The organism is Clostridium coskatii (assembly GCF_001675205.1).
In the GTDB taxonomy this organism is placed as follows: domain Bacteria; phylum Bacillota; class Clostridia; order Clostridiales; family Clostridiaceae; genus Clostridium_B; species Clostridium_B ljungdahlii.
In genome coordinates, this window is record NZ_LROR01000056.1 from 1 (window position 1) to 57,671 (window position 57,671).

The 57,671-nt window shown below is 33.1% G+C and carries 45 protein-coding genes, 2 riboswitches and 1 other annotated feature (1 of these 48 running past the window's edge); of the genes, 5 read left to right on the plus strand and 40 right to left on the minus strand.

Translation table 11 applies throughout. The annotated features are described in order from the left end of the window. Positions 1-316 precede the first annotated feature (316 nt). Positions 317-516 (minus strand) — a binding site (T-box leader). Positions 517-697: 181 nt separating this feature from the next. Together CLCOS_RS13945 and CLCOS_RS13950 are read right to left on the minus strand one after the other, a co-directional pair. Then, the gene (locus tag CLCOS_RS13945) at positions 698-2,116 is read right to left on the minus strand and encodes an amino acid permease (protein ID WP_063601652.1); all 1,419 of its coding nucleotides are present in this window, start codon (positions 2,114-2,116) and stop codon (positions 698-700) included. Between the two features lie 479 nt (positions 2,117-2,595). After that, positions 2,596-4,008, minus strand: coding sequence for an amino acid permease (locus CLCOS_RS13950; RefSeq protein ID WP_013238992.1), 1,413 nt, complete (start codon positions 4,006-4,008; stop codon positions 2,596-2,598). Positions 4,009-4,856: 848 nt separating this feature from the next. Between CLCOS_RS13950 and CLCOS_RS13955 the strand changes: the two genes are divergently transcribed. Beyond that, entirely contained in the window at positions 4,857-5,507 is a 651-nt protein-coding gene (locus CLCOS_RS13955) for a hypothetical protein (protein ID WP_063601653.1), read from the plus strand. A 90-nt stretch (positions 5,508-5,597) separates the two neighbouring features. Here the strand turns inward: CLCOS_RS13955 and CLCOS_RS13960 are convergent, their stop codons facing one another. From CLCOS_RS13960 to CLCOS_RS14070, 24 genes are all read right to left on the minus strand, one after another. After that, positions 5,598-6,773, minus strand: a complete 1,176-nt coding sequence (locus CLCOS_RS13960) for an iron-containing alcohol dehydrogenase (RefSeq protein ID WP_013238994.1) — start codon at positions 6,771-6,773, stop codon at positions 5,598-5,600. A 58-nt stretch (positions 6,774-6,831) separates the two neighbouring features. After that, on the minus strand, positions 6,832-9,036 hold the full coding sequence (locus CLCOS_RS13965; RefSeq protein ID WP_013238995.1) for a DNA topoisomerase III: 2,205 nt from the start codon (positions 9,034-9,036) through the stop codon (positions 6,832-6,834). Between the two features lie 348 nt (positions 9,037-9,384). Beyond that, entirely contained in the window at positions 9,385-9,864 is a 480-nt protein-coding gene (locus tag CLCOS_RS13970) for an S-ribosylhomocysteine lyase (protein WP_063601654.1), read from the minus strand. Between the two features lie 60 nt (positions 9,865-9,924). Beyond that, positions 9,925-10,491, minus strand: coding sequence for a class I SAM-dependent methyltransferase (locus tag CLCOS_RS13975; RefSeq protein ID WP_192847915.1), 567 nt, complete (start codon positions 10,489-10,491; stop codon positions 9,925-9,927). Between the two features lie 124 nt (positions 10,492-10,615). Beyond that, on the minus strand, positions 10,616-10,774 hold the full coding sequence (locus CLCOS_RS21540; protein ID WP_082853575.1) for a YezD family protein: 159 nt from the start codon (positions 10,772-10,774) through the stop codon (positions 10,616-10,618). A gap of 80 nt (positions 10,775-10,854) precedes the next feature. Continuing rightward, a riboswitch (SAM riboswitch) is annotated at positions 10,855-10,966 on the minus strand. Between the two features lie 333 nt (positions 10,967-11,299). After that, positions 11,300-12,652, minus strand: coding sequence for a nitrogenase component 1 (locus CLCOS_RS13980; RefSeq protein ID WP_063601656.1), 1,353 nt, complete (start codon positions 12,650-12,652; stop codon positions 11,300-11,302). A gap of 11 nt (positions 12,653-12,663) precedes the next feature. Beyond that, positions 12,664-14,175, minus strand: a complete 1,512-nt coding sequence (locus CLCOS_RS13985) for a nitrogenase component 1 (RefSeq protein ID WP_063601657.1) — start codon at positions 14,173-14,175, stop codon at positions 12,664-12,666. A gap of 38 nt (positions 14,176-14,213) precedes the next feature. Next, the gene (gene nifH / locus CLCOS_RS13990; RefSeq protein ID WP_063601658.1) at positions 14,214-15,041 is read right to left on the minus strand and encodes a nitrogenase iron protein; all 828 of its coding nucleotides are present in this window, start codon (positions 15,039-15,041) and stop codon (positions 14,214-14,216) included. Between the two features lie 96 nt (positions 15,042-15,137). Then, a complete protein-coding gene (gene nifB, locus CLCOS_RS13995; RefSeq protein WP_063601659.1) occupies positions 15,138-16,409 on the minus strand; it encodes a nitrogenase cofactor biosynthesis protein NifB in 1,272 nt (423 codons plus the stop codon). Positions 16,410-16,631: 222 nt separating this feature from the next. Continuing rightward, positions 16,632-17,831 carry a methionine adenosyltransferase gene (gene metK / locus CLCOS_RS14000; RefSeq protein WP_063601660.1) on the minus strand — a complete coding sequence of 400 codons (1,200 nt, stop codon included), beginning with the start codon at positions 17,829-17,831 and terminating at the stop codon, positions 16,632-16,634. Between the two features lie 443 nt (positions 17,832-18,274). After that, positions 18,275-18,375: riboswitch (SAM riboswitch) on the minus strand. Positions 18,376-18,412: 37 nt separating this feature from the next. After that, complete coding sequence (locus tag CLCOS_RS14005; protein WP_063601661.1) at positions 18,413-19,369, minus strand: 3-hydroxyacyl-CoA dehydrogenase family protein; 957 nt, start codon at positions 19,367-19,369, stop codon at positions 18,413-18,415. Positions 19,370-19,474: 105 nt separating this feature from the next. After that, positions 19,475-20,431 carry a carbamate kinase gene (arcC, locus tag CLCOS_RS14010; protein WP_063601662.1) on the minus strand — a complete coding sequence of 319 codons (957 nt, stop codon included), beginning with the start codon at positions 20,429-20,431 and terminating at the stop codon, positions 19,475-19,477. Positions 20,432-20,471: 40 nt separating this feature from the next. Next, positions 20,472-21,797: a uracil permease gene (uraA, locus tag CLCOS_RS14015; protein WP_063601663.1), complete on the minus strand. Its 1,326-nt coding sequence runs from the start codon at positions 21,795-21,797 to the stop codon at positions 20,472-20,474. An 82-nt stretch (positions 21,798-21,879) separates the two neighbouring features. After that, a complete protein-coding gene (locus CLCOS_RS14020; protein ID WP_063601664.1) occupies positions 21,880-24,228 on the minus strand; it encodes a xanthine dehydrogenase family protein molybdopterin-binding subunit in 2,349 nt (782 codons plus the stop codon). Position 24,229: 1 nt separating this feature from the next. After that, positions 24,230-24,697 (minus strand): (2Fe-2S)-binding protein, encoded by a 468-nt coding sequence (locus tag CLCOS_RS14025; RefSeq protein WP_063601665.1) that lies wholly within the window; start codon positions 24,695-24,697, stop codon positions 24,230-24,232. 2 nt (positions 24,698-24,699) lie between these two features. Continuing rightward, entirely contained in the window at positions 24,700-25,536 is an 837-nt protein-coding gene (locus tag CLCOS_RS14030; RefSeq protein ID WP_063601666.1) for an FAD binding domain-containing protein, read from the minus strand. Positions 25,537-25,661: 125 nt separating this feature from the next. Continuing rightward, positions 25,662-26,003, minus strand: coding sequence for a Zn-ribbon domain-containing OB-fold protein (locus tag CLCOS_RS14035; protein ID WP_063601667.1), 342 nt, complete (start codon positions 26,001-26,003; stop codon positions 25,662-25,664). A gap of 2 nt (positions 26,004-26,005) precedes the next feature. After that, the gene (locus CLCOS_RS14040; RefSeq protein ID WP_063601668.1) at positions 26,006-27,205 is read right to left on the minus strand and encodes a thiolase C-terminal domain-containing protein; all 1,200 of its coding nucleotides are present in this window, start codon (positions 27,203-27,205) and stop codon (positions 26,006-26,008) included. Then, entirely contained in the window at positions 27,193-27,876 is a 684-nt protein-coding gene (locus tag CLCOS_RS14045; RefSeq protein ID WP_063601669.1) for a hypothetical protein, read from the minus strand. Before CLCOS_RS14045 ends, CLCOS_RS14040 begins: the two co-directional genes overlap by 13 nt. A 44-nt stretch (positions 27,877-27,920) precedes the next feature. After that, positions 27,921-28,712: a cyclase family protein gene (locus CLCOS_RS14050; protein WP_013239013.1), complete on the minus strand. Its 792-nt coding sequence runs from the start codon at positions 28,710-28,712 to the stop codon at positions 27,921-27,923. A 14-nt stretch (positions 28,713-28,726) separates the two neighbouring features. Next, the gene (locus CLCOS_RS14055; RefSeq protein ID WP_013239014.1) at positions 28,727-30,142 is read right to left on the minus strand and encodes a DUF1116 domain-containing protein; all 1,416 of its coding nucleotides are present in this window, start codon (positions 30,140-30,142) and stop codon (positions 28,727-28,729) included. 15 nt (positions 30,143-30,157) lie between these two features. Continuing rightward, complete coding sequence (gene fdrA / locus CLCOS_RS14060) at positions 30,158-31,732, minus strand: acyl-CoA synthetase FdrA (protein WP_063601670.1); 1,575 nt, start codon at positions 31,730-31,732, stop codon at positions 30,158-30,160. Continuing rightward, a complete protein-coding gene (locus CLCOS_RS14065; protein WP_063601671.1) occupies positions 31,692-32,690 on the minus strand; it encodes a DUF2877 domain-containing protein in 999 nt (332 codons plus the stop codon). The genes fdrA and CLCOS_RS14065 overlap by 41 nt, the downstream gene beginning before the upstream one ends. Before the next feature lie 174 nt (positions 32,691-32,864). Continuing rightward, on the minus strand, positions 32,865-34,547 hold the full coding sequence (locus tag CLCOS_RS14070; protein ID WP_023161835.1) for a PucR family transcriptional regulator: 1,683 nt from the start codon (positions 34,545-34,547) through the stop codon (positions 32,865-32,867). Positions 34,548-34,793: 246 nt separating this feature from the next. Between CLCOS_RS14070 and CLCOS_RS14075 the strand changes: the two genes are divergently transcribed. Continuing rightward, entirely contained in the window at positions 34,794-35,195 is a 402-nt protein-coding gene (locus CLCOS_RS14075; protein ID WP_013239018.1) for a pyridoxamine 5'-phosphate oxidase family protein, read from the plus strand. A 185-nt stretch (positions 35,196-35,380) separates the two neighbouring features. On the opposite strand, the gene CLCOS_RS14080 is transcribed toward CLCOS_RS14075, so the two are convergent. The 14 genes from CLCOS_RS14080 to ygeW all read right to left on the minus strand — a co-directional run bounded on the left by CLCOS_RS14080 (position 35,381) and on the right by ygeW (position 53,702). Continuing rightward, the gene (locus CLCOS_RS14080) at positions 35,381-36,604 is read right to left on the minus strand and encodes an NAD(P)/FAD-dependent oxidoreductase (RefSeq protein WP_063601672.1); all 1,224 of its coding nucleotides are present in this window, start codon (positions 36,602-36,604) and stop codon (positions 35,381-35,383) included. Positions 36,605-36,609: 5 nt separating this feature from the next. Next, positions 36,610-37,017 carry a 4Fe-4S dicluster domain-containing protein gene (locus tag CLCOS_RS14085; protein WP_013239020.1) on the minus strand — a complete coding sequence of 136 codons (408 nt, stop codon included), beginning with the start codon at positions 37,015-37,017 and terminating at the stop codon, positions 36,610-36,612. 5 nt (positions 37,018-37,022) lie between these two features. Beyond that, a complete protein-coding gene (locus CLCOS_RS14090) occupies positions 37,023-39,119 on the minus strand; it encodes a molybdopterin oxidoreductase family protein (protein WP_430392615.1) in 2,097 nt (698 codons plus the stop codon). A 50-nt stretch (positions 39,120-39,169) separates the two neighbouring features. Continuing rightward, on the minus strand, positions 39,170-40,462 hold the full coding sequence (locus CLCOS_RS14095) for an MFS transporter (RefSeq protein ID WP_063601674.1): 1,293 nt from the start codon (positions 40,460-40,462) through the stop codon (positions 39,170-39,172). 31 nt (positions 40,463-40,493) lie between these two features. Next, a complete protein-coding gene (gene asrC, locus CLCOS_RS14100; protein WP_063601675.1) occupies positions 40,494-41,441 on the minus strand; it encodes a sulfite reductase subunit C in 948 nt (315 codons plus the stop codon). Between the two features lie 15 nt (positions 41,442-41,456). After that, the gene (gene asrB, locus CLCOS_RS14105; RefSeq protein WP_063601676.1) at positions 41,457-42,248 is read right to left on the minus strand and encodes an anaerobic sulfite reductase subunit AsrB; all 792 of its coding nucleotides are present in this window, start codon (positions 42,246-42,248) and stop codon (positions 41,457-41,459) included. Continuing rightward, the gene (gene asrA, locus CLCOS_RS14110) at positions 42,249-43,250 is read right to left on the minus strand and encodes an anaerobic sulfite reductase subunit AsrA (protein ID WP_063601677.1); all 1,002 of its coding nucleotides are present in this window, start codon (positions 43,248-43,250) and stop codon (positions 42,249-42,251) included. Between the two features lie 166 nt (positions 43,251-43,416). After that, the gene (locus CLCOS_RS14115) at positions 43,417-44,106 is read right to left on the minus strand and encodes a Crp/Fnr family transcriptional regulator (protein ID WP_063601678.1); all 690 of its coding nucleotides are present in this window, start codon (positions 44,104-44,106) and stop codon (positions 43,417-43,419) included. Beyond that, positions 44,090-45,502: a dihydropyrimidinase gene (hydA, locus tag CLCOS_RS14120; RefSeq protein ID WP_063601679.1), complete on the minus strand. Its 1,413-nt coding sequence runs from the start codon at positions 45,500-45,502 to the stop codon at positions 44,090-44,092. The genes CLCOS_RS14115 and hydA overlap by 17 nt, the downstream gene beginning before the upstream one ends. 390 nt (positions 45,503-45,892) lie before the next feature. After that, positions 45,893-46,843 (minus strand): carbamate kinase, encoded by a 951-nt coding sequence (gene arcC / locus CLCOS_RS14125; RefSeq protein WP_063601680.1) that lies wholly within the window; start codon positions 46,841-46,843, stop codon positions 45,893-45,895. Positions 46,844-46,861: 18 nt separating this feature from the next. Next, positions 46,862-48,070, minus strand: a complete 1,209-nt coding sequence (locus CLCOS_RS14130; RefSeq protein WP_013239029.1) for a YgeY family selenium metabolism-linked hydrolase — start codon at positions 48,068-48,070, stop codon at positions 46,862-46,864. 27 nt (positions 48,071-48,097) lie between these two features. Beyond that, positions 48,098-49,426, minus strand: coding sequence for a putative aminohydrolase SsnA (gene ssnA, locus CLCOS_RS14135; protein ID WP_013239030.1), 1,329 nt, complete (start codon positions 49,424-49,426; stop codon positions 48,098-48,100). A 30-nt stretch (positions 49,427-49,456) separates the two neighbouring features. Beyond that, positions 49,457-52,474, minus strand: a complete 3,018-nt coding sequence (gene ygfK / locus CLCOS_RS14140) for a putative selenate reductase subunit YgfK (RefSeq protein WP_013239031.1) — start codon at positions 52,472-52,474, stop codon at positions 49,457-49,459. Between the two features lie 31 nt (positions 52,475-52,505). After that, positions 52,506-53,702, minus strand: a complete 1,197-nt coding sequence (gene ygeW / locus CLCOS_RS14145) for a knotted carbamoyltransferase YgeW (protein WP_013239032.1) — start codon at positions 53,700-53,702, stop codon at positions 52,506-52,508. A gap of 848 nt (positions 53,703-54,550) precedes the next feature. Between ygeW and CLCOS_RS14150 the strand changes: the two genes are divergently transcribed. The 3 genes from CLCOS_RS14150 to CLCOS_RS14160 all read left to right on the plus strand — a co-directional run. Continuing rightward, complete coding sequence (locus CLCOS_RS14150; RefSeq protein WP_063601681.1) at positions 54,551-55,906, plus strand: nucleobase:cation symporter-2 family protein; 1,356 nt, start codon at positions 54,551-54,553, stop codon at positions 55,904-55,906. A 163-nt stretch (positions 55,907-56,069) separates the two neighbouring features. Further along, positions 56,070-57,251, plus strand: a complete 1,182-nt coding sequence (dpaL, locus tag CLCOS_RS14155; protein WP_063601698.1) for a diaminopropionate ammonia-lyase — start codon at positions 56,070-56,072, stop codon at positions 57,249-57,251. Between the two features lie 331 nt (positions 57,252-57,582). Beyond that, positions 57,583-57,671 carry the start of an N-acyl-D-amino-acid deacylase family protein gene (locus CLCOS_RS14160; protein WP_063601682.1) on the plus strand. 1,516 nt of this gene lie beyond the right edge of the window, so only the first 89 of its 1,605 coding nucleotides appear in the window; its start codon is at positions 57,583-57,585; its stop codon lies off the right edge, out of view.

Below are 57,671 nucleotides of genomic sequence, written 5' to 3' on the forward strand. Positions count from 1 at the left end.
TTTATCATGCAGTCAAGGGTGGCGGTTCTAACAATCAAACCTTATTTTAGAAAAAATTCACAATCACCTAAGCTCTTACAAGCATATTTTTTGGAGTTATTTTTTTCATAGCTCACTTTACACTATCTTATTTATATATTAATCAATTATTTTATCAAATAATATAATAATTTATACTTAGTTAGACTAAAAAATAGATTGATTGTTATTTTTTTCACATACTTATTTATTCTTTTTTTACACTTATTTACTTAATTAAGTTAGAATTACACCTTTTATATTATATTTATATACTATAAAAGACCAAACTTCTGCCCTCTGGGGCGAGAAGTTTGGTCCGCGGTACCACCCAATTTTTTACTTAATTCAATTAACGGCTCTGCCGGTATAACTTACTTATATTTCAGTTAAACAACTCCAGGGTGATTTTCACTAGCTAATAATTTATGAGCTTTCACCTAACCTCATTCTCTTTGAAATCTTTCACTAATTACTCTTCCCTATCCTAATTTTTACTATATAATTTTCAATTTAATTACACTTTCACATTTAGTATATGTTTTAATAATACTATCTTATTTTTTAAATGTCAATAACTTTTTTAATTTTTTAGAAAATAAATTCAAAAATATACATAAATCCCTAAACTGCTAAAAAATCAGGCCATGCTATATAAACATGACCTAATAAGCAGAAATTATTTTGCCGCATCTTGTGTACTTGCCAAATCTTCATCGTTCATAACACTGTGACTATTTCCATATACAAAGTATATTATAAGTCCAACAACAAGCCATACTGCAAATCTTACCAAAGTTACCTTTTGCAGATTGATTATTAAGAAAGCACAAGCTATCATAGCAAAAATAGGTGTAACCGGTGAAAATGGAACTTTAAATGATCTAGGTCTATCCGGTTCTCTTTTTCTTAAAACTATAACTGATGCAGATACTATTATAAATGCTGCTAGTGTACCTATATTAGTTAGTTCTGAGACAACACTTATTGGTGTAAATCCAGCTATTATCATAGTTATAATGCCAACAAGTAAAGTACTTTTTACAGGTGTATGGAATCTTTGATTAACCTGTCCAAATACTCTAGGTAAAAGTCCATCCCTTGACATTGCAAACAATACACGAGTTTGACCAAATAGCATAACAATTAAAACTGAAGTCAATCCACAAATTGCTCCAACTGAAACTAAAGCTGATCCCCAATTTATTCCTACCTGCTGAAGTGCAAAAGCTACTGGAGCTGCTGTATCTTTAAATTTCAGATATGGAACCATTCCTGTTAATATAGCTGATACTGCAATATATAATACAGTACAAATTATCAAAGATGCTATAATTCCTTTAGGTAAATCCTTCTTTGGATCCTTTACTTCTTCTGCTGCAGTGGAAACTGCATCAAATCCTATATAAGCAAAGAATATTACTGACGCTCCTGAAAAAACTCCACTCCACCCATAAGGCATAAATGGATGCCAATTTGCAGGATGAACATGTCTAACACCTAACACTATAAATAAAAGTACTACTGCTAATTTTATAGCAACTATTATATTATTTGTAGTTGCACTTTGTTTTACACCTGCTACCAATATACCTGTTATTACTACAAGTATAGCTACTGCAGGTAAATTTACTAGTCCACCTTCAAAAGGTGCTTTTGTAATAATATCCGGAAGTTTTATACCTAAATCGCCTAAAATACTAACAAAATATCCACTCCATCCAATTGCAACTGTGCCAACTGAAAAAGCATACTCAAGAATTAAATCCCATCCTATGATCCAGGCCCAAAATTCTCCAAGTGCCGCATAACCATAAGTGTATGCACTTCCTGCTACAGGAACCATTGCTGCTATCTCTGCATAGCAAAGTGCTGCAAATCCACAAGCAAGTCCTGCTATAATAAATGAAATTACAAGTGCTGGTCCAGAATATTTTGCTGCCGCTATTCCTGTCAGTACAAATATCCCTGTACCTACTATCGCCCCTATACCTAACATAGTAAGTTCGAAAGCTCCTAATGATTTCTCTAAGGAATTTTTTCCCTTAGTCTCTGCCAAAAGACTTTCGATGGGTTTTGTTCTAAAAATATTTTTCATACGTCAATTGCCCCCCTAAATTTAACTGAAAAACAACACTGTCATTTTATAATGTCATGCCAGTATTATTTCTAAAAATGAATTTATTATTAATAATACCACCATTTTTTATACAATTCAATATGATTTTATGATTTTTACATATATTTTTTTAATGTTTAATAATTTTAATAGGTGTATATTTGTAATTATTTAATATGCACTTATACATTGAAATGCATACTTTTAGTTTATTCAATTATGCAAAATGCATAGATTATACAATTTATTTATGAATTATATTTATCTGAATATTTAAAAAATAAATTTATTTTATACTGTTCTGTACAGTTTGTGAATTTTTTATATTCTTTATTGGTTATATATCATTTGTATAACAACAGTAAAAAACTAGGTATAGCAAATTTACTATACCTAGTTTTTTAGGCGGAGTTAAACTCCACCTAATATTAAACTAATATTAAATTTTATATATCTCTTTACATAGCACTTTCGTCAATTGAATTATCTCCACTTACAGTGCTGTGTTTATACCCATATACAAAGTATAATACGAGTCCTATAACAAGCCACACTGCAAATCTTACCAAAGTTATCTTTTGCAGATTGAATATTAAGAAAGCACAAGCTGCCATAGAAAGAACAGGTGTAACCGGTGAAAACGGAACTTTGAATGTTCTAGGTCTATCTGGTTCCTTTTTCCTTAAAACTATAACTGATGCAGATACTATTATAAATGCTGCTAGCGTACCTACGTTAGTCAATTCGGAAACAACGCCTATTGGTGTAAATCCAGCTACTATCATAGTTATAATACCAACAAGTAAAGTACTTTTTACAGGTGTATGGAACCTTTGATCAACGTGTCCAAATACTCTAGGTAAAAGTCCATCCCTTGACATTGCAAATAATATACGAGTTTGACCAAACATCATAACAATTAAAACTGAAGTCAGTCCACAAATTGCACCAACTGAAACTAAAGCTGATCCCCAATTTATTCCTACCTGCTGAAGTGCAAAAGCTACTGGAGCTGCTGTTTCTTTAAATTTCAGATATGGAACCATTCCTGTTAATATGGCTGATACTACAATATATAACACAGTACATATTATTAAAGATGCTATAATTCCTCTAGGTAAATCCTTCTGTGGATTTCTTACTTCTTCTGCTGCAGTAGAAACTGCATCAAATCCTATATAAGCAAAGAATATTACTGATGCTCCTGAGAAAACTCCCTTCCATCCATAAGGCATAAATGGATGCCAATTTGCAGTATTAACATGGCTAACGCCTAATACTATGAACAAAAGTACTACTGCTAACTTTATAGCAACTATTATATTATTTGTAGTTGCACTTTGTTTTACACCTGCTACCAATATGCCTGTTATTACTACAAGTATAGCTACTGCAGGTAAGTTTATTAGTCCGCCTTCAAAAGGTGCTTTTGTAATAGCTGTTGGAAGTTTTAGTCCCAAATCAGCTACAATACTAGTAAAGTAGCCGCTCCATCCAATTGCAACTGTGCCAATTGCAAAAGCATACTCAAGAATTAAATCCCATCCTATGATCCAGGCCCAAAATTCTCCAAGTGCCGCATAACCATAAGTGTATGCACTTCCTGCTACAGGAACCATTGCTGCTATCTCTGCATAACAAAGTGCTGCAAATCCACAAGCAAGTCCTGCTATAATAAATGAAATTACAAGTGCTGGTCCAGAATAGTTTGCTGCTGCTATTCCTGTTAATACAAATATACCTGTACCTATAATTGCGCCTATGCCTAGCATAGTAAGTTCAAAAGAGCCTAATACTTTGGACAAGCCATCCTTTCCTTTAGTCTCTGCTAAAAGGCTTTCAATAGGCTTGGTTCTAAAAATATTTTTCATACAGTATCTCCCCCTTATAAATAAAATGAATAATAAATTATTTTTAAAATGAATATTTTATTAATCATATCATCATTTTTTGTATAATTCAATATCATTTAATAAAATTGTTGCAAAAAATAATAGGTATTTTTATAACATTGTAAAATAATCCTTGCTATTTTATCTTTATTAGAAAATATGCTTATATTTTTTTGAATTGAATTTTTTTGCTTTATTCAATAATTTCTCTGGTATCTATTATATAATTCCTCATTTTAATTCAACTTATACATGAAAATCTTTTAACTATAGGACAGAGGACAATTGACAGTGGACAGTTAAGGATGATTTTTCTCCGCTATACTACGAAAAATCTTCAATTTGAAAGAAACTTATGTTCTTTTATTTTTAATTGGTGCTCTTTTAGTAAGTAATTATCTGAAAATCATACATTTTAGATACCTACTTAAGCGATATTTTGCTTTAGCAAAACAAGCTTAAAAATAAATTAGTTTTCTGATGTACAGAGGAAAACTCACCTTCATTGTCCTCTGTCAATTGTCCTCTGAAAAGTTGCTTCGCAATATTTTATATTAATTCAAAATTTTATATGTGCTAAAGTTGGGTAAAAGTTAAATATGCAAGTCCAAGTCCATCATATTCCTTATTGGAACTATAATTGGACTTTTAGCATTGATTAAAATCAGTCAAAAGTGTTATTTTACATGATATTATCTATCGTGAATTGGATGAATGATATTTTTGGCAAAAAAAATATGAATAAATTCATATTTTTGCTTGCAATTAGCCTTACATTTTAATATAATATAGTTATGAAATTTAGATATAAATGTGAGGTGAGGCAAATGAATATAATTTCTAGTTTTAAGTTTCAATTAAATAAGGATAGGGTTATAAAGATGGTGCAATCTTATGGTAAAATGCCTCAATATAATGACCTAGATAAGATGTACAAAAATTTACTACCTATACTAAAAGATCATTCAAATCCACTGGGAATTTTCAAGATGGAAGAAAAAGATGAAAGTATTAATTTAAATATGTTATCTAAATGCAAGTTTACAATATATTGTCTAATAACTTTAGGAGAAAAATGCACTAATAAAATAAATGAAATGTTTGAAAACGGCAACTTTTATGAAGCCTTGCTACTAGATTCCATGTCTAGTAATTACCTATTCAACATGAGTTCTCAACTACATCATATTATATGCAGCAAAGCTTCTAAAATAAATTTAGGTATTACTCATAAAGTAGCTCCTGGCGATGGAGAAATAGAATTAGAGTATCAAAATAATATTTTAAGCAAACTGAAAGATGCCGAATTTCACAATGTTAAGATGGTAAATAATTGTGTATATCCTCATAAATCCTTAACTTACGTTTATGGAGCTGACGCAAGCATATCTGTAAATGGAGATGACCACTGCTGTTCAAGGTGCAGCAATATATTTTGCAGTATGCGTCATATAGAAAAGGCTATTAATTGTGCTTAATAAGTTATTAATATAACATGTGTATCAAAAATGGTATGGTATATTTTAATAAAATATACCATACCATTTTTAATGCAATTTAATTCAATATTATTTAGCTAAATTTAATATTTTTACAATATCATCTTTATTTAATTTTACAAATTGTCCTACAGTTTTAGTTCCATTATCCGTGCACTTATTAGCCATTTCTTCAATTTTATCTTCTCCTATACTTCCTTCTTTTAAAGTTACAGGTAACCCCATGCTCTTGAAAAATGCTGTCATTCTCCTTATGCCTTCAAGTACAATATCTTCGCAGGAACTATAAGATAAATCTACATCCCATACCCTTACTGCAAATTGTACAAATCTATTGATATCGTGTTTATATACATATTTCATCCATGCAGGAAATACAATTGCAAGTCCTGCTCCATGGGCAATGTCTGTTTCCCCACTCAATTCATGTTCAATTTTGTGAGAAGCCCAATCACCTATTCTACCCGCACTAAGCACATCATTATGAGCTATAGTACCGGTCCACATAATTTCTGCCCTAGCATCATAGTTTTTGGGATCTTTTAAAACTATTGGGGCATTATTTATAACATTTCTAAGTGCAGCTTCGCAAAGCCTATCAGTTATATCTACATGTTTCACATTTGTAAAATATCTTTCCATTATATGTGCCATAATGTCACAAGCACCACAAGCAGTTTGATACTCTGGTAGTGTAAAAGTAAGTTCAGGATTCATAATTGAAAAAGCAGGTCTTATAAGTACTGTATTTAATCCTTTTTTAAACCAACCATCTTCATTCATAATAACAGAACTATTACTAGATTCTGTACCTGTAGCAGGTAATGTTATTACAACTCCTACAGGAAGAGCCTCTTTCACTTCAGCTTTGCCCGTATAAAAATCCCATACGTCTCCTTTATAAGGTACTCCTACAGCAATAGCTTTAGCCGTATCTGCTGAACTTCCTCCTCCTACAGATAGTACAAATTTTATATTATTTTCTCTACATAGTCTTATACCTTCTTTAACAGGTCCTAATCTTGGATTAGGTTTAATTCCTGGAAGTTCTATAAATTCAATTCCATTTTCTTTTAAGGACTTTATAACTCTATCATATAGACCAGATCTTTTTATGCTTCCTCCCCCATAGCAAAAGAGTATTTTATCTGACTTTGAATACTCCTTTACTTTACTTCCTACAAGATTTTCGGTATCCTTACCAAAAATAATTTCTGTAGCATTTTTAAAAATAAAGTTTTCCATAATAACATCCCTCACTTACTAATTTTTCTGATTATGCTAAACAATAAAATAATCTTTATCATTTTAACTTCAATTTGGCTAATGCATCTGCTAAAGCTGAGTTCATTGGAACTTCACTTTCTTTTTTCATCTTCTTCATATAATTTGCTACGTCTCTTTTACTGTTCTTGCCTTGCTTATTATCAAATCTTTTATTAAAGGATGATGCCTTCTCTCTAAAATTACAATTATTATTTATGCAAACATAAACTTGGCCGTCTCCATGTCCTCTAAGTTCCAATTTTTTATGACATTCAGGACATCTTGCATTAGTTAATTTTGCTAAATTTTCTCTATGGCCGCAAGCCCTATCTTGGCACACAAGCATTCTTCCATGCTTTCCATTTACCTCAAGCATATATTTACCACATTCAGGACATTTAGCTCCTGATAAATTGTCATGTCTAAATTTATCATGGCTTCCTTTTACATCTTCCACAAGCTTTACTGAATAATTCCTCATATTACCTATGAAGCTTTTATCATTTAGTTTTCCCTTACTTATCAGATTCAAGTCAGTTTCCCATTTTGCAGTTAAAAGTGGTGATTTTAAATCTTCTGGAACCAATTCCACAACCTGCTTTCCTTTAGAAGTTGGGATTATTTCCTTACCTTTTTTCTCTATATAAAAAGTATTGAATAATTTTTCAATTATATCAGCTCTTGTAGCAACTGTTCCAAGTCCACCTGTTTCTCCAAGAGTTTTTGCGTATTCCTTATTCATGTTAATATATTTTTGTGGATTTTCCATGGCAGATAACAACGTTCCTTCATTAAATCTTGCAGGTGGTTTAGTCTGTCCCTTATGCATTTTAACTGCTGTAAGCTTTATACTATCTCCTCTATTTAAGTTCGGAAGTACCTGTTCCTTTAATTGATTTTCATGCAGCCCATCATTATCATCAAAGTCTTCATTCTTATCATATACAGCTTTCCATCCCTTTGATTTAATTACCTTTCCACTAGCTGCAAAGTTTTCTCCATTAATTTCTGCCTTTACAGTTGTTTGCACATATTCAAAAGGAGGAAGCATAACACTTAAAAATCTCTTAACTACTAAATCATATACTTTTCTTTCTTCATTACTTAACTTTGAAAGAATAACTTTTTCCTCTGTTGGAATTATAGCATGATGGTCTGAAACTTTACTATCATCTACAAAGCCCTTATGTGCTCTTATTTTCCCTCTCATAATTTCCATGGCAAATTTGCTATAATTTCCTACTGATATTGCTTTTAATCTCTCTGGCAGAGTAGGCACTATATCCGCTGAAATATATCTTGAATCCGTTCTTGGATAAGTTAAAAATTTATAATTCTCATACAATCTTTGCATTATAGAAAGTGTCTGCTTTGCAGAGTAACCAAAAAGTCTATTAGCATCTCTTTGAAGCTCTGTTAAATCATAAAGTGCTGGTGCATATTTTTTCTTATCGCTTTTTATTACATCAAGTATTTTGCCATTTTGACCATTAACTTTTGATACTACTTTATTTGCAAAGTTTTCATCAAAAGTATTAAAATGTCCATTACCATTTTGCCATTGAAGAGTATATCCATTAGCATTTCCAATTATACTGTAATAATCCTTTGGTTTAAAGTTTTTAATTTCCTCTTCTCTATGAACAATCATAGCTAGAGTTGGAGTCTGAACTCTTCCTGCTGAAAGCTGAGCATTATGCTTACAAGTTAATGCTCTTGTAACATTAAGTCCTACAATCCAATCTGCTTCTGCTCTACACTGTGCTGCCCTATATAAGTTATCATATTGTGATGAAGGTTTTAAATTTCTGAAGCCTTCGTTAATAGCTTTATCTGTTTGAGAAGAAATCCAAAGTCTTTTTATAGGCTTATTTACTCTAGCCTTTTCAATTATCCATCTTGCTACTAGTTCCCCTTCTCTTCCAGCATCTGTAGCAATAACAATTTCTGTTACATCTTTTCTATTTAATTGTTCTTTTACTGCATTAAATTGTTTTCCAGTTTGTTTTATAACTACAAGCTTTAAATACTTAGGAAGCATTGGTAGATCTTCTAGCTTCCAAGTTTTATATTTATCATCATAAGCTTCTGGATCTGCTAAAGTAACTAAATGGCCCAAAGCCCAAGTTACAATATACTTTTCCCCTTCTAACCATCCATTGCCCTTTTTACGACATTTTAAGACCCTCGCAATTTCTCTTCCTACAGAAGGCTTTTCAGCTAATACCAGTATTTTACCCATATTTATTTCCTTTCATGCTTTATTAATATCATTATATTTGTCTTTATTCATTAAATACAAAACAATGTTGGTTTAAAATTTGCTATATTGTAAAAACTTCTATTTCATATTATACGATTTATTATACCTCTTTACAAGTTGAGCAGCGTGAATAGCTTCAGACTACCCATATGTGGGGTCTCTAATCTGAAAGTTAACTTATGCAATATTTTTAAAGAACAAAGTTCAAATTTCAATTAGGGGCTCTACATATAGATCATGTAGAGTTAATTATCTATATATTCTAACTTAAAAATCAACTTATACGTAGTATAAGTTGATTTTTTGTTTAAAATATATTTTCAAACATTAGTCTGGGTAATTCAGGTTTTTATCTGTGATATTTGTTAAAACTTCCTTTAGAAATTTATTTGCCAGATATTTTGCCATAGAAAGATTCATATCTAAATAATTTCCACAATCCTTTGCCGCTGCTCCAGGTACATCTCCTTCAAAGTCTGCAATAAACTTATACATTTCCTTAAGTAAATCCACTACATCTGCTGATTTATAATCTCCTTCTAGTATTAAATAGAAGCCTGTCCTACACCCCATAGGTCCAAAGTACACAGTTTTAGATCCATACTCTTTATGATTTCTCAAAAAAGTTGCGCCTAAATGTTCAATAGTATGAACTTCTGCTGTATTCATAACAGGCTCAAAATTTGGTCTTGTCATTCTTATATCAAAAGTAGTCAGGACTACATCTTTAAACTTATCTTTTCTCGATACATAAACACCTGGCTGTAACTTTAAATGATTAACTGTAAAACTTGCAATTTTTTCCATTGCCTATCGCCTCCTAAAACTAATTGTATATTAGCATTTATATCCTCTTGCGTCAAACAATTATCTCTTTTCAACTGCAATGATCATAGGTGGATTATTAATCTGATTTGTAAAACATAAATTTACTACATTATATTCCTTCTGATTTAATTTTTCTGTATATTTTTCCAGTTCTTCTTTTTCAAACTTTCCCTCTTCATGTCCGTAATATACAACTAAAATTATTATTCCATTTTTACATATTAAATTCAAAGCTTTTTTAAGTGCCACTAGTGTAGTTGCTAATTTTGTTGTAACAGAATGTTCCCCTTTAGGCAAATACCCCAAATTGAAAATAACGAGATTTACTTTATCTTTTACATATTTGTCCATGTTTTCATGACCATCATGTATTAATTTTACCCATTCAGATACATTGTTTTTCATTAACTTTTCCCTTGTATTTTGAAGGGCAGTTTCCTGTATATCAAAAGAATAAACTTTTCCAGAACTTCCTACAAGTTCTGCTAGAAGTTCCGTATCATTTCCATTTCCCATAGTAGCATCAACTGCTATATCACCTTTATTAAGTTTTCTTTTACATATATCCCTAGCTATATTAACTGCATTTGTAAAATAATTTTGCATCAAGTACCAGCTCCATAACCTTTACTAAAATATTATAGTAATAATTTCTATATCATATTATACATCTAATCTGTAAATTTAAAAGCCCATACTTTCCTTTATCTATATATCAAGTAAAAATATATCATATCAACCTAACTTTTTCACTTTTTTCTATTTGTACAACTTTACCATCTTGAATAACTAAAGTTATTGATCCATAGTTAACTACTTTTAGCATATCCAACAATCTATCTAGATCCTTTTCTGAAATACCCCGGCAGAGTCTTTTTTTATCCACTATTATCCCTCCCCAATATAAAATTTCCTAAATAAAAAAACTTCCTGCAGATGAAATGCAAGAAGTTATTAATTTCCTCTAAGCTCTCATCTTTCAGGTATATATTCCTGTTGGAATTAGCACCTTGAATATATTTCACTATATCCAGGTTGCCGGGCATCATAGGGCCAGTCCCTCCGCCACTCTTGATAAGAATAATATTAAATTATTATAATTATACAATATTATTATCCATTTATCAACGTCTAATTTTTCTCTCATTTTATTTATGATTGAATTGTGATAATGTTTAGTATACCGCATTTGATCATATCCCAGATAAATTAATAAAGTTAAATAAAAACCCTTTTTTACAGAATAAATTTGATAAAAAAGGGTTATATCTACTGTAGTTACATGACTTCCTCTCTCATCTTCCTCCAAGTTACTTCAACCAAAAGCAGGAACTAGGACCTTTCAAGCAGATGAGCTTTAAAGCTGCAGAGAATTCAAAACTTTTATCACTACGTTTGGGGCAGTTATATAAATTTAAGCACTGGCACTAACTATAGTAGTATATATTTTTTCAAGCAGAGTAAGAGCTCCTCTGTAACCTATATATGATTTTGATATAACCACCTCATAGGATGCTGGAAATCCTATTTCCACTATAAATCCCTTTAGTTCTTTAGCCAAATCTCTTTCCCAAGTAGTACCAAAAATAATAGGAGGCTTGTGTCCAAAATCAGTTTTTCTCAACTTATCATGTATTGTATAGCTATCTTCTTCAAATTCCACATCTGTTGAAACATCCTCTGCTATATTTTTATACTGCTCTTTTATAAGATCTCTATATCTTTCTGGTGGATTATCAGTAATAATTTGTTTTGCAGGTATAAGTCCAAGCTGATTTATTAAAAATTTTGTTACCGCCAAATTATAGGCACTGTCACCTACAACTGCAAATTTAGCAGGTAGTCCCCACCAATACTCTGCATAAAAGTCAGAAAAATCTTCCAGATACTCATAATATTTTCTTTCTTCCTTCTCAATAAATTCTTCTGCCTTATTTTTATCTATGCCTGCAAAATCCACTACCTTTCTTAAGAAGCTGCTTGTTTCCTTTGCTCCTATAGGGATTGTAGGAATATGCAGATATGGCTGTCCATACTTCCTTTTTAAATGTTCTGCAGTTTTAAGTCCAAGCCATGGGGAAAGCACAAGGTTAAACTGTGCCTTTTTGATATTTTTCCATTCTGAAACTCCACTACTCTCATGTCCAAATAAAATATTAACTTCAAAACCTACACCTTCCAGAATTCTTTTAATTTCTGTAAGGTCTCCCCTCCAAAAAGTATTATGATATGGAAGAAGAGACCAGACATTTACAAGTCCTTTTTTCAAAGGTCCTTTATAATCTCCTACATACTGATCAATAATAGCTTCTGTTACAAGCTCATGTCCAATAAAATTATTTCCTTTGAATCCTCCTGTTTCAGCATATACTACAGGAAGATTTCTATCTTGAAATTCACTTACTACAGCTCCTACATCATCTCCTACAGTATCTGGTATACATCCTGTCATAACTACAAATAAATCTGCATCAAGAACTTTAAAGGATGACTCAATTAATTCCCGCAGCCTATCTTCGCCTCCAAATACAACTTCTTTTTCATGTATATTGGTACTTGGTACAACAGATGCTCCCCCATAGCCTCCTCCTTGAAATCCATTATAAAAAGATATATTGGAAGTTTGCTTATCTGCACATCCAGGACCGCAGTGAGTAATTGGAATAACCCTTGGAATTGCAAAGGCACTGTGCATTGCCCCAATGGCACATCCATATCTTACCTGTTCTATTGAATTTGATTTTTCTACATTTTTTGTATTTGTCACTATTTTCACTCCTATTCCACTGCATAATTTTGCTTTTCAAGTATATATGGATCTTTCTGATCAAGCCACCATTTTGTATAAGGCAATTTTACATGTTCTTTCAAATCTTGATGAAACTTTTTATGAGCTAATATTTCAAGAATGGTTTCCCCTAAATTTAAAATTCCCTGATAACCTACAGCATGATGCTCATCACCAAGCGGTGCTGCTGGAATTCCCATACGAGATGCAAGAGGTGCCAATCCATTATGTCTTATAAGAATAAAATCTGGATTAACTTCTTTTAATAGACCATAAAATTGATACTGCTGTCTGTTGCTCACACTAAATTTAGGAACATCATCATAGTTATCTACTAAAAATTTCAGAGAGTCCTTATTGGGATCATTGCTGTCATATACAGGATCATGATGAAATACAAGAGAACCATCCACTTGAACTCCTAGTTCTTTAAGTACTGCAATAAGTCCATGGGAATATGCCGAACCTGTAGCTGCATAACCTTTTTTCCCTTTTAGAAGTTCCCTAAGCTCTTTTAGCCTTGGTGCTATTCTCTTATGTTCTCTCTCTATATAAGCTTCTGCCTTTTCTTCCCTATGGGTAACTTTCGCAATTTCTCTTATCCAGGCATCAGTTCCTGCAATTCCATAAGGCTGTGGAGCTTTAACCTCCGGTACTCCAAACTGTTCTTCCAGAACAGCTGCCATATAAGAAGACAATGTATGGCAAAATGTAACAGTTGCAGCAGCCTCTGAAAGCTTCTCCAAATCTTCTACTTTAGCTAAATCAATAACATAATTTACTTCTAGACCAAGTTCTTTTAGTATAGGAGTAAACACATCACTTCCCCAGAGATTAATTACATTTATAAGATTTTCTTGTTTCTTAGGATTTTTCTTTACTATTTGTCTTAAAATACCGTGTTGTGTAGCATCAAAACCTGTACTCCAGTGCTTTGACATAAAGCCTTCACATGGCATTGGTATAACAGGTATTTTAAGTTCTTCTTGCATTTTAACTGCAACACTGTCTACATCCTCGCCTATAATTCCAGAAGCACATGAAGTGCCAACAAAAATTGCTTTAGGGTGATGTCTATTCCATGCATCTCTTATAGATTGCTCTAATTTGCCAAGTGCACCAAATACCATATCAGTTTCTTTTATATTAGTATTTATTATTTGTATATTTTCAATAGGTAACTTTCTAATGGCAAGACCATTTCTATATATAGAATTATAAGCTACCTGTCCTGTTCCACAACCTATTGGTGCATGTTGAATTAATACTGCGTCTCTTACATTTCCAGCCTGACATTCTACCATTTGTTCACTGCAGGTTGAACCTTGTGTAAATGGTCCTGAGGCTTCACACAATCTTTTTCCTCCATTTCCCTTGCAGCCTGCACATGTATAGGCAGAATCCCTGGAAAGCTCAGAAGCTTTTCCAGTTTTCCATCCAATAATAGTTCCAAGTCGCTGCTCACGTGTCTTTACTACTGAACTTTTAAGATTAAATTTCATTAATTTTACCTCCTCATTGAATTTCTAATGATGATATTTTACACTACCTGCTCTACCAGTCCATGAGCTAAAAATATTTCTTCCAGCTTTTTTTGTGACATTGGCTTTGGAATTACAAAATTTTTGTTCTTTTCTATTGCCTCTGCCAGGGATCTATATTCTCTTGCCTGGTTTGATTCAGGATCAAATTGTATTACTGTTTGTTTATTGATTTCTGCCCTTTGAACTACATTATCCCTTGGTACAAAATAAATAAGCTGTGTACCTAGTTCCTCTGCAAATGCCTCCAAAAGCTCTTTTTCATTGTCTACCTTTCTGCTGTTGCATATGATTCCACCTAGTCTAACTCCTCCTTTATTTGCATACTTTTTTATTCCCTTTGATATATTATTTGCTGCATACAGTGCCATCATTTCACCGCTGGCCACGATATATATTTCTTTTGCTTTTCCTTCACGAATTGGCATAGCAAACCCTCCGCATACAACATCACCTAAAACATCATAAAAAACATAATCCAGATCTTCTGTATATGCTCCAAGTCTTTCAAGCATGTTTATGGAAGTTATGATACCTCTTCCTGCACATCCTACCCCCGGTTCAGGTCCTCCTGATTCTACACATTTTATACCATTAAAGCCTTCTTTTAATATATAATTTAAATCTACATCTTCACCTTCTTCTCTCAACGTATCAAGTACTGTCCTCTGTGCAAGTCCTCCCAAAAGCAGCCTTGTAGAATCTGCCTTTGGATCACATCCAACTACCATAACCTTTTTTCCTATTTCAGATAAACCTGCAGTTAAATTTTGTGTAGTTGTAGATTTACCTATTCCACCTTTTCCATAAATAGCTATTTGTCTCATTTATATATTCCTCCTAATTTAAAAATAAAAAAATAGAGGCTAAATAAAATGTAAATTCTATTTAGCCTCTGGTTTTCCAGTCAACTAATAATTATTTTACTCATCTTTTTTAAGTAATTTTGCAGCTTTTCTTATACCTTCATTTATTTCCTGGTACATTTGAAATAATCTTATTCCCTTTTCATGTAGTCTATCTATAGGTTCAAATCCTGCTCTAACCACAAGTACTGCGTTACAGTCAATTACACTTTTTATTATATTTTCTATTCTATCTTCATGTTCTCCACAATCATATCCCCCACTGCAGTATCTATTTACCTTTCTCTTTTCTTTAAATTTGATTTCATCATTTATCACATCATATATATAAAATTCTGTTGCATGTCCAAAATGTTCATCTATACTTACACCTGATTTGCTTGCAACAGCAAACCTATACTTATGGCTTTTCAATTGAATTACATTTTTATCCTCTAAGTTGTTTTCACTGTTTTGTGAGCTTTCTGTGCTTTCTCTAAACTCGCCTGATACATCATTATCCAAGGTTCCTATAGCATCTGCCCTGCACTGCCTGCAGTGATACATCTGTTTTAATGTTAACTCACAATCTCTTCTCATATCATTCAATTCCACTTCAGTTACTGTAGGATTATTCTCAAATACACTTCCCTTAACAGGTATAAGAGGCATAATATTCGTCATATATGCTCCACATTCCTTAACTTTCTTTACTATTTCAGGGATATGCAGATCATTAATTCCCTTTATCATAACTATATTTACTTTGCATACTATTCCTTTTTGTGCAGCATATTTAAGTCCTGACAATTGATTATTTAAAAGTACTCTTCCTGCCTCTTCTCCAACAAAAGTATCTCCTAAATAGTTTACAAATTTATATACTTTTCTACCTATTTTAGGATCAACTGCATTTATAGTTACAGTTAAATGTGTAACTCCTAATTCTATTAATTTGTCTGCATAAAAAGGAAGCATTAAACCATTAGTTGAAAGACAAAAAGTAATATCTTTTGATTCTTTCTTTATTAATTCTATGGATTTTTTAGTCTCATCAAAATTTGCAAGAGGATCGCCAGGCCCTGCTATACCTACTACTGTCAAATTTCTTACCTTATCCCTCACTATTTTAAATTTGTCTCTAGCTCCTTCAGGTGTTAGCACTTCACTTGTTACTCCAGGTCTGGTTTCATTTACACAATCATATTTTCTGTTACAAAAATTACAACTTACATTACACTTTGGAGCCACAGGTATATGCATTCTTGCATATTTATGGGCAATACAATTATAACAAGGATGTGTAAGTGTCTTTTCACTAATAGATTTTGTTGCAAGCTCTTTACTCATATTTTATTATCTCCTTTTCTACATCAAGTGATTCTTAGATTCAGGTGGAGTTTGCTTATAAGGAATACATTTTCTCCATCTGAACCTTAGAAGAACTTATCCAGGCGCGTAGCAGTGCTTATCCCCCGCTTTGAAAAAATGGGGGTGTTAGCAATGGTAGCGATCGGATAAAAAAGGCCAAAGCAATATTTAAATTACTTTAGCCTTCAGTTTTCTGATCAACTAAATTTTTAAGGATAAACTACTATCCAATTCTTTTTTTATTTCATTAACTTTATCAAGTCTTTCCCAAGGAAGATCTATATCAGTTCTCCCGAAATGGCCATAAGCAGCTGTTTTTTTATATATAGGTCTCCTTAAATCCAGATCTCTTATAATTGCCCCAGGTCTTAAATCAAAAAGTTTATTTATAATTTCTAATATTTTATCTTTGCTAATCTTTTCTGTATTAAAAGTATCTACACTAATTGATACCGGTCTTGCAACTCCTATGGCATAAGCAATTTCTACTTCTATTTTATCTGCAGCTCCTGCTGCTACTAAATTCTTTGCTACCCATCTTGCAGCATAGGCTCCTGATCTATCAACTTTCGTTGGATCTTTTCCAGAAAATGCACCACCACCATGTCTTCCATATCCTCCATAGGTATCAACTATTATCTTTCTACCTGTAAGACCTGAGTCGGCTTCAGGGCCTCCTTTTACAAATCTTCCTGTTGGATTTACAAGATATCTTGTATTTGAATCAATAAATTTATGTGGTATTACACTTTTAATAACGAATTCTATCAAATCTTTTTCAATTTTATCATGAGTTATATTCTCATCATGTTGAGAAGAAATTAATACAGTATCCACTCTTACAGGTTTTTCACCTTCATATTCCACTGTAACCTGGGTTTTACCGTCTGGCCCTAAATATGGTATTATACCGTTTTTTCTTACTTCTGCAAGTTTTCTCGATAGCTTGTGTGCCAGTGCTATAGGCAGTGGTAGATATTCTGGAGTTTCATTTGTAGCAAATCCAAATACCATGCCCTGATCTCCTGCCCCAATTGATTCAATATTATCTTTTTCACCCTTTCTTGATTCTAAAGATTCATCAACTCCAAATGCAATATCAGAAGATTGTTCATCTATAGATGTTATTACAGCACAATTGCTTGCATCAAATCCAAATCTTGAATTTTTATATCCTATATCACTTATGGTTTTCCTGACTATTTTAGGTATATCCACATATGCTTTAGTAGATATTTCACCTACTAAAATTACCAATCCTGTATTTACAATTGTCTCACAGGCAACTCTCCCATACTTATCTTTTTCAATAATGGCATCCAATATTGCATCTGATATTTGATCACAAATCTTATCTGGATGACCTTCTGTCACTGATTCTGATGTAAATAATCTTCCCATTTCTATCATCCTCCAATAAATTTTTACTTAACTGCATCTTAGTCCATTGATTATTTAAATAAACAAAGTTCTTGGCATAAGATGGAGTTTTAACTCCATCTTATGCTTAGAACTCGTTATCCAGAGACGTAGCTGCTCTTTACTCCCACTTGGATAAGAGGGTAGTATTAGAGCAGGTAGTCATCGGATAAAAAAAGGCCAGGTTTCACACCATAGAAAAATCTTGCCCTCAAAACTTTTCTATGTAAATAAATGAAACTTGACCTCTAGTTTGTCTAGTCAACCAATAAATAGACATTTAATACATTATTTTAAATAGAACTTCTTATTTTAAAATCGGATGAGTGCTCAAAGAGTAATGAGTCATATTAAAATATTTAACATGTCTTATTAAAAATAAAAAAACTTCCTGTTAGAAACTTCAGGAAGTTATGTCCTCTTGTTTCTCATCTGTCAGGTTTTACCTGCTGGAATTAACACCTTGAATATAAATTCAGGTTGTCGGGCATCATAGGGCCAGTCCCTCTGCCTCTCTTGATAAGAAATTTATTTGTTTAATTGTACTATAGTGTAAACTATATTTATTTGTTTGTCAACATAAATTTTTCTTTATCTCTTTCTAGAAAATAAAATAGCAATTCTGCCCGTTCTTTCTGTTTCTTTTCTAAAGTATCTGGTGCCCAATTGTAGAATCCTTGTCCGCTCTTACTTCCTAATTCTCCATTTTTAACTTTGCTTTTAAGTAACTTGGAAGGCTCATTTGAATTGCAAAGATCTTTTAATAAATAAGAAGCTATTGAATTAACTGTGTCAAGCCCTGCTAAATCCGCAGTACAAATTGGTCCTGTAATAGGTAGTCTTCTTCCAAGCCCATATTCAATAGCCTTATCAACTTCTTCTGGTTTTGCCCATCCCTGCTCTACTATATATAAAGCCTCTCTTAAAAGTGCATGCTGAAGTCGATTTCCAATAAAGCCTTGACATTCTTTCTCCATTCTAATAGCTTTTTTGCCTATAAATTCAACCCATTCCATAGTTATTTTCATTGTTTCATCTGATGTTCTTTCACCAGGCACCACCTCTACAAGAGGAATTAATTGTGGTGGATTCCAAAAATGAGCAACTACTACTCTTTCCGGATGCTTTGTATTTTTAGCTATATCTGTTGGTAATAATCCTGACGTACAGCTCGATAAAATTATATTGTTAGGGCAAATTTCATCTAACTCTTTAAAAATATCTTGTTTAAGCTCTAAATTTTCTGCTAAACATTCAATTACTAAATCAGCACTTTGAGCTGCCTCTATAATTGTTTTAACAACTTTTATTTTACATAGAATTTCTTCTGGCTTCTTGTTATGAAATTTACCTTTTTCCTTAAAAAGTTCCAAACTTGATTCTATATTTTTCATTCCTTTGTTTAAACTTTTATCTGACCTTCCATACAATAATACATCTAATCCTGCTTGGGCACATAATAATGCTACTCCATGCCCCATTGTTCCAGTACCTAATACAGATACAGTTTTAATTTTCATATTCCCACTCCCCTTAACATAATACGTGCAAATTGCTTTTTATTTTATTAAATAAAAACCAGTAATTTCATCTAACATTGAAATCACCGGTTCATTTTTTAATTTTTACTGTTTATTAGTTATTACTGTTCCTGTTTTACCATGAAGTGCCTCTTTAACTTTTTCAAGAGAAGTTATAATAGTTTGTCTGCCCTTCTTTGATTCAGCAAACATGACAGCAGCCCTTACTTTAGGTAACATTGAACCTGGTGCAAATTGTCCTTCGTCAATATATTTATGAGCATCTTCTGTGTCCATTTGTAATAGGTCTTTTTGATTGTCTTTATTAAAGTTTATTGCAACCTTCTCAACTGCAGTTAATATTAACAAAATATCTGCATCAATTATTTCTGCAACTTTTTCTGACGCAAAATCTTTATCAATAACAGCTGCAACTCCTTCAATTGTATCATCATCTTTTTCAATTACTGGGACTCCGCCGCCTCCTACAGTTATTACTACATATCCTGATTTAACTAGTGTTTTAATAATTTCATCTTCCACAATAGATTTTGGCATTGGTGATGCTACGACACGTCTCCAGCCTCTGCCTGCATCCTCTTTCATTGAGTATCCGTTATCTTTCATAAGCTTTTCAGCTTGCTGCTTCGTAAAAAATGACCCAATTGGTTTTGTAGGATTCTTGAATCCTGAATCGTCTTTGTCGACTACAACTTGTGTAATAACTGTTGCAACCTGTTTACTTATTCCTCTCCTCTTTAACTCCTGTTTTAATGCTTGCTGCAAGTGATATCCAATGTATCCCTGGCTCATAGCACCACATTCAGGGAAAGGCATAACGGGATTTAATTCATCTTCTCTTTGTGCTTTCTCATATGCAAAAATAATCTGTCCTATCTGTGGACCGTTTCCATGTGTAATAATAATTTCATTCCCATCTTCTATAAGATCTACTATTGATTTGGCAGTATCCTTACATGTCTTAAGTTGAGCTTCTGCCGATTTATCTTTTGGGTTTTTCTGAAGTGCATTTCCTCCAAGACTGACAACAATTTTTAACATATTTATATCCTCCGAAACTTCGTATTAATTCCTATTGTGTTTATGCTTGAATATTTTTGTCTTTGTCATCAAATCTTATTTTGTATTCTTCATTCATTATTCCTAATTTTCCTAAAATATAGAAAAAAATTGATAATAAAATACCAACTATAGCTGCAAATGCCATGCCTTTAAATTGTACTGTTCCAATTGTAACACTAGCTCCGCTTACACCAACAACAAATGTAATTGCACCTAAAACCATGTTATAGTTTACACTAAAGTCAACTTTTTCTTCAACAAACATTCTAATACCTTGGACAGCTATTAATCCATAAAGAAGCATTGTAATTCCACCCATAACAGGTTCAGGAATTGCTTGTATAGTAGCAGCTATTTTGCCACAGCATGAGAAAATAATTGCAAGAATAGCAGCTCCCCTAATAACCCATACAGAATAAACACGAGTAATAGCCATAACTCCTATATTTTCACCATAGGTTGTATTTGGTGTTGATCCTGTAAAGCCTGAAATAACGTTGCTGATACCATCTCCAAGAAGTGATCTCCAGAGTCCTGGATCCTCTAATAGATTTGAACCAGTTATTCTACCAGTAACTATTAAATGACTTATGTGCTCAGCAAGCACGACAAGACACGCCGGAGCAATTATAAATATAGCATTAATATCAAATACAGGTGCTGAAAAATGAGGAATCTGGAACCAACTTGCAGCTGTAATTAATTTTGTATCAACCATCCCCATTGCAAATGCAAGAAGATAACCACAAATAACAGCAATAAGAATTGGTATAACTTGCGCAAATCCTCTAAATAAAACTGAACCAAATATTCCAATAGCCAATGTAAACATAGCAACTCCAATAACACGAGGGTCAGCAACATATGGCTGAACTACTTTACCAACTGCTGTTGCAGCTGGAGCGAGTCCTGCCTGAATTGCTGCTGTTGGAGCAAGTTCGAGTCCTATGACAGCAACCACTGCGCCCATTACAGCTGGAGGCATTACCACGTCAATCCATTTTATTCCAAATCTTTTTACAATGAGAGCCATTACGATAAAGAATAAACCAAAAAAGATAAATCCAGATTGAGCATGACTAACTCCACCAAATGAACCAATAATTAAAAGAGTAGGAGCAATAAATGCAAAACTTGAACCTAAATATGCTGGAATTCCGCCTTTAGTAAAATAGGAATAAACCAATGTACCGATACCATTCATAAGTAAGCAAATTGCTGGATTTATGCCTAATAGTAATGGGACCAAGATAGTTGCACCAAACATAGCTGTCAAATGTTGAAAACTAAGAGGTATAGTCTCAAGTACTGGCAGCTTTTCATGAATTCCTACAATACGTCTCATAAATTAACACTCCTATAAATTATTTATTTAAGTTCAGTGCAGTATCATTAGATATATAATATTGCACTGAAATAAATCAAATTTAGTGCTTACAGTCATTTAATGCTTTATATACTTTTTCAGCTGTAAATGGGGTTTCAAACAATTCAACTCCTGTAGCATCTGCAATAGCATTTCCCATAGCAGATGTTATAGATATCATTGGATGTTCAGCACATCCTCTTGCCCCATATGGTCCATCAAGTTGTGGAGTTTCAATGCAGTGGACCTCAATAGAGCCTGGTAAATCCTGCATTGTTGGAATTTTGTAATCAACAAAACTTTTAGTTAATAATTTGCCTTCCTTGTTATATTTAAGTTCTTCCGAAATAGCCGTTCCCACTCCTTGAACAACTCCACCAACTATTTGTCCTTTAACTGCCATTTCATTAATAACCTTGCCTACATCTATAGCGGTTACAATTTTTATAATTTTTGTATCTCCTGTATTAGTGTCTACTTCAACTTCCATAGCATGAGCACCGAAAGTCCAATCTAAAGCCGGTCTTCCTTGTCCTGTTTCTTGATCTAAAATTGTTAACCCTTGAGCTATACTATTGCCTCTGCCAATTAGTGGACCGCCGATTCCGTTTCCATTTGGATAGGTGTATCCCACTGCAATTTCACTATAGTATACTTTTTCTTCTGGAAACTGTTTTACATAAACACATTCATCACCAAGTGCAAGATCATGTTTAGCTGCACGCAATACAATTGCTGCCACATCAAAAATTTGTTCCTTTAAATCATTACATGCTTCGATTACGGCATTACCTGCAAGTATTGTCATACGACTTGCCACCGTCTGCCAATCATATGGTGCTTCATCCGTATTTGTTTCAAATACTACATGAACTTTTTCAATAGGCAAATGAAGTCTCTCTGCAATAATCTGAGCCATTGCTGTATATGAACCCTGTCCCATATCTATACCTGCAACATTAAATCGTATAGATCCATCCTCATTCATTTGAACAATAGCTGATGTAGCTGCATTACTCGGCATTGCAGGTGCTTTATGCAAAACAGCTATACCTTTGCCCCTATATTTACCTGTTTTCTTTTCTAATGCTTTTTCTTCTTCTGATTTAGGTTTTCCCCATCCTATTCTATCGGCTACAGTCTTTATACATTTGATAACGTTTCCAGATTGTTCATGAATGGGTTCACCTGTTATAGTAATAGATCCTGGTCTTAATAGATTTTTAAGCCTAAACTCAAGTGAGTCCATACCCAATTTTTTAGCAACTAGTTCCATTTGTCTTTCAATAGCCCAGAAAATCTCTGCGTGTCCAAATCCCCTATATGCTGTACCAAACAGATGATTCGTATAAACAGTTTCGGAATCTAGTTTAACATTTTCTATATCATATGGACCTGCTCCAGAATAACCGGTAGCTCTTGTGATATTAACACCGTAATCTGCATAAGCTCCTGCATCCCAAAGATATTCAATTTCTTCTGCTATAATTTTTCCTGATTTTTTAACTCCTGTCTTAATTGTAGCAACTAGACCCTGTCTGCAAGGCAGCGTTGATATTTCTTCTTCTCTTGTTGCTACAAATTTTACTGTCTTTCCGTTTGAAGCTTTAGAAAGAAGTGCAATTAATGGTTCAAGGTGAATTCCTGCTTTTCCTCCGAAACCACCACCTATATATGGTACTATAACTTCAATATTCTCCATTGGTATATTTAAAGCAATACTAAACAAATTACGCAGTGTAAATGGTGACTGTGCACTGCTCCAAATTTTTATCTTATCACCTGTACCCCATTTTGCAATTACTGAATGAGTTTCCATTGGAACATGAAGTATTTGAGGTACATAAAATTTATTTTCAATTATTAAGTCCGATTCTTCAAACCCTTTTTTAATATCACCTTTTTTTAACTTAAAGTGATTTGATACATTTGTGTTTGCTTCTGGGAAAAATACGCCTGGAATAGTTTTGTAATTTCCTAAGTCTGGATGAATTAAAATAGCATTAGGTTTTACTGCTTCTTCAACATCTAGTAAAACTGGTAAAGGTTCATATTCAACTTCAATAAGATCTATTGCTCTTTCAGCTATATCAATATTAACGGCTGCAACAGCTGCAACTGCTTCACCAAAATACCTTACTTTATCTACGGCAAGTATTGGTTTATCAACAATATATATACCAAGCTTCTGATAAGCCTCATGGCCAGTCAAAACTGCTTTTACTCCAGGTAACTCTTTAGCCTTACTTGTATTAATACTTTTAATTAATGCATGTGCATAGGGGCTTGTTTTGACTTTTGCATAAAGCATACCTTTAAAGCTTATATCTTGAACATACTGTGCTTCCCCAGTAACTTTTTCTACCCCATCAATCCTAGGGATTCCTTTTCCTACATAATTATAGTCCATATTATTCACCATCCTTTGATGCTGCTTCAATAGATTCTATAATTGCCTCATAACCTGTACACCTACATAGATTTCCCTGCATAGCTTCTTTAATTTCATCTTTTTTAGGATGAGGTTTCCTAATTAATAATGCTCTAGCTGACATTATCATTCCAGGAGTACAGAAACCACATTGGAGTCCATTATGCTTAATAAATTCTTTTTGAAGTTTTGACAATTTTCCATTCTTTGCTTCACCTTCAATTGTCTGTACTTCTCCCTCTGCAGCTTCTAATGCCATAACACAACAAGAGTTAACAGCTTTACCATTTAAAATAACGGTGCAAGCGCCACATTCCCCTGCGCCGCATCCTTCCTTAGTTCCTGTTAATCCAAGTTTCTCTCTTAAAAACCAAAGCAGGGTGCTATTTGAAGGTATCTCTTCAAAAATTTCTTCTCCATTAACAAACAAATGTATTTTTTCCATCATGTTTATTTTCCCTCCCCTAGCTGTTTTAGAATTTCACAGGTTAAATACCTAGCCATTGCTAATCGGTACTCTTTCGTTGCCCTTACATCATCAATCGGATTAATTTTACTCATAACTTTATCAGCGATTTTATTTTTATCTACTATAAGGTTTTTATTTTTATAGTTATCAAAATCTTCAACTAAAATTGGTGTAGGAGCAACTGCACCTAATGAAATTTTCAAGTCTCCATTTTCCTTTAAATATCCAGCAACACTTATTTGTGAAAGGTCATGTCCTTTTATTCTTGATTTCTTTATAAACCTTCCTTCTCCTTTTATTGGTGGATAAATAACTTTTGTCACCATTTCATTTGTTTTCAATGCATTTCTCTTAACTCCAGTAAAGAAATCTTTAAGCGGTATTTCTCTGTTACCGTTTACTGATGAAACGCAAACTTTCCCTTCTAACACAAGTGAAGTTGGAAGCATATCTCCTCCAGGTGATGAATTGCATATATTTCCAATTAATGTAGCTCTATTTCTTATTAAAACATTAGCAAGAGATTTAGAAGCATCAATTAATACTTTATAACTTGGTTCAATTTTATCAGATTCAATTATCTCATTTAAAGTAACTGGGGAGCCAATAGACAATCCATCGACCTCATTATATTCTATACCCCTTAGTTCATTTATACCTTTTATATCAACAAGATATTTACAATGTACTACATTACCTTTAAGACCAACTATTACATCTGTCCCACCAGCTAATATCTTGACTTCTTTGCCAAATTTATCTATCAGTTCTAAAGCTTCTTCTAAATTTTTAGGCTTTATATACTGAAAATCTTGCAATTTTATTCCTCCTAATTAATAATACTCACAAAACACCCCTAAAATATTATGCATTTACTTATAATCATGCCATATTATCAGGGGTGTTTTAATAATTAAACCACTAGTGTTCTTTACTTATCTTATTATTTTATATCTTTAAAAATAAACCCATAGCAATCATTATTTGTGCCTTCTTTGACAACTCCTACTGTTGATATAAGTTTCATTCCTATGACGGGGTTATCTACTTCTAGTTGGCCGCTTACTGTGAGACCATTTTCAAATTTAACTATGCCAAAGTATAAATACGGTTTCATATATCCTTCAGGAAGATTATACACTTTTGTGTAAGTTAAAAGTGTTACTTCACCTTCTAGCGGAACTTCTTCAAATGATCTATTACCGCATTTTTTACATACAAAATGCTTTGGATGGTGGAGCTGCCCGCAGACTGTACATTTGTAAGCGTACATTTTTTCATCCATAGTTACTCCGCCTCCTTTGTGAGTATTGTTGCTACAACATTATTGCCAAATCCACCGAAATTTACAGCGAGCCCAGCCTTAGCGCCTTTTACCTGACGGCCAGTTGCTTCCCCTCTCAGTTGTTTTACGATTTCTACGACTTGTGAAACTCCCGTTGCACCAAGTGGATGACCTTTTGCCTTTAAGCCTCCTGATGTGTTTATTGGAATCTTACCTCCAATTTTTGTTTCACCATTTCTAGCTGCTATGTGACCTTCTCCCCTCTTAAAGAAACCAACTTCTTCAGATTCCACAATTTCAAGTATCTGAAATGCATCATGGAGTTCTGCTACGTCAATATCCTCAGGTTTTAATCCTGCCATTTCGTATGCATTTTGCGCTGCCAATCTTACTGCAAGTAAATCTGTAGATACTTCTCTTTCTGCTACTGCATGTGTATCTGTAGCTTGACCAATTCCAGCAATTTTAACTGGTTTCTTTGCAAATCTATCAGCTTTATCCATAGCACACAGCAAAACTGCTGCTGCACCATCTGAAACTGGACAAACTGAGTATAATCTAAGTGGAGAAGCCACATAAGGATTAACTATGCCAGCGTCTTCATCTTCAGTAATTGCATAAAGATTTGGTACTATATGAAGATGAGCTACCGGATTATGCAGTGCATTTTCATGATTTTTGACTGATACAATTGCTAAATCCTTTTCTGTAATTCCGTATTTTTCCATACATAATCTTGTAAACATTCCTGCAAGCGTTGGAAGCGTTATACCATAATTATATTCTGCCTCAGGATGAAGCATGGTGGCAACAAAGTCTGTGCCTTCCCATCCACTGACAACCCTCATCATTTCACCACCAACGACGAGAACAGCATCACACATTCCACTGGCAATTGCCATATAACCTAGTTTTATTGCTGAAGCACCGGATGCAGGACCATTTTCTACAGTTTCAGCCATTGCTGGTCTTAAATTCAAAGTGTCTACAAGTGCAGATGCAATACCACTTTGTTTATTTAATATACCAGCGCCCATTGTAGCTACAAAAACTTGATCTATTCCATGTTGCCCCTCAGCTAATTTAACGCCGGCGTCATCAAGTGCTTCTACAGCTGCCATACTGATCATATCGATAAAAGTCCCCCCTGAAAATTTACCAAAATTAGTATGACCAACACCAACAATTCCTACTTCGCGCATCTTTTATATCCCGGAATCTGAGCATAAGTTTCTGGGAGGATTGGGTTTTCAGCAGTCTTTAATAGTTCAGCACTTACCGGACGTCGTCCAGCTAATTTATCAGCTTTATGTTTTTCCCATAATGCCCTAGTTAATACATACGTTGGTACGCCGCCTAATTCGTGCCATACTTCTGGTCTTGATTCTAATTCATATTCAATCATCCATCTTTTAAATCCATTTGGACTTTCTGCAACTATCCATACTTCTTCTTGCTTTAAGATATCAAGATGGTATTCCATTTTAGCTGCAAATAACTGTGCTCCTATTCTAAGTCCTTGTCTTAATGTCATAGTATGATAAGACATTCCAACCTTATCATCAACAGTACGACCATTAACAATTCCTACTATAACTCCATCTATAGTTCCAATTAAACAATACTCATCCTTAACTCTGTATCTGTAATATCCTAATAATTCTGAATATATTCTAGATGCAACTATATCATAAAAATCTTTTTCTACTGTCATTAGAGGTTTAACTGCTTCTAATATATGAGGAACCTCATCTCTTCTAATTTGACGAATTACTAATTTATCTCCACTAGCCATGGTTATTACCTTTGGCGGATATTGTGCCAATGGTGTTTCAACTGGTCTTAGACTTTGTTCCATTTTATCTACTATCATATTTAACATCCTTTCTATTTGATTTAAATTTTTGCATTTCTAATTTATTTAGCATCAAATGCAACTATACGGCATATGCAGGATTCTCCACCTACAAATCTCCATGGGAAGCATCCTATTACTAATCTCTTTCCCAATACCTTATCAATATCTCCACCTAAATTTTCAGCATGTACGATATTGTAAGGGAACAAATCATAGTGCATTAGCTGATAGTCTTCATCAGGCCAAAAATCTGTAATTCCCTTACCATATTTAGCTCTCAAATATTTTTCTGCCTTCTTAGCTTCTTTTGGAGCCCATTCACGAATTTTTGTATTCATCGGGTGATCTGCAGAACCACAATCAACTCCCAACCATTTGAATTCCATTTTCCTGCACCATTTTGAGAATTCTTTTGTTGGACCTGGATGTCTCATCATTACTCTTTCTTCATCAGCTTCTGGCTCATCCCATGCATATTTGTGATAACCAGTATGGATTATTAGTATGTCACCTTTTCTAACATCCGCTCTTTGCATAATATCTTTTGAGGTATATATTCCGTAGTCTTCTGCTATATCAGAAATATCAACAACAACTCCTGGTGCTACTAATTCTTCAAGTGGAATAGATGAAATGTCTCTTCCATGAGTACAAAAATGCAGCGAACCATCAAGATGAGTACCTACATGATTAGAATGAGTTAATACTTGGCCATTTGCACCATTTGATGAAAGTCTTTTGAAAAACTTAATTTGCAGTGGTTCATAAGTTGGCCATGGTGGCGTTAAATGGCTAATTTTTTGAGTTAAATCATACATTTGTACATTTTTGAAAGAATCAATAATGTTCATAATATACCCTCCATTTATTTTAAATTATATTTTTTAATAAACGATTTAAGTGCATCTTCAAAGCACTTCATTGGCGGATTGACTACTCCCGCCCCAATCTGTCCTACTCCCGCTCTATTGCAGGCAATTCCAGTATTTATTACAGGCAGTATTCTTGTTTCTATGACTTTCCTCATGTCTATTCCAGTAGGTGTGCCTCTGAAGTTAATATTCGGTATCTTGTATGCATTATTTTCTGCATAAGTTATCTCATACATAGTGGTTGTATAATTAATTGCATCTTTTGGCGTTCCCCCTACAAATTTAACAATTGCTGGTGCTGTTGCCATGGCAAAACCACCAATTCCAGCTGTTTCAGTTATGCAGCTATCACCAAGATCAGCATTAGCATCGCTTTCACTAAAACCTGGGAAATATAACCCTTTTACCATTTCACAAGGAGCTGTAAACCATTTCTTACCTGTGCCAGCCACTCTAATTCCAAAATCAGTTCCATTTCTGGACATTGCTGTAAGTATTGTGCAATATTCAATATCTTCTAATGGATCTAAACTACATTTACAAGCCGGCATGGAAATATTTAAAAAGAAATGATCATTTTTATCAATAAATGTTAAGACAGATGCCTTATGTTCATCTGAAAATTTAGTTTTTACAATTGCTGGTGCAAGTTCTCTAAACAAAAGTGACGTTGCAGCTTTATTTCTATTATGTCCTTCATCACCCATCTGAAGGAACTGTGCTATTATTGTTTTTAAATCTACACTTCCTTTTATCTCTAAAGCTGCTTTTAGTACTGGTGCAAGTGAGTTTTGCATCCAATTTAATCTATCTATAACTTCACTACTATATGCTCCGAATCTTAATACTTTGCCTAATCCCTCATTAAATGTGGAATATGCGTAATTACCAAAAGTTTTATTTTTTAAAATCCAAACTGGCATCGAATACGTAACCACACCTGCCATTGGACCAACTGTTGAATGATGATGACAGCAATCATATGTTATCTCTCCGGAAGATGCCAATTTAATTGCCTCTTCTTCATTTGATGCCAACTTTTCGTAAATTAGTCCACCAATTATAGCTCCCTTAACTGGTTCACTCATTTTATCCCATGTTATTGGTGGTCCTGCATGAAGAATTGTTTTTTTCGTCATGCCAGGTATTACTTTCCCAGCTTGACCTACTCCAATAAGTATTGGTTTTGCAGCTAGAAGTCTATCTATTGCTTCTTTATTAGCTTTTTCAATTTTAGATGCTATGCCTTCGTCTTCTAAAAGAGAAAGTCCTTTGCTTGCTTCACTTGGTGGTCTCCAATTAACATGAATACATGGTACATGTTGATCTTTCAAATCTTTACAGAAAGATTCTAATCCTAAGTTAATGACCTTAATATTTTTGTTAAATAATTCATTTACTGCAGTCAAACCAATCACTTCCCTTCATTTACTATTTATTTTTTTCATCAATCTTGCACAATATCTAACGGCTTGTGCGTTGGATGGCATAAGTATAACCCCAGCTTGTTCTAGTTTTTCTTTTTGAGCTTTGTAATTTTGTGGATCATTTTCTGTTCCACAAATATAACCAACTACGCAAAGGTATTTGCCTTTACTTTCCATATTCTTCTTTGCATCAATAATTCCAGGTAACATCTCTCCTGCTGGATCAGCATGACAGCCATAACCTATTACAAAGTCCATCAGAATTATTGCTACTTCTTCATCTTCTGCTTCCTGAGGTAATCTTTCGACTCTTCCCATTGGATCAATCATTGGATGAGGTTTGCCAACAGTAAAATCATCGTCTCCTAAATCAATGCAAGTATTTTTTTGACTTTTTAATATATTTTTAAGTCTAAGTTCTTTCTTAAGTGGAATATTTGAATATATATCAAATCCCTCTTTGCCAAGTAACTTCATAGCCTCATCAGCTAAAGTCCCACCTGTATATAATGCCCTTATATATTTTTGTTTACTGTCAAATTTAGCAGCTTCTTGCTCAACTAATTTGTCTATTTCTCCTATAGGCTGTGCAAAGGAGGTATAGTCACAAACAGGATTTCCCTTAGAAAGTGCTACTGCCTTATATGCCGCATCTTCCAAACTTACACAGGCATAAGCTCCACTGTCCTCAATTGCTTTCCTATCTCCGCCTATAAAATCTACAACTATTGGTTTATTTGTACTTGATACCATATCTAATATATTTTTAGCTACTTCAGGAGCTGGTGGCTTTGAAACTAAAACTATTACTTTTGTATCTGGATCTTCAATCAGTGCCTTAAATCCTTCAATCATCATAATTCCGCCAACACTGCTTTTTAAATCTCTTCCTCCAGTACCAATTGCCTGAGATATTCCAGCACCTAATTTGTCAATAAGAACTGTAACTTCCTGAGTACCTGTCCCTGATGCTCCAACAATTCCTATATCACCTTTTCTAACAACATTAGCAAAGCATAGTGGAACATGATTAATTATAGCGGTACCACAATCCGGTCCCATTACAAGAAGTCCTTTACTTCTGCCCATCTTCTTTAGTTCTATTTCATCTTCAACAGTTACGTTGTCACTAAACAGCATAACGTTAAGTCCATTTTTAAGAGCTTTTCTTGCCTCATCTGCTGCATACTTTCCTGGTAGTGAAATAATCGCCATATTTGCATCTTTCATATGCTTAAGTGCAGCATTAAAAGTATTAGCTTTGTATTCGTTTTCACTTTCACGTTCTTCTTCCTTTGAATTTAGGAGCTCATTTACTTTACTTACAATACTTTCGGTTGGATTTTCTTCTTCATCTGACACATAAGCTGCAATAAAGAAATCATTTGGTGTAAGATTTCTTATTTCGTCATTACTTAAATTTAAATTCTCAGATAGTTCTTTGTTAAGATCTGTTCCCATGCCCACAATTATTTCTTTAACATAAGGCAGCTTCTTAATTTCTTTAGTAATTACCATTAAAGCAACAGAATCATAATATGTGTTTTTTCTGATATCTACACAGAACTTCATTTTCATAAACCCTCCTATACTTTATAGTGGTCAGGAATTTACAACCTACATAAATTCCCAAAGCTGTATCTGTTCCAGAAGTTTCGCCATAACTAATGGTATTTAATATAGCTTTATTAATTTTTTCTTCATCATGATAATATAATATTGATTCCATAAGTTCTCTTACAGCCTCATTTGTCTCTCCAATAGATGAGTGCTTTAACATTTCAGAGCTTACCTTTGTTGTTTTATTTACGCTTTCACTTATCATTTTGCTATTAAATTTATATATTGGGGAAATATCCAACTTGTAGTAATATCCGAGATAAATAAAGCAAATCATAAGACCACTTATGAAATCATCCACTGCAGGAGTAAGTCCTGATCCAAAACCAATAATACTCCCTCCTATTTGAGCTATCTCATCAATGTCTAATATTTCTAATGCTCGAATTAATCTCAAAAACCTGCTTTTAATAAATTTAAAGCTTTCATCAATAGAATGAATTTTAAAAGAAAATAATTTGAGATTTGGTAATTCATCATTTATCATGTTTACCAATGGACCTATACCATAAAGCTTGCCATGTGTATTTAGTCCAATCTCCAATATTTTTATATTGTTAGCTAGTTCCTTTTCAGTTATATTTGAATATCTTATGGATACACGAGGAGACCACTTTTGGGCTTCATCCAATCTTATAAATAAATTTCTTTCACTACAATAGATACCATTTACATTAAAATTAAAATATAAATTTTGAGTTATATTAAGTTTCTTGAAATCAAATTTTCTACTGCTATCTATAAGAATACTCATAGGTGCCATATTTTTCTTATTACTTAATAACGTAATAAAATTACCAGATGCCTCAATATTACAAGCATTTTTGAAAACAGAATGGACTCGACCTTCTACTATTTCTTCCGCTGCTATAGCTTTTAGTAGATTTTCACATATAAACGATGCTTTCAATATAACCAATCCCTTATTTTCATCTTACGTATATATTACTTTATTTGGTTGATAATGTCTTTATAGAAATATTCTAAATATTGAGACACTTATTTGTATACTCTTAACATACATGCATCTTAATTCCTTTATTGATCCCAATCTCTAGTTAAAATAAATTTTCGTATTTGAAGTTTATTCTCTGTATTTAATTAAGTTCATAGCTTTTAGCCCAACCTCAAGATTTAGTCTGCTTTCACAATTATCTAAATCAATCCCTGTAATATCTTGTATTTTTTGCAGCCTATATATAATAGTGTTATAATGCATGTACATTTTTTGCGATATTTTTTTCATGTTGCCATTACACTCGAAATAAGCTTCCAGCGTTTTTACTAATTCAGAGTTATTTACTTTGTCATATTCAACAAGAGGTTTTACTGTATCCATGCAAAAATTTTTAAGCTCACCTCTAAGTCCGTTAAAGGAAAGCAATCTATATATTCCCAAATCATCATAATTAATTATGTTTCCAGTATTAATTTTACTTAGGTTTTCAACAATAAGTTTAGCTTGTTCATAGCTTTCCCAAAGATGCACAATGTCTTCATAAGAACGACCTACACCAATTGTTATTTGGTTAATTTTAAACTTTTTCAAAGCTTCCTTTAATAATTTTTCGCTAAAATCAATTATGTCTTTCTTTATCAATTTAATATTTTTCTCTTTTTCACTACCAAATAAAATTATTATTCTATCACTTTTTTCAACACATACTATTTTTTCGTTATAAATTTTTGACACTCTTGCTGTGATAAATAATAAATTTCTTATTATTCCTTGTGAATAATTTACTTTATCTAAGCTTGTTTCTGTATATAAACCTTTTACACGAATAATAATCACAGTATGTTTTAGTTCCTTATGAAAATTAAAAGTTTTTGATCTTTCAATTGCCCTTTCTTGTCTCTCCACATCATCACAAAGCAAGTCATCAAAAAACTCCAATTTGTAATGACCTTCCATTTTGTATAAAGAAATTTTTTTAACAAAGTCCAAGGCTATAATATGCACATATGAATCGATAAGCATATTATCTACTGGGGTTAATTCTTTTTTATCAAGCCATATAAAAATACATCCATATTCAACTCTTTCTATAATAATTGGAATGGTTACTCGTTTAATATTCCTTCCCTTAATATTATCTGTACATGATTTATATGTGCAATCAGTATTATTACCCCTTTCTATATATTTTTGATTTGTATTTTCATTTATCAGCTTATCAAGTATTTTTTTATCTAGCTCCTGATCACACATAATTTCATATCTGTCATTCATGCTTTCATATATAGCCAATGAATTGCCTATATTATCATAAAGTTTCTTTGTAATTTCCTTTAAACTTCCGCCATTTGCCATCATATTCATAACTTCTTTGTTAAAGTGATCTATTTTAAAAAAGCTGTTCATCTGATCATTTACAACCTCTGTTAGTACTGCTGATATTACATCTGTATGTGAAACAGAAAATGGTATTTTAATAATTGGGAATCCGAGATCGTCTGCTATTTTTATAATATCCTGTGGTAATATATTTATATATCTACCTAACTTAATTCCAAGACCAGATACCCCTTTTTCATTTAATTTAGGAATAAGTTCAAGAAGAACTTTAATGTTATCTTTTATTGGATAAGCTGCAGTGATTAAAAACTCACCTTCCCCAACCCATTCTATAATATCTGGAACTTCCATTACATTTACTTTTGTAATCCTATTTGTCATTCCTTTTGCTCCCGCTAAAATTCTTGCATCCTTAAGAATATCAATTTCTAATAGTTTTTCTAAGGAAATTCCTACATAGCGGTACATAACATCACATTCCTTTCTAATATTTATTAAATGATTAATATTAATTTACTCCAGATTCGAAAACAAACTCCCTTTGCGGCTTTAAATCATATTGTACTATTCTGTTCATTTTTACCTTTTTATTGATACTATTCCTATAAAATACATAATATGAATTATATTTATAACTTGAATAAATTGTTTATTTATACTATTATTGTAATTAGCACAAATTATTTAGATAATGAAATATTAGGAGGGTTTATAATGAAAACTGTTGTTCAACTATTAAATGAAAATAGAACAGGTGCTTTCGCAACTGTAGAAGATGGAAAGCCTCGTGTAAGACCTTGGATGTTTCAATTTGAAGAAAATCAGAAATTTTATTTTTGTACAGCCAATAATAAAGACGTATATAAACAATTGCAATCAACTCCTTTTGCTGAATTTACTACTACTTCAAAGGATATGATAACAGTTAGATTATCTGGCAAGGTGGTTTTCACAAAAGATATGCGATATAAAGAAAAAATACTTAACGAAAATGAAGGATTAAAGAAAATGTATACAACTGCAGACAATCCTATTTTTGAAGTATTTTATATTGAACATGCTAAGGCAACCATATCAGATTTTTCCGGTCAACCTCCAAAGGAAATAAATTTTTAATAAAGAACTTTATTTTATACATCTAATCTATAAACAGATTTCTAAGCATCAGATGGAGTTTTGACTCCACCTGATGCTTAGAAATCGTTATCCAGGGATGTAGCTGCTCTTTACTCACACTTGGAGAAGTTGGAGTATTAGAGCAGGTAGTCATCGGATAAATATAAAAATTTAGAGTATACTTTTTAGAAAGTATACTCTAAATTTTCCTTTATATTAAAAAAGTCTGAGTAGTCTATTTCAAAAATGGATTTCTTAACAGCTGAAATATTTATTTTCCTCCTAATAAGTTGAGTCAATATACCTGCATAAGATAAATCCCCTTGAATTATGGCGCCATATATTATGCCATCTTTATGTATTACTTTTTTGTAATTACCATCTTTAGTTTCTATTTCTTGTTTATAGCTTTCATCTGGAACTGACACATTTCCCAGAGACATGGTTGCTAATCCTAAAAAATTCATGGTATTTTTACTTCCAAAGAAATCTGTCATTAAAAGTTTTTTCCCTGCCATATTACTAGCTGCTACAATTCCTTCCTTAACGGCTGTAGGCCAAATTGGATTTCTTCCAGTTACATCACCTGCACCATACACATCCCCTATATTTGTCTTGCCTCTTTCATCAATGATAAGGCCAAACTTGTCGAATTTCACATTACTCCCCTGCAAAAAAGCAGTATTTGCTCTAACTCCTGCTGATACAACTACAAACTCACAAGGAATTATTTCACCTGTATTTAGAAGCAATTCTTTAGGATTATTGGCTTCATCAACTAAAAGCCTCTCTGCTTTAACTCCCAGCTTTAAATTCACTCCATTTTCTCTAAATAAATCTTCATATTTACCTGCTGCATATTTATCAAGCTGAACTGCTAAAATCCTGTCGTTCATTTCTACAACTGAAATATTCAATCCATAACCTAAAAGCCCTGTAATTGCATCAATTCCTATAAGACCTGCTCCAAGTACAACTACATTTTTTACTTTTTTAGCTGCATCCTTTATTTTTTGTGCATCTTCCAAATTTCTAAGTCCTACTACATTATTTGCTCCTCTAAGATTTTCTACAGGAGGTATGAAAGAACTTGCTCCACTTGCTATAAGAAGCTTGTCATAACTTAATCTGCTTCCATCTGAAAGCTCTATTTCATGCTCTTTATCTTTTAGCTTATCTACTGCAATTCCTCTCACCCATTTTATATTGTACTTTTTAAAATAATCCTTTTCTGAAAAATTGAGTGCATCTATATTTCTTTTATTACTAATATAATGGTGTAATATACATCTGGAATAGACATATTCATCTTTTGAAATCAATATTATATCTGCATCAGGTTCAAGTTTTCTAAGAGTTCTTGCACCATTTATACCAGATGCAGAAGCCCCTATTACAACGTAAATCATATACACTACACCTCCTCTAAAGTAATAGCGTGCATAGGACATCTAGCTACACACTGCGGATTTTTACTTTCCGTATGCTGGCACATATCACATTTCATAATTTCTCTATTGTTTTCACTATCTGCCTTTAGCACTCCATAAGGACATGCCATTATACACATAAAACAGCTTGCACATTGATTTTTATCGTACTCTACAATACCGGTATCTGGGTTTTTTCTCATAGCACCAGTCATACACGTATATACACATTCTGGCTTGTCACAATGCCTGCAAAATATGGGAGCATATTTTCCTTTACTACTCAGCGCGATTCTACTTCTGTTATCAACACAGTCATGCGAAACAATACAGGCTGTAGTACAAGTAAGACATCCAATACACTTACTTCTATCTATCTTTATTCTCTTCAAAATTATCAGCTCCTAACTTCCGAAACTTTTTCAATATTTACGGGAACATATTTATAAGAAGGTTCTTTTGAGTAAGGATCAAATATAGATGGAGTTAATGAATTTGTTTCTATATAGTGAATTGGAGCATATAATTGATCTTCTTTTACATTTCTTGTCAGTACAACTCTAAATTCATTTTTATGTCCATTTGCCGATAAAATCACAACTTTTTCATTTTCCTTTATATGCAGCTTTTCAGCTAATTTATAGTTTATGAAAACATAAGGATCTGTAAAGCAGCTATTTTTTACAAATTCAATTTCCCTAGTTCTAGTCTGGGTATGCCATTGTCCTACAGTTCCCCTACCTGAATTAAATATGTATGGAAATTTCTCTGTTTGGGTAAATGGCTTCTTGGCTGCATCTTCATAAATGAGCTTTACTTTTTTATCTGCTGTAAAATATTTATTATCTTCAAACAATCTTCTCTCATCACTAGTTAATATATCCCCCTTTTTAAATGGCCATTGTATTCCTTTTGATGAAACCAGCATCTCATAGTCAATGCCAGTTATATCACAAGGCATTTTACTGCTAAATTGTTTTATAAGCTCAAAAGCATGTCTTGGAGTTTTCCACTTTTCTAAAGGCTTTCCTACTTTCAGTGCTCTTCCTATTCCAAGCAATATGTCATAATCTGTAAGTTCATCTTTTTCTTTTTTTAATATTGGAGTTACAGCTGACAAACGCCTTTCCGTGTTTATAAAAAATCCTTCTTTTTTGAGAGCTGAAACAGAAGGTAAAAATAAATCAGATAATTTAGAAGTATCCGTATCATCATATATATCCTGAACAACCAAGAATTCTAATTTTTGAATTGCTTTTTCAAATTCCTCGTTATTTGCCCAGGAATGTCTAGGATTTGTTCCAATTACCCACAATGCCTTAATTTCTCCGCTGTTTATTTTATCTATAATTTTATTGTAAGGTATGGTTGGCTTTTTGGGTATCATCTCACAAGGAACATCTAAAATAGAAGCAATTTCTTCTCTATGCTTTGGATTATCAAAGTCTCTGCCTCCATATAAAGCTGTAGTATTACTATATATTCTTGAACCCATAGCATTACACTGACCTGTTATTGAATTTGCTCCAGTACCTTCTTTTCCTATGTTTCCGGTAATAACTGCAAGGTCTATTATTGATTGTGCAGTTCTAACTGCCTCATACCCTTGATTTATTCCTATAGTCCACCAAAATGAAACTTTTTTCCCGTTGTGAATTATTTCCGCAAGTTCCATTACCCTTTTACTCGAAATTCCCGTTCTTTTTTCTACATTTTCTAAAGTATACTTTTTCACATGTTCTTTAAATCCTTCAAAGCCTTCTGAATATTTCTCTATATACTCTCTATCAATCCAGTTCTTTTCTATAAGTACATTTGCAAGGGTATAAAAAAGTATAATATCAGATTTTGGCTTGATATCTATCCATAAATTTGAATTAATTGCTGTTTCAGATTTTCTCGGGTCAATTGTTATTACTTTAGCTTTTTCATTTTTTCTTATATGACTCCACATTATAGGGTGAGCAACCACAGGATTTGCTCCAATTAATATAATAGTGTCAGAAATTTCAAAATCTTTTAGAGTATAAGGAGGTGCATCAAATCCAAAGCTCTGTTTATGTGCTACAGCTGCCGTAGCCATACAAAGTCTTGTGTTTCCATCCCCATTTATTTGCATGCAGCATCTGCCTATAAAACCCAAGAGAGCCATTTCTTCTGTTGTTATCTGACCGGTACTCAAATATGCTGCACTTTTAGTTCCGTATTTTTCTTGAATAGATCTCATTTTGAAAGCAAAAGTTTCAAAGGCATCCTCCCAAGAAATTACTTTCATCTTCCCACTTTCATCTTTCAAAAAAGGTAACTTACTGGATTTAAATTTTCTGCACTGCTTATTTAAATTTAATCCCTTTATACAGCAAAATCCATCATTTACCGGATAGCCTTTAGTGGGAAGTATTTTCTTTATTTTATTATCTTCAACATAAAAGTCCAGATTACATCCAAGTGCACAATAATTACAAGTTGATTGTTTTACTTCCACATAATTCATCTCCACTTCTCAATATTTTTTACTGAAAATACATGATTTAAATTTCAAAATCATTTACCCTTTGAAGTAGATTTCAACAAACCTATAATAAGAAGGGAAATTAAAGCAAGTGCTATAAATATTACAAATCCTCTAGAATAACCACTTAAGCTTTTGCCTGTCTTATCTATAAAGGATGCCATTAAAGGTGGTATAACAAAACCTCCAAAAGCTCCCAATCCACCGACCCATCCAGAAGCACCTCCAATAGCATGGGGAACTTCTTTAGGAAGTATTTTAAATACAGCAGCATTTGTCACACCCATTCCTACAGCTAAAAGTAAAATTCCTATAATAGCTAGAGGCAGTGAAGAAGCAATAAACATACATATTGTACCTGCAAGCATTATAAAGAGTGCTGTAATAGATGTAGATTCTCCTCCAACTCTATCTGCTATCTTTCCACCATAAATTCTTACAATAGATGTAGTAATTGAGTAAATGGCAGTTAATAAACCTGCAGCTTTTAAGTTCAACTTGAAAAAGGTTGTCCAATATGTTGGAAGCCAGCTAGTTAGTGCTAAAAATCCTCCAAACGTGGTAAAGTACACTACAACAAGTGCCCAGGTCTTCCATGTCTTTGCAGAAATAATGAGACTTTCACTAACTTTGTCATTAGGAAACAGTTCCTGACCATATTTCTTTGAAGCTGTCATCTTTGCTTGTTCTTTTCCCACTCCTGCATGAATTAGTTGAAAATACCACGCATTTTTTCCTATAATAAAATATGCTATAGTTCCTGCTACTAAAAATATCAACCAGGCTAAATACGAACCTGATAATCCTAAAAGTGGCAGCGCTACGTTTGGAAGCAAAAGTGTAAATATTCCAGGTGCTAGATTTCCCACTCCACCATATATGCCAAGTGCAACTCCCTGCTTATTTTGTGGGAACCAATAGGACGATTGGCTAACTCCTACAGAAAAGGTAGCTATACCACAGCCTGACAGTGCCCCAAATATCAAAAGCAGGGAATAGCAGTTACTTAAATTCTGCCTAAAAAAAGCCATAACTATATAGAGTCCTGTCATTCCAATTATTGAAAGTATAAGTAATGTAATAAAGGGTTTTCTTCCTCCATCTACGTCAACCCAAGCTGCAAATGGAATTCTAAGCAGTGATCCTGATAAATTTGGTATTGCAATAAGAAGTGCTAGTAAAATAGGATTCAAATCTATAAAACTTTTTTTAAACACAGCAGCTGTCGCACCATAAAGTGCAACTGCTGCAAATCCTACAAAAAAACCTAAAGTTGCTCCTGTTAATCCTTGTTTGGAATTTCCTTTAACACTTACAATATCCATTATTTTCCCTCCTATTTGTAATTTAAATGCTTTACCAATTTATAGTTTCAGCAACTTCAGCTTTAGGGTCTAAATTTACATCTTTTAAAGCCCACTTTTTAAATTCCTGATACCCTGTTCTATCTACGATATATCCTATATGTTCTTTTCCACCAGGAGCATTTTTGTCTATATACTTATCTATATATTCATAGGTATTTAAAATTATCTTCACAATGCTATCTTCATCTACCCATTTAATGAAATCCTGACCTAATCTTGGATTTTTCTTTCCCGTTCTACCCAGGATAGTTAATTTAAAATACTTCTTATTGCTTCTTGTCCATGCCCCCATTGGGCATTTGTCTACACATTCACCACAGCCTATACACTTTTTATCATCTCTTAGGACCTTAAAGTTTTCAAATTTAAGTGCATCTGCAGATCTTAGCTTACAATTTTTAACACAAGCTTTACAGCCCACACATCTATAACTTTCATACTGCGGTTCTGTCATTCCTATAATTCCAAAATCATGCATTCTTACTTTTGCACAATCATTTGGACATCCAGTTAATGCTACTTTTACATGGTAGTCATTTGGAAATATAACCTTTTCTATTCTCTTTGCAAAAGCAGTGGTGTCATAATTTGCAAAAGGACAAACTTTATTTCCTATACAAGCAGTAACATTCCTTGTTCCTGATGCTGAATATCCATTTTTAGAATCAGTTTGATTTATTTCAAGTCCTTCTATAACAGGTTGTATCATCTCATTTATCTCAGGAATGTTTTTCATATCAATACCAGGTACTTCAAATCCCTGTCTTGTAGTAATATTAATTGTTCCATTTCCATATTTTTCAGCAACCTTTTGAATTATTTCAAAATATTTTGCTTCGATATATCCACCTGGTACTCTAATCCTTATGGCCGTCTTTCCTCTTTCCTTAGTTACTCTAAATGCATTCTTTTTTAGAACTTTTGTATTAATATCCATAATCGTCCTCCTTTTTTAATCCATTAAAAGTTTAGCTTTAACATAATTAAATACCGGACCGTCAATGCAAATATATGTATCGTCCATTTTACAATGACCACATTTTCCTAAACCACAGCACATCTTTCTTTCATAAGAAACCCAAATATTTTCCTCTTTAATTCCCCTCTTCAAAAATTCTGCTATAGTAAATTTAAGCATTATTGGAGGACCTACTACTACTACCTGAGCTTCTTCCACATTATTTATATTTAAATCTTTAATATAAGTAGTAATTAAACCTACATTCCCACCATAACTTTCATCAGCCTTGTCCACTGTTAAAGTAACACCAACATTTTTTCTCCATTCTTCTATATCCTTTTTAAACAATATATCCTCTGGTGACTTAAATCCCATTAAAACATTAAAATTTATAACTTCATTTCTATTAGAAGCAAAATAATCTATAATACCTTTTACTGGTGCTAGTCCAGTTCCTCCTGCAGCTACAATAAGTTCTCTTCCCTTGTACGTCTCTAAGTCAAAACCGTTTCCATAAGGTCCCCTCATAAATAGAGTATCTCCTACAAAGAAAGTATGAATGACATCTGTAACTACTCCCACACGTCTTATAGTTAAACCTATATATCCATCTCCTATTTCACATACAGATATAGGAGCTTCTCCATATTTAGGTATGGAAACCTCAAAAAATTGTCCCGGCTTCACAGTTCCTTTAAACTCCATTTTAAATGTATAATCAATATCCGTATGTTTTGTAATATCTAATATTTTACTAGCCTTTGGCAAATATACATTTTCCATTTATTTCACCTCTCCCACTGTATCATTTAACTTGTTAACACAATTTGAAAAAGATATATATTCTGGACATGCATCATCACATCTTCCACATCCAACACACATGTTATATCCAAATCTCTTCTTAAAGTCATAAACTTTATGCATAACTTTAAATCTCATTCTCTGTCCTTTATCCTGTCTAAAACTATGTCCTCCAGCTATATCCGTATATCCATCAATCTGGCAGGAAGTCAACACTCTTCTTCTCTCTCCTACATTTTTATTATCTTTATAGAAAATATCCTGCATATTAAAACATGTACATGTTCCACAAACAAGGTTACATCTTCCACAAGAAATACATCGTGAAGAATACTCTTCCCACAGTGGAGCATTAAATACACTTACATCCATATTTTCAGGGATTTTAACCTTTACATCGTTTTCTGTTACAAAGTTAGGTTCTACATTACATTCTGTCATTCCATCAAAGTAATTTTTAAGGCTTTCATCTTTACACTTTACTGAAACTTTCCCATCCTTATGTTTTACAAATAAGTCATAGTTTTCTGTCTTATTACTGCCCATACTTACACAGAAACAGTTTTCAAAGCTGTGTTCACATTCCATAAGTGCAAATTTTACTTTATCTCTTACTTTTTTATAGTAAGGATCTTCTACACCATTTCTCAAATAAATTTCATCAACTCTCCTTACAGCATTGATGTCACAGCTTCTTAAAAATATCAATATCTTTTTGTCATCCACTTTTGGTTCTATTACAGAATCTTCTGTAAAATAAAACAAGGTTTTAGTTATTGGAAGCATCACTTCTTTTGGTGAAAAGTTTGATTTTTCATCAAATATTATTTCTTCAATAGTATTTATCTCTGCATACCTAACTACATCTGTATCCGAAAATCTTCCCTTACCTTTTAATTTCACTGGAGCATAGATTTTGTACTCTTCTTGCAGCTTTTTTAAAAAATTATCAAATTCCACATTACTAATTTCAAATCCCATTCGTCAATTCCCTCCTTAGAATTCTTGTAAACCTAACAGCATGTAATCATCGTTGTTATATATTTAACATATCATAAATGTAGAAAATTTAACGTGATACAAATCACGTTATGGTCAAAAAATAAAAAACTGCATTTGCATTATTTTCTGCAAATACAGCTTTCCACTAAACTCCCCTAAAATACATCGACATCACCTTGGGATCTATAACTATTATCTTTTTATGATGAAATTTTATCATACCTTTTTTTTCAAAATTGTTCATGCAGCGTGAAATAGTCTCTCTTGTACTACCAAGCATCTCAGCTAAATATGTTATGCTTATATTCAAGTCAATAACTGTACCTTCTTTTGTCTCCACTCCGTAATCTCTGGACAATTTCCAGAGTTTTGCTGCAAGCTTTTTATCCATTTTTATAGGTACGGTGTTTTTCAATTGCCTGTAGAGTCTTCTTATTTTTTTAGCCATGGAATTAATTATAATATGCGTAAGTTCAAAATCCCCTGCCATTATTTTTAACAAATCATTTCTAAAAAAATACAATATATAACTATCTTCAAAAGCTTCACAACTTATGGATGCAGGTAAATTGTCAAAAATAACTTCATTTATAAATTCTCCTCTTCCTAAAATATATACAACCCTTTTTTGTCCATCTTCTGATATCTTATACATAGTTACTTTTCCACTTAAAACAATATAAATTTTATCTACTTTGTCTTTTTCGCAAAACAATTCTTCACCTTTAGTAAGTTTTATCTTGAAAGCCTTTGCCTGCATCAATTCCAACGTAGATTTATTTATTTTTTCAAATAAGGAAATCCCGATAAAATCATCATCAGAAACTTTTATCATGACTTATACCTTCTGGCTGAGTTTTTCTATACAAATACTTTCCAAGAGGTTTATCTTCAATGAATTTTCCATTAAATATAACCTTATTTCCCCTCAAAAAAGCATGCAGCACTCTTCCCTTCTGTTCAAAACCTTCATAAGGAGTATAATCTACATTTTGCATTTGATTTTTAACACTAATAGTTTTAGAAAAAGCAGGGTCCCACACTACAATATCAGCATCACTGCCCACTGCAATAGTTCCTTTCTGTGGAAAAAGTCCAAATAATTTAGCAGCATTAGTTGAAGTAAGTGCAACCATTTCATTCATACTTATCCTGTTTTTTAGGACTCCATAAGTATACATAAGACCAATTCTATGTTCTACACCTGGAGCCCCATTTGGAATCTTGCTAAAGTCATCAATGCCAATTTCTTTTTGACCTTTATAATTAAAAGAACAGTGATCTGTTCCAATGGTCATTATCTCTCTGGAGCTTATCCCTTTCCACAACGCATCATTATCATATGTTTTTCTAAGTGGAGGTGACATTACATATTTTGCTCCCTCAAAATTATGGCTGTTCTTATCTCCATAGCAGGAATCGTCCAGCAGTAGATACTGAGGACAAGTCTCAGCATAAACCTTTATTCCTCTCTTTTTAGCATCTAGAATACTTAATAAGCCTTCTCTAGTACTTAAATGTACAATATACACCGGTGAATCTGCAATTTCTGCAATATTAAGCAGCCTTGCAATTGCCTCTTTTTCAACTAAAGCAGGTCTTGTCAATGGATGATAATAAGGGGATTTATTTCCCTTTAATTTAGCTTCATTTATAAGTGTTTCTATAATGTCACCATTTTCACAGTGAAAAGTTATCAGGCTCTTTAGCTCTTTGCTTCTTTTTAAAGCTTCAAATATTACACCATCATCTACCTGAAGTGTTTTTTTATAGGCCATATATAATTTAAATGAAGTTACCCCTTCTCTAACCATATCTTCCATTTCACAAGATGTCTTGTCATTCCAATCCGTAATACCCATGTGAAATCCATAATCACAATAGCACATTCCATCTGATTTTTTATGCTGCTTTCTTAAGGCTTCTTTTAACGTCTCTCCCCTATTTTGTGTAGCATAATCTAATATTGTAGTGGTACCTCCAACTAAAGCAGCTTTTGTTCCAGTTTCAAAATTATCTGCAGTTACAGTAGAGCCACTTTCCAAATCAAAGTGAGTATGAGTATCTATGCCACCCGGTAAAATATAGCATCCTTTTACAGATATGACTTCATCTCCACTTTTTTTTATATCATTTCCTATTGAAACAATTCTTTCATCTTCTATTCTTATATCTGAACAATAAGAATCTACAGCAGTTACAATTTTTCCACCTTCAAGTACTATGCCCATAAGCAAAGCCTCCTTTTTATATATTCTAACACAAAGATAATTAGCTTAACTTTTACAGTTTAAAAATAATGCGAAGCAAAGCTTTTCAGAGGACATTTGACAGAGGACAGAGGACAATGAAGGTGAGTTTCCTTCCTTACGTCAGAAAACTAATTTATTTTAAAGCTTGCTTTGCTAACGCAAAACAAGCTTTAAATTTATATAAGTCATCAACATTTCGCTTTAGCGAAATGAGTAATTAAAAATTTAGTTAAAAATTTTTCGTAGTGTAACAGAGAAAAATCCTCCTTCACTGTCCTATGTCAATTGTCCTCTGTCCTCTGAAAAAGTTGCTTCACAATTTTCTTATATTAAGTCAAAATTTCGTATATGCGAAATTTCAACAATTAATTATCTATCTAAAGTAATGACTGTTCCCGTCTTACCTTCAAGAGCATCTTCACCTTTATAAAGCGAAGTAATTATTGACTTATGGCGGGAATTTGACTTTGCAAACATCACTGCTGCTTTTACTTTTGGAAGCATTGACCCTGGGGCAAAATGACCTTCTTCAATATATTTTTCTGCTTCTGCCACCGTAATGTGACTAAGGTCAATTTGATTAGCTTTTTTAAAATTAAGTGATACTTTTTCAACTTCTGTAAGTATCATAAGAATATCTGCATTTACATCTTCCGCAAGCCTTTCAGCTGCAAGATCTTTGTCTATGACTGCTGCAACACCTTCTAATGATCCATCTTCTTTTTGGGCAACAGGAATGCTTCCACCTCCAGCTGCTACGCAAATAGTAGAATCCCACAACACTTTAATTGCCGGGAGTTCAACTATTCTCTTTGGAATTGGTGAAGCCACTACTCTTCTCCAACCTCTTCCAGAGTCTTCTTTCATCACGTAACCTTTTTCTTTCTTAAGTTTTTCCGCCTCTTCCTTACTATAAAAAGTACCTATAGGTTTAGTTGGATTTTTAAATGCAGGATCATTTTTGTCAACTACTGCCTGAGTTATAAGTGTTACCACTGGCACTTTCTTGTTTCTCTTATCTAAAGCCTTTCTTAGTGACTGCTGAATGTGATATCCTATATATCCCTGACTCATGGCACTGCATACGTCAAAAGGCATGGATGGTGTAACACTACTAGCTGCTTCTGATGCAAGCAAAATTCTTCCCACTTGAGGACCATTTCCATGAACTATTACAAGTTCATATCCCTTACAGCTTATATCTGCAATATATTCACAAGTTTTTTTTATTACTTCTAATTGTGCCTCCGCTGTAGCTTTCGTACCAGGTTCCTGAAGTGCATTTCCACCTAATGCTATAACCAATTTACAAAATCCCATTATAATTCCCCCATATAATTATTTAGTCACATAGGATATTGGAATAAGCGCATACATTGCTGCACATTTTACTAATTCATCTTTCCATGTCTTTTCATTAGGTGCATGTGCTTGATCTTCGTGGCCTGGTCCAAAACCTATACATGGTATTTTATATCTTCCCATAATGGAAACTGCATTTGTAGAAAATGTCCATTTATCTACCTTTGGTTCACTCTTAAATAAATCCTTATAGCAAGTTACAACATTTTGACATACTTTATGATCTTCAGGCAGTACCCAGGTTGGGAAGAAACATTCCGTTGGATACTTTAATCCTGTATAAGAAGGTCTTTCATAAGTGTACATTTCAACTTCAGCCTTTGCAGCCTTAACTGAAGGTAAATTCTTAATCTGATCAATTGCATACTCCCAGGTTTCACCAGCAGTAAGCCTTCTGTCAACAGAAATACTACATCCATCTGCTACAGCACATCTTGAAGGTGATGAAAAGAATATTTCAGATACGGTTAATGTACCCTTTCCTAAAAATTCATCATTGATTAATTTTTCATTTAAATCCTTTAGCTCATTTAATATAGGAGCCATTTTAAAAATTGCATTATCTCCTCTTTCCGGTGCAGAACCATGACAGCTAATTCCATGGGTTGTAACTTTTATCTCCATTCTTCCTCTATGTCCTCTATATATATTTAATGAAGTTGGTTCTGTTATAACTACAAATTCCGGCTTTACTTTATCTTCATTGACTATATACTGCCAGCATAATCCATCACAATCTTCTTCTTGAACAGTACCTGTTACTACTAATGTATAATCTCCTTCAAGTCCAAGATCTTTAATTATCTTACCTGCATAAACCATGGAGGCCATTCCTCCCTCCTGGTCTGTGACACCTCTTCCTAAAATAACCTCATCATCTTCATAGCCTTCATAAGGATCGTATTTCCATAGATTTCTATCACCTATCCCTACTGTATCTATATGAGCATCCATGGCAATTAGGTGTTTTCCATGTCCTATATATCCAAGTACATTGCCCATGGGATCTATTTCTACTTTGTCAAAACCTACTTTTTCCATTTCCTGTTTTATTCTAAGTATAACTTTTTCTTCTCCACAGCTTTCACTTGGAATTTGAGCCATGTCCCTTAAAAATCTACATATTTCAGGTTTATACTTTTCTGCCATATCCAATATTTTTTCTTTATTCAAATCTAATGCCATTTAAAATTCCCCCTATTTTATCTATCTTTAGAAACGCTTCCAGAGATCTTGTGCAAGTTCCCTGCTTCTTGCCATAATCCTTTCCTCGTCAACGCCTACAAGTTTTCTATCTTCCATAATAACTTTACCATTTATAATGGTTGTATCTACACAGCGTCCATTAATGCCAAATAATAAGTGTGAATTAATATTGTTTTCATTTATTGGTGTAGGTGCATTGTAATCTACAATAATTATATCTGCAAGAGCACCTTCTTTTAAAATGCCAATTTTTCCATCAATAAATCTTTCAACAATTTTTCTATTATTATAGAAAAGCATTTCTGGAATTTCAGTCCAAGCTACAGTAGAATCTCCAGTAGCATGTTTATGAATAATATTTCCAACTTTATAAGATTCCATCATATCTGAAGTATAGCCATCTGTACCAAGGCCTAATAGAATTCCTTTTTCATACATTTTGAGTACAGGAGATACACCTACAGCATTACCCATATTAGATTCAGGATTGTGAACAACTATTGCATTTTTTTCTTTAATCAAATCTAGTTCTTCATCCGAAACATGAATACAGTGGACTAAAATTGTCTTATCAGAAAGTGCTCCTGCATCATACCATCTCTGTACAATGCCCTTACCATATTTTTGTTTAGTTATCTCTAGATCCTGTATGCCCTCTCCTGTATGAACATGAAAACCTGTATTTAAATTTTCTATGGCATCCATACATTTTTCCAAAGTTTTATCTGAAATTGTCATAGAAGCATGAAGTCCAAACATACCTTTAATCATGTCATCTTTTTTATCATTACAATACTTAATGAAGTCCACATTTTCAGCAATACCTTCATCAGTAATTTTTTCTCCATCTCTATCTGAAGTTTCATAACATAAGCTGCTTCGGATACCTACCTTTTCTGCAGCCTCAGCTATTTTAAATAAACTACCTTTAACTGAATAAGCACTTGCATGGTGATCAAAAGCAGTTGTAACACCATTTCTAACTTCATCAATCATCGGTACAATAGCACTATAATAAATATCCTCTGGAGTTAATACCTTATCGAGTCTCCACCACAATCCTGTAAGTATGTCCATAAGATTTTTTGCTGGAGGACTGTCATTAGCCATCCCCCTAGCAAAAGTACTATAATAATGCATATGGGTATTAATAAATCCTGGCATAACAAGCCTACCCTTTGCATCAATAAATCTTGCATCTTTATATTTTTTCTTCAATTCTTCTGTCAAGCCAATTTCAATAATTTTATTTCCGGAAGCAGCAATACATCCATTATCAATAATTGGTCTAGCATCATCTCTAGTAATAAGCTTACCATTTCCTATTAATAGCATATATTTTCCCTCCTAAGTTTTAATATTAGGTCACAGCATATAACTGTACTTATCTATGCAACTTTTAATTATACATTCCATTTCTTTTGAGATAATATTTTCTTCACCAATAGTGTACATAGCAATTTTGCCGCTTTCCTCTCTAACTTTACAAATGCCTTTTTTAATATCAATAACACAAAATCCCTTATTTGTACTATTTTCAAAGTCATTTTCATTCCAGAAGACTGTCACTTTATCTTTATATGGATTTCCCTTATATGGACAGAAAACTCCACAATTTCCACATTCGTTGCACATACCATCTAAATGTATAACCTGACGAGAAGACGAAAATCCTCCTCCTACATTAATAGCTACATTTGCCCTATTTGGACAAACATCAACGCACAATTCGCAAATATTGCTGCAGGAAAGGCATCTTTTATATTCTTCTTCACAGCTTTTAGGATCCTTTAGTATACCCTTTCTGCTATATATTTGTTTTTCATCTATATGGATAACTTTTTTCTCAAAATCATTGTTCAATTTTTCTTTTGACAATATATTCTTGGCAACTGCTTTTCCATCTGCTATTGCCTTGACAATAGTAGCCGGTCCGCATTTAGCATCACCTGGAATATATACATTGGAAATATTAGTTTCACAAGCTTCATTCAGTTTTGGGAAATCCTTAGAATCTAATTCTATTCCATTTCTTTTTAATAAATCACTATCCACTTTTTCTCCTACGGCAGCAATAACCGTATCTGCATCTAATACAACCTCTTTGCCAGTTGAAACAGGACTTCTTCTACCTGAAGTATCTTTTTCTCCTAATATCATCTCTTCACAAAGCAATTTATTATCTTTAATAGCTATGGGTGCAAGAAGTTCTTTAAATACAATGCCATCAGAAATAGCTAACTTTAATTCTTCAGAATCTGCAGGCATATATTCCTTGGTCCTTCTATATACAATTGAAACAGTCTCCACTCCAGCTATTCTCTTAGCTGCCCTTGCTGCATCCATTGCTACATTTCCGCCTCCAATAATGCAAACATGTTTTCCTAAATTAATGTTTTCTTTTTCTGCTTTATATCTTTCAAGAAACGCAATGGCATTCACTGCTCTTTCCTTACCTTCTTTTAAAGATAACTTTCCTGGTTTCCAGGCACCTATTGCTAAGATAATATAATCATATTTTCCTTTCAATTCATCTATATTAAAATTTCCATTAATTCCAAATTCAAATTTCACTCCTTGTTTCTTTACAAGCTCAAAATCCTGGTCAATCATCTCAGATGGAATTCTAAAATCCGGGATAACATACCTCACTACACCATAAGGTTTTTCTTTTTTATCCATTACAGTTACATCCATACCATTTCTTCTCAAGAAAAGAGCTGTTGAAAGTCCTGCAGGACCTGCACCTATAACTGCTACTTTTTTATTACTTCTTATATTCTGAGGTTTGATATTTTTAATGTACTTCTTCTCAGCATTTAAGACAGCAATTTTTTTCATATCTCTAATTAAAACAGATGAATCGTAGTCCAATCTAGTACACTTAAACTGGCAATTGTGATTACAAATAGTTGCTGTAATTGCCGGTGACGCATTGTCCTTAGCAATTATAGAAAAGGCTTCATCATATTTCTTTTTACCTACTAAGGCCACATATTCAGGAATTTGCTGATTTATAGGACATCCTATGCTGCAAGGTGCTGTCATGCAATCATAAGTAGGAAGTTCTACAGAAAGTTTTCTACTTCCTACAGTTCTTGAGTTTTTAAGATGATGATCATCTTTTAAAGCTTCTTCTGCCAATTTTGATAGCATATCTGTATCTATTCCTGAGAATTTACCTTTAAGCTTTCTCTCTACCTTCTGAGCCATTTGCGTTATTCTCTCATATCCACCTGGCTTTAAGATAGTGGTTGCAAATGTCACCGGCTGAATTCCTGTAGTTAAAATTTTATCCACATTAAAGAAATCTGCTCCTCCTGAATAGGATACCTGTAAATCTCCACCAAATTCTTCAGCTAATCTACTTGCCAAGGATATTGTAAGAGGGAAAAGAGAACGTCCTGACATATACATTTCTTCTCCAGGTAATTCTTTGTTTTCAATTTTTACTGGTAAAGTATTAGTAAGTTTAACTCCTATTTCTAAATTCAACGTCTTTGCAGTATCTTTCAAACGCTGGAGCATTGTCACAGCGTCCCCATACTGTAAGTCATTTTTAAAATGATCTCCATTTAAGGTTATATAACCATATCCCATTGTGTTAAGCGTATTTCTAACAAATTTTTCTCCTAAAAGAGTTGGATTCATCTTTATAAAAACATTTAAATTCTTTTCTTTTAGTAAATAATTTGATATCTTTTCTATTTCCTCTGGAGGACATCCATGCAGCGTAGATACTGTAATGGACGAACAGACAATTGGGGATATTTCTTCTAAATCTTTTTCATTAAAATTGGAGAACAAATTCATATGAGAAATAATTACTTTTTTACACTCATTCCATACTTTTGTATTAGAAGCATTTCTCATGCCTTCAATATAGTTATTCATTTTAGGAGATTTAATGCCATCTAAATCATATCCTACACTCATGTTAAACATGAAATCTCTTTGCTTACTTAAATTAAGTTCCTTCATTAAAATATGAAGCAGGAACCAAGCTTTTATATACTCACAGAAAGCCTCAGATACTTTTAGTTCCGTAGACCATTCCACATTGTAGCATTCATCTTGTGCACAAATACAAGGTTTAGCTACTGCTAGATCTTCTCCATCAATAACCTGTACTGTTTTTAATTCAATAAATCGGCTCCCAGTTAAATAGGCAGAAACAATGTTCTGAGTCAATTGAGTGTTTGGCCCAGCAGCAGGTCCAAGGGGTGAAGATAGATTTTCACCAAACACTTCAATTGATTTTTCACTTTCATTTTTATAAAATTTATCTTTATGAATTCCAAAAATAGATCCCTTTTCTTTTAATTCTTTTATAACCCAAATAATCATTTTTTCAAAAGAAATAGGGTGCATTCTATCACTCATTTATATTCCCCCTAAGATATACTTTTACATTTTATTTTGCTAAAAATCTCGGTGGCTTTGAATCAATAATCTCTGTAAGTGTTTTTACAGGATCTTTCACCTTACTTAAGAAAATCATTGAAGCAACAATGTAAGGTTTATATCCTGCTTGTTTATAAAGTTCTTCACGATAACGATCAAATACCGAAGCAGCTACTTCACCCTGCTTACAACTTACTCCCGTAATATCTGCAGGTAAACAGTGCATATATAATGCTTTAGAATCTTTAGTGAGCTTCATCATTTCTTCTGTGCATTCCCAGTCCTTATAATTTGCATTTTGATTTAAGAGTTCTTTTTCAAGTACCTCTATTTCATCAAATTTACCTTCTCCATATAAGTTAGTACGCTTTTCCATTGCTGCAAATGGAGCCCAACTCTTTGGATAAACTATATCTGCATTCTCAAAAGCTTCTTTCATGGAGTTAGTTTTAATAAATTTACCTCCACTTATCTCAGCATTTCTTCTTGCAACATTCTCTACTTCTGGCAATATATCGTATCCCTCAGGATGTGCAAGTGTAACTTCCATACCCATTCTCGTCATTAAACCAATAATTCCTTGAGGCACGGATAATGGTTTGCCATAGGAAGGAGAATATGCCCAGGTCATAGCTAGTTTTTTACCTTTAAGATTTTGAGCTCCACCAAAATGATGAATTAAATGGAGTAAATCAGCCATACATTGAGTTGGATGGTCTATATCGCACTGAAGATTTACAAGAGTAGGACGCTGTCCAAGTATCCCAGCTTTATATCCCTCTTGAACTGATTCTGATACTTTATGCATATACTTGTTTCCTTTGCCTATAAACATATCGTCCCTAATGCCTATAACATCTGCCATAAAAGAAATCATATTTGCTGTTTCACGAACAGTTTCTCCATGGGCAATCTGCGATTTTCCTTCATCAAGGTCTTGAACCTCCAGGCCAAGTAAATTACATGCACTTGCAAAACTAAATCTTGTTCTTGTAGAATTATCACGAAACAGGGAAATTGCTAGTCCACTATCAAATATACGCGGTGATATATTATTCTCCCTCATCTGACGTAAAATATCAGCAACTGTAAAAACTGCTTTAAGTTCTTCGTCTGTTTTTTCCCAGGTTAAAAAGAAATCATTACTATACATATTTTTATAATCTAGTTTCTTTAAATTTTGAATAAGTTCTTTTAATTTTTCCATAAGATATGCCTCCTAATTGCAATGATTGAATTAGTATATTTTAAAATTTTAATATAAACAAAGTTCTTGGCATCAGATGGAGTTTTGGCTCCACCTGATGCTTAGAAATCGTTATCCAGGGACGTAGCTGCTCTTTGCTCCCACTTGGATAAGGGTAGTATTAGAGCAGGTAGTCATCGGATAAATATATTTTATCTTAGATATGGTATATTTTAAAGTTGGACTAACTAGTTAGTATAATTCGATTTTATAATAATAAAATATCTTTGTCAACATTAAAATATTTTTCTTTTAAAGTAAAATAATGTCTAATATTACTTACAGTTTGCATATTGTACAATTTCTTCTTAATTATAATGTTGACAAAATGCCATTAATATTATTAGAATAAATTATACTAACTGGTAAATCCATCTTATATTTACAATACACTACAATGCTTTGCTATAATGTGTTTACCTATTACTTGTCAGGTACAGGCATCTTAGATATCAGGTTCAACTCTTACTCCCTTAAAAAACAAAACCAAAACTCATCATTTTTATTAATTTCTTTCATGGTATAAGGTAGAGTATTAGAGTAGATAGTCATTAATTCAACTTTTGCAGTTTTCTTAAAGAACAAAGTAAAAAGTTCAAATATCAAATAAGGATAATTTTCTTCCTAATGTCAGAAAATATTAAAATTATAGATTTCCTGAGGTACGATGGAAATCATCTTTATCTGTTCTTTGCTATTTGAACTTTGTTATTTTCAAAAACTTTGCTTCGCAAGTTTTTAATATTAAGTCAAACTTTCATATGTGCAAAAGTTGAATTATTAAATAAATTTAATAGGGGGTTTTACAAATGTCAGAACAATCTGTAAAAAATGTAGACAAAGTAAACGAAATGCTTCCTCTTCCAAAACTTTTTACCTTAGGACTCCAACATGTACTTGCAATGTATGCAGGTGCTGTAGCCGTACCTTTACTCATTGGTGCTTCTGTAGGTTTGACACCCAGACAATTAGAACTTTTAGTAGCTGCAGATTTATTTACTTGTGGTATCGCAACTTTAATTCAAGCAATTGGCATAGGCCCTTATGTAGGCATTAAACTACCTGCAATTTTAGGATGTACCTTTGCTGCTGTTGGTCCACTTATCATTATCGGCAAAAGTTATGGGATGCCAACAGCCTATGGTTCCATAATAGTAGCAGCACTTGTTGTGGTATTAATTGCACCAATATACGGAAAAGTGTTAAGATTTTTTCCGACAGTTGTAACAGGTACAGTAGTCACTATGATAGGTCTTTCTCTAATTAACGTGGGCATTAATAGCATTGGTGGTGGTTCAGGCGCTAAAGATTTTGGAAGTATCTCCAACCTTCTACTAGGCACATTTGTAATGATAGTTGTTATATTTTCCAATAAGTTCTTTAAAGGATTTTTTCAAGCAATTTCTGTTTTAAATGGTATTATTTTAGGCACAATAGTTGCTGCATTTATGGGAAAAGTAGATTTCTCAGTAGTTGCGAGTGCAAAATGGATAAGCCTTGTTCGTCCATTAAATTTCGGTATACCAAAATTTAATCTTGCCTCTATCATTATGATGACCTTTGTCATGCTTACAGTAATGATCGAATCAACAGGCACATATCTTGGAATAGGTAGAATATGTGAAAGAAAGATTACAGAAAATGACATTGTACGAGGTCTTAGAGCTGAAGGACTTGCAACAATTCTAGGTGGTATCTTCAATTCTTTCCCTTACACAACATTCAACCAAAATTTGGGACTCCTAGCTTTAAGTAAAGTAAAAAGTCGTTTTGTTGTAATCGTTTCCGGTATTATTCTCATATGTCTCGGATTGATCCCTAAATTTGCAGCTTTAGCTACAATCATCCCACAGCCTGTTATAGGTGGAGCTACAACTATAATGTTTGCAATGGTAGCCGTAGCCGGTATACAAATGCTCTCAAATGTAGACTTCGACAAGAATTCAAACATGCTGGTTGTTGCCTGCTCTATTGGCATAGGTCTTGGAGTTACTATTGTTCCTACTATACTTGATCATACTCCTCAATTTTTCAAGTCAATCTTCAGTAGTGGTATAGTTTCTGCATCTGTAGTTGCAATAATTCTCAATGCATTTTTAAATCACGGTGAAAAAAATGTTACTAATATTGAAGTCTCCTCTGAAAATACTCCACAAAAATATTAGTAGCGCTTGTTAAAAGCACGTAATCTACTATTTAAAACCATTCATGTCAATATATTGACATGAAGATAATTCAGAATTATAATAAAAGTGGATTAACTAGTTAGTAATATTTATTTAAAACCAATTTGCTCGTAAAAATTTACGATTTGGAGGCGACTTGTTGTTGAAATGGATTGTTAATAATAAAAAAGATGTTAAGGCACATACACCTTTATTAAGTAAAAAAAATTTATGTGAAGTTAAAACTTTTCATGAAAGTTTTGAACAATATAAAAAAACTCCTCTTGTTAAGTTAGATGGATTGGCAAACTTTTTAGGACTATCTAATGTTTTTGTAAAAGATGAATCTCTTCGTTTTGGATTAAATTCATTTAAAGTGCTAGGAGCTTCTTATGCCATCGGAAAACATCTTGCACAAAAATTAGACAAGAATATATCAGAACTTCCTTTTTCAGTACTAAAATCTGAGAAAGTAAAAAGTGATTTAGGGAACCTTACTTTTGTTGCCACTACAGATGGCAATCATGGACGTGGAGTCGCCTGGATGGCAAAACAACTGGGATACAAGTGTATTGTGTACATGCCTAAAGGAAGCACTCAAAACAGATTAAATAACATAGCTGAATTTGGTGCAGATGTCAGTATAACTGATTGGAATTATGATGATGCAGTACGTTTTACAGCTAAGCAAGCTTCTAAAAATGGGTGGGAAGTCATTCAAGATACATCTTGGGAAGGATATACTGAAATTCCTACATGGATCATGAAAGGATATTCTACTTTAGCGCAAGAAGCTATTGAACAGTTACATGGAACTGTTCCAACTCACGTATTTTTACAAGCAGGTGTAGGAGCCTTTGCTTCAGTTATAGCAAGCGTATTTGTTTCTGCATTTGAAAAAAATCCACCAAAAATTATTATCGTAGAACCTGAAAAAGCTGATTGTTTTTATAAATCCTGCAAAGCAGGTAAAATTGAGGCCGTCACAGGAGAAATGAATACGATAATGGCTGGACTTGCCTGTGGTGAACCGAGTCCTATGGGCTGGAATATCTTGAAATACTGTGCTGATGCATTTGTGTCAGTTCCTGATTGGGTAACAGCAAGAGGAATGCGTGTCTTAGGAAATCCTCTTAAAGGTGATAATAGAATAATCTCTGGGGAATCAGGAGCTGTAACAGCAGGACTCCTATCCATTTCTTCAGAGGATAAATATAAGGACTTACGTGAAACATTAAAACTTGATGAAAATTCTAACGTTTTACTCATTAGTACAGAAGGAAATACTGATCCAAAGGTATATAGAAACATTACTTGGGATGGTGACTATCAGAGTTTAATATAGGGTTGACAAATGAAAAATAAACTTATACTCCGCATGTTTTTACAACCACAAGCCCGGTTAAACATTTTGATAAGTCTAAGCAGAAAATTTATACAAATCTAAGGACTTTTGAAAACTCGTACCCCAAACAATTCAAAAGTCCTAAGTTTTGTATATAAATTTTCCACTAAGACTTATATACAAAATGTTTAAATGTGCTTGTTTATTGTAAAAATATTTCTACGTATAAGTTTATTTTTATATAGTGATTACTAAACTTTCACACATGTAAAGTTTTTGAGTTGAAAGTTGAGTTCATTCTAATTGAAATTTTGAAAAAGAGGTAATTTAAATGTTAGACATTTTAATAAAAAATGGTTTAATTGTAGATGGTACAAATACTGCTCCTTATCATGCAGATATGGGAATCAAGGATGGCAA

Excerpts from the sequence above, each read along its gene's own strand:
- CLCOS_RS13945 (WP_063601652.1), bottom strand. The coding sequence starts at position 2,116 with ATGAAAAATATTTTTAGAACAAAACCCATCGAAAGTCTTTTGGCAGAG.
- CLCOS_RS13950 (WP_013238992.1), bottom strand. The coding sequence starts at position 4,008 with ATGAAAAATATTTTTAGAACCAAGCCTATTGAAAGCCTTTTAGCAGAG.
- CLCOS_RS13955 (WP_063601653.1), top strand. The coding sequence starts at position 4,857 with ATGAATATAATTTCTAGTTTTAAGTTTCAATTAAATAAGGATAGGGTT.
- CLCOS_RS13960 (WP_013238994.1), bottom strand. The coding sequence starts at position 6,773 with ATGGAAAACTTTATTTTTAAAAATGCTACAGAAATTATTTTTGGTAAG.
- CLCOS_RS13965 (WP_013238995.1), bottom strand. The coding sequence starts at position 9,036 with ATGGGTAAAATACTGGTATTAGCTGAAAAGCCTTCTGTAGGAAGAGAA.
- CLCOS_RS13970 (WP_063601654.1), bottom strand. The coding sequence starts at position 9,864 with ATGGAAAAAATTGCAAGTTTTACAGTTAATCATTTAAAGTTACAGCCA.
- CLCOS_RS13975 (WP_192847915.1), bottom strand. The coding sequence starts at position 10,491 with ATGCAAAATTATTTTACAAATGCAGTTAATATAGCTAGGGATATATGT.
- CLCOS_RS13985 (WP_063601657.1), bottom strand. The coding sequence starts at position 14,175 with ATGAAATTTAATCTTAAAAGTTCAGTAGTAAAGACACGTGAGCAGCGA.
- nifH (WP_063601658.1), bottom strand. The coding sequence starts at position 15,041 with ATGAGACAAATAGCTATTTATGGAAAAGGTGGAATAGGTAAATCTACA.
- nifB (WP_063601659.1), bottom strand. The coding sequence starts at position 16,409 with ATGAGTAAAGAGCTTGCAACAAAATCTATTAGTGAAAAGACACTTACA.
- metK (WP_063601660.1), bottom strand. The coding sequence starts at position 17,831 with ATGGGAAGATTATTTACATCAGAATCAGTGACAGAAGGTCATCCAGAT.
- CLCOS_RS14005 (WP_063601661.1), bottom strand. The coding sequence starts at position 19,369 with ATGAAAATTAAAACTGTATCTGTATTAGGTACTGGAACAATGGGGCAT.
- arcC (WP_063601662.1), bottom strand. The coding sequence starts at position 20,431 with ATGTTAAAAATTGTTGTCAGTCTTGGAGGAAATGCACTTCAGAAAAAC.
- uraA (WP_063601663.1), bottom strand. The coding sequence starts at position 21,797 with ATGAGACGTATTGTAGGAATTCATGAAAAGCTGCCAGTACTTGAGACT.
- CLCOS_RS14020 (WP_063601664.1), bottom strand. The coding sequence starts at position 24,228 with ATGGACTATAATTATGTAGGAAAAGGAATCCCTAGGATTGATGGGGTA.
- CLCOS_RS14025 (WP_063601665.1), bottom strand. The coding sequence starts at position 24,697 with ATGATGGAAAAAATACATTTGTTTGTTAATGGAGAAGAAATTTTTGAA.
- CLCOS_RS14035 (WP_063601667.1), bottom strand. The coding sequence starts at position 26,003 with ATGGATGAAAAAATGTACGCTTACAAATGTACAGTCTGCGGGCAGCTC.
- CLCOS_RS14040 (WP_063601668.1), bottom strand. The coding sequence starts at position 27,205 with ATGCGCGAAGTAGGAATTGTTGGTGTTGGTCATACTAATTTTGGTAAA.
- CLCOS_RS14045 (WP_063601669.1), bottom strand. The coding sequence starts at position 27,876 with ATGATAGTAGATAAAATGGAACAAAGTCTAAGACCAGTTGAAACACCA.
- CLCOS_RS14050 (WP_013239013.1), bottom strand. The coding sequence starts at position 28,712 with ATGAACATTATTGATTCTTTCAAAAATGTACAAATGTATGATTTAACT.
- fdrA (WP_063601670.1), bottom strand. The coding sequence starts at position 31,732 with ATGAAGTTCTGTGTAGATATCAGAAAAAACACATATTATGATTCTGTT.
- CLCOS_RS14070 (WP_023161835.1), bottom strand. The coding sequence starts at position 34,547 with ATGTACCGCTATGTAGGAATTTCCTTAGAAAAACTATTAGAAATTGAT.
- CLCOS_RS14075 (WP_013239018.1), top strand. The coding sequence starts at position 34,794 with ATGAAAACTGTTGTTCAACTATTAAATGAAAATAGAACAGGTGCTTTC.
- CLCOS_RS14080 (WP_063601672.1), bottom strand. The coding sequence starts at position 36,604 with ATGATTTACGTTGTAATAGGGGCTTCTGCATCTGGTATAAATGGTGCA.
- CLCOS_RS14090 (WP_430392615.1), bottom strand. The coding sequence starts at position 39,119 with ATGAATTATGTGGAAGTAAAACAATCAACTTGTAATTATTGTGCACTT.
- CLCOS_RS14095 (WP_063601674.1), bottom strand. The coding sequence starts at position 40,462 with ATGGATATTGTAAGTGTTAAAGGAAATTCCAAACAAGGATTAACAGGA.
- asrC (WP_063601675.1), bottom strand. The coding sequence starts at position 41,441 with ATGGATATTAATACAAAAGTTCTAAAAAAGAATGCATTTAGAGTAACT.
- asrB (WP_063601676.1), bottom strand. The coding sequence starts at position 42,248 with ATGGAAAATGTATATTTGCCAAAGGCTAGTAAAATATTAGATATTACA.
- asrA (WP_063601677.1), bottom strand. The coding sequence starts at position 43,250 with ATGGGATTTGAAATTAGTAATGTGGAATTTGATAATTTTTTAAAAAAG.
- CLCOS_RS14115 (WP_063601678.1), bottom strand. The coding sequence starts at position 44,106 with ATGATAAAAGTTTCTGATGATGATTTTATCGGGATTTCCTTATTTGAA.
- hydA (WP_063601679.1), bottom strand. The coding sequence starts at position 45,502 with ATGGGCATAGTACTTGAAGGTGGAAAAATTGTAACTGCTGTAGATTCT.
- arcC (WP_063601680.1), bottom strand. The coding sequence starts at position 46,843 with ATGGGATTTTGTAAATTGGTTATAGCATTAGGTGGAAATGCACTTCAG.
- CLCOS_RS14130 (WP_013239029.1), bottom strand. The coding sequence starts at position 48,070 with ATGGCATTAGATTTGAATAAAGAAAAAATATTGGATATGGCAGAAAAG.
- ssnA (WP_013239030.1), bottom strand. The coding sequence starts at position 49,426 with ATGCTATTAATAGGAAATGGTAAGCTTATTACTAGAGATGATGCTAGA.
- ygfK (WP_013239031.1), bottom strand. The coding sequence starts at position 52,474 with ATGAGTGATAGAATGCACCCTATTTCTTTTGAAAAAATGATTATTTGG.
- ygeW (WP_013239032.1), bottom strand. The coding sequence starts at position 53,702 with ATGGAAAAATTAAAAGAACTTATTCAAAATTTAAAGAAACTAGATTAT.
- CLCOS_RS14150 (WP_063601681.1), top strand. The coding sequence starts at position 54,551 with ATGTCAGAACAATCTGTAAAAAATGTAGACAAAGTAAACGAAATGCTT.